This is a genomic window from Arthrobacter nitrophenolicus, assembly GCF_000332815.1.
GTDB classification, from domain to species: domain Bacteria; phylum Actinomycetota; class Actinomycetes; order Actinomycetales; family Micrococcaceae; genus Arthrobacter; species Arthrobacter nitrophenolicus.
Genome location: NZ_AOFD01000024.1, coordinates 1 through 57,159 on the forward strand (window position 1 = coordinate 1; position 57,159 = coordinate 57,159).

The 57,159-nt window shown below is 66.7% G+C and carries 46 protein-coding genes and 14 pseudogenes (1 of these 60 only partly in view); 35 read left to right on the forward strand and 25 right to left on the reverse strand.

The genetic code is table 11. The annotated features are described in order from the left end of the window. The 7 genes and pseudogenes from G205_RS10315 to G205_RS10340 all read left to right on the forward strand — a co-directional run. Positions 1–1,332 (forward strand): annotated as a pseudogene (locus G205_RS10315) (lyase family protein); the annotation flags it as partial. Positions 1,333–1,401: 69 nt separating this feature from the next. Continuing rightward, positions 1,402–2,100 carry an alpha/beta fold hydrolase gene (locus G205_RS21085; RefSeq protein ID WP_338058411.1) on the forward strand — a complete coding sequence of 233 codons (699 nt, stop codon included), beginning with the start codon at positions 1,402–1,404 and terminating at the stop codon, positions 2,098–2,100. 52 nt (positions 2,101–2,152) lie between these two features. Then, complete coding sequence (gene pcaC / locus G205_RS10320) at positions 2,153–2,578, forward strand: 4-carboxymuconolactone decarboxylase (RefSeq protein WP_009357905.1); 426 nt, start codon at positions 2,153–2,155, stop codon at positions 2,576–2,578. Next, on the forward strand, positions 2,575–3,774 hold the full coding sequence (locus tag G205_RS10325; RefSeq protein WP_009357906.1) for a thiolase family protein: 1,200 nt from the start codon (positions 2,575–2,577) through the stop codon (positions 3,772–3,774). The genes pcaC and G205_RS10325 overlap by 4 nt, the downstream gene beginning before the upstream one ends. Before the next feature lie 6 nt (positions 3,775–3,780). Then, a pseudogene (locus G205_RS10330) lies at positions 3,781–4,478 on the forward strand (3-oxoacid CoA-transferase subunit A). A 1-nt stretch (position 4,479) separates the two neighbouring features. After that, the gene (locus G205_RS10335) at positions 4,480–5,166 is read left to right on the forward strand and encodes a 3-oxoacid CoA-transferase subunit B (protein ID WP_009357907.1); all 687 of its coding nucleotides are present in this window, start codon (positions 4,480–4,482) and stop codon (positions 5,164–5,166) included. 46 nt (positions 5,167–5,212) lie between these two features. Beyond that, positions 5,213–6,027 (forward strand): annotated as a pseudogene (locus G205_RS10340) (IclR family transcriptional regulator domain-containing protein). A gap of 105 nt (positions 6,028–6,132) precedes the next feature. Here G205_RS10340 and G205_RS10345 read toward each other — a convergent pair. Continuing rightward, positions 6,133–7,524, reverse strand: a complete 1,392-nt coding sequence (locus G205_RS10345; RefSeq protein ID WP_152419563.1) for an MFS transporter — start codon at positions 7,522–7,524, stop codon at positions 6,133–6,135. 117 nt (positions 7,525–7,641) lie between these two features. Here G205_RS10345 and G205_RS10350 point away from each other — a divergent pair, with 117 nt between their 5' ends. The 6 genes from G205_RS10350 (at position 7,642) to G205_RS10375 (ending at position 13,433) form a co-directional block, all read left to right on the forward strand. After that, the gene (locus G205_RS10350) at positions 7,642–8,478 is read left to right on the forward strand and encodes a shikimate dehydrogenase family protein (protein WP_152419564.1); all 837 of its coding nucleotides are present in this window, start codon (positions 7,642–7,644) and stop codon (positions 8,476–8,478) included. Between the two features lie 109 nt (positions 8,479–8,587). After that, positions 8,588–9,385: an IclR family transcriptional regulator domain-containing protein gene (locus tag G205_RS10355; RefSeq protein ID WP_009357910.1), complete on the forward strand. Its 798-nt coding sequence runs from the start codon at positions 8,588–8,590 to the stop codon at positions 9,383–9,385. Positions 9,386–9,563: 178 nt separating this feature from the next. Beyond that, on the forward strand, positions 9,564–10,733 hold the full coding sequence (locus tag G205_RS10360; RefSeq protein ID WP_009357911.1) for a Re/Si-specific NAD(P)(+) transhydrogenase subunit alpha: 1,170 nt from the start codon (positions 9,564–9,566) through the stop codon (positions 10,731–10,733). Continuing rightward, positions 10,733–11,050, forward strand: a complete 318-nt coding sequence (locus G205_RS10365) for an NAD(P) transhydrogenase subunit alpha part 2 (protein ID WP_009357912.1) — start codon at positions 10,733–10,735, stop codon at positions 11,048–11,050. Before G205_RS10360 ends, G205_RS10365 begins: the two co-directional genes overlap by 1 nt. Beyond that, positions 11,047–12,420 carry an NAD(P)(+) transhydrogenase (Re/Si-specific) subunit beta gene (locus tag G205_RS10370; protein ID WP_009357913.1) on the forward strand — a complete coding sequence of 458 codons (1,374 nt, stop codon included), beginning with the start codon at positions 11,047–11,049 and terminating at the stop codon, positions 12,418–12,420. Before G205_RS10365 ends, G205_RS10370 begins: the two co-directional genes overlap by 4 nt. A gap of 92 nt (positions 12,421–12,512) precedes the next feature. After that, entirely contained in the window at positions 12,513–13,433 is a 921-nt protein-coding gene (locus tag G205_RS10375) for a diacylglycerol/lipid kinase family protein (RefSeq protein WP_009357914.1), read from the forward strand. A 6-nt stretch (positions 13,434–13,439) separates the two neighbouring features. Here G205_RS10375 and G205_RS10380 read toward each other — a convergent pair whose 3' ends face one another. The 7 genes from G205_RS10380 to G205_RS10405 all read right to left on the reverse strand — a co-directional run bounded on the left by G205_RS10380 (position 13,440) and on the right by G205_RS10405 (position 19,645). After that, entirely contained in the window at positions 13,440–14,165 is a 726-nt protein-coding gene (locus G205_RS10380) for a maleate cis-trans isomerase family protein (protein ID WP_035752708.1), read from the reverse strand. Between the two features lie 8 nt (positions 14,166–14,173). Continuing rightward, positions 14,174–15,601 carry an amidohydrolase family protein gene (locus G205_RS10385; protein ID WP_009357916.1) on the reverse strand — a complete coding sequence of 476 codons (1,428 nt, stop codon included), beginning with the start codon at positions 15,599–15,601 and terminating at the stop codon, positions 14,174–14,176. A 30-nt stretch (positions 15,602–15,631) separates the two neighbouring features. Further along, positions 15,632–16,420, reverse strand: coding sequence for an aspartate/glutamate racemase family protein (locus G205_RS10390; protein ID WP_009357917.1), 789 nt, complete (start codon positions 16,418–16,420; stop codon positions 15,632–15,634). Further along, entirely contained in the window at positions 16,420–17,100 is a 681-nt protein-coding gene (locus G205_RS10395) for a GntR family transcriptional regulator (RefSeq protein ID WP_009357918.1), read from the reverse strand. The genes G205_RS10390 and G205_RS10395 overlap by 1 nt, the downstream gene beginning before the upstream one ends. A gap of 78 nt (positions 17,101–17,178) precedes the next feature. Continuing rightward, on the reverse strand, positions 17,179–17,745 hold the full coding sequence (locus G205_RS22740) for an MFS transporter (protein ID WP_235046858.1): 567 nt from the start codon (positions 17,743–17,745) through the stop codon (positions 17,179–17,181). After that, the gene (locus G205_RS22745) at positions 17,697–18,542 is read right to left on the reverse strand and encodes an MFS transporter (RefSeq protein ID WP_235046859.1); all 846 of its coding nucleotides are present in this window, start codon (positions 18,540–18,542) and stop codon (positions 17,697–17,699) included. The genes G205_RS22740 and G205_RS22745 overlap by 49 nt, the downstream gene beginning before the upstream one ends. Before the next feature lie 260 nt (positions 18,543–18,802). Next, on the reverse strand, positions 18,803–19,645 hold the full coding sequence (locus tag G205_RS10405) for an ACT domain-containing protein (RefSeq protein ID WP_009357919.1): 843 nt from the start codon (positions 19,643–19,645) through the stop codon (positions 18,803–18,805). A 170-nt stretch (positions 19,646–19,815) separates the two neighbouring features. Here G205_RS10405 and G205_RS10410 point away from each other — a divergent pair, with 170 nt between their 5' ends. From G205_RS10410 to G205_RS10420, 3 genes and pseudogenes are all read left to right on the forward strand, one after another. After that, positions 19,816–20,880 (forward strand): FUSC family protein, encoded by a 1,065-nt coding sequence (locus G205_RS10410; RefSeq protein ID WP_009357920.1) that lies wholly within the window; start codon positions 19,816–19,818, stop codon positions 20,878–20,880. A gap of 60 nt (positions 20,881–20,940) precedes the next feature. Further along, positions 20,941–21,682: pseudogene (locus G205_RS10415) on the forward strand (IclR family transcriptional regulator). 133 nt (positions 21,683–21,815) lie between these two features. Continuing rightward, positions 21,816–23,005 (forward strand): annotated as a pseudogene (locus G205_RS10420) (4-hydroxybenzoate 3-monooxygenase). On the opposite strand, the gene G205_RS10425 reads toward G205_RS10420, so the two are convergent. Next, positions 23,002–23,538: a TetR/AcrR family transcriptional regulator gene (locus G205_RS10425; RefSeq protein ID WP_009357922.1), complete on the reverse strand. Its 537-nt coding sequence runs from the start codon at positions 23,536–23,538 to the stop codon at positions 23,002–23,004. The pseudogene G205_RS10420 and the gene G205_RS10425 overlap by 4 nt on opposite strands. 55 nt (positions 23,539–23,593) lie before the next feature. Here G205_RS10425 and G205_RS10430 point away from each other — a divergent pair. Next, positions 23,594–24,179 (forward strand): annotated as a pseudogene (locus tag G205_RS10430) (FAD-dependent oxidoreductase). Here G205_RS10430 and G205_RS10435 read toward each other — a convergent pair. The 6 genes and pseudogenes from G205_RS10435 to G205_RS10455 form a co-directional block, all read right to left on the reverse strand. Further along, positions 24,180–25,997: pseudogene (locus tag G205_RS10435) on the reverse strand (ABC transporter permease). Then, entirely contained in the window at positions 25,994–26,467 is a 474-nt protein-coding gene (locus G205_RS24020; RefSeq protein ID WP_420874309.1) for a TOBE domain-containing protein, read from the reverse strand. Before G205_RS24020 ends, G205_RS10435 begins: the two are co-directional and overlap by 4 nt. 174 nt (positions 26,468–26,641) lie before the next feature. Beyond that, positions 26,642–27,060, reverse strand: a pseudogene (locus G205_RS24025) (ATP-binding cassette domain-containing protein); the annotation flags it as partial. Positions 27,061–27,118: 58 nt separating this feature from the next. Next, a pseudogene (locus tag G205_RS10445) lies at positions 27,119–28,190 on the reverse strand (extracellular solute-binding protein). A gap of 168 nt (positions 28,191–28,358) precedes the next feature. Next, positions 28,359–28,792: pseudogene (locus G205_RS10450) on the reverse strand (acyl-CoA thioesterase). Between the two features lie 58 nt (positions 28,793–28,850). Then, on the reverse strand, positions 28,851–29,354 hold the full coding sequence (locus G205_RS10455) for a GNAT family N-acetyltransferase (protein ID WP_009357926.1): 504 nt from the start codon (positions 29,352–29,354) through the stop codon (positions 28,851–28,853). Between the two features lie 154 nt (positions 29,355–29,508). Between G205_RS10455 and G205_RS10460 the strand changes: the two genes are divergently transcribed. The 3 genes from G205_RS10460 (at position 29,509) to G205_RS10470 (ending at position 31,297) form a co-directional block, all read left to right on the forward strand. Continuing rightward, complete coding sequence (locus G205_RS10460; RefSeq protein ID WP_009357927.1) at positions 29,509–30,024, forward strand: MarR family winged helix-turn-helix transcriptional regulator; 516 nt, start codon at positions 29,509–29,511, stop codon at positions 30,022–30,024. 71 nt (positions 30,025–30,095) lie between these two features. Beyond that, positions 30,096–30,368, forward strand: coding sequence for a hypothetical protein (locus G205_RS10465; RefSeq protein WP_152419565.1), 273 nt, complete (start codon positions 30,096–30,098; stop codon positions 30,366–30,368). Beyond that, positions 30,365–31,297, forward strand: coding sequence for a serine/threonine-protein kinase (locus tag G205_RS10470; RefSeq protein WP_009357929.1), 933 nt, complete (start codon positions 30,365–30,367; stop codon positions 31,295–31,297). Before G205_RS10465 ends, G205_RS10470 begins: the two co-directional genes overlap by 4 nt. Here the strand turns inward: G205_RS10470 and G205_RS10475 are convergent. Continuing rightward, complete coding sequence (locus G205_RS10475) at positions 31,294–31,971, reverse strand: histidine phosphatase family protein (RefSeq protein WP_009357930.1); 678 nt, start codon at positions 31,969–31,971, stop codon at positions 31,294–31,296. The genes G205_RS10470 and G205_RS10475 overlap by 4 nt on opposite strands. A gap of 125 nt (positions 31,972–32,096) precedes the next feature. Beyond that, complete coding sequence (gene purB / locus G205_RS10480) at positions 32,097–33,539, reverse strand: adenylosuccinate lyase (protein ID WP_009357931.1); 1,443 nt, start codon at positions 33,537–33,539, stop codon at positions 32,097–32,099. Between the two features lie 175 nt (positions 33,540–33,714). On the opposite strand from purB, the gene G205_RS10485 reads away from it, so the two are divergent. Together G205_RS10485 and G205_RS10490 are read left to right on the forward strand one after the other, a co-directional pair. Next, complete coding sequence (locus G205_RS10485) at positions 33,715–34,017, forward strand: hypothetical protein (protein ID WP_009357932.1); 303 nt, start codon at positions 33,715–33,717, stop codon at positions 34,015–34,017. 68 nt (positions 34,018–34,085) lie between these two features. Further along, on the forward strand, positions 34,086–35,363 hold the full coding sequence (locus G205_RS10490) for a hypothetical protein (protein ID WP_235046860.1): 1,278 nt from the start codon (positions 34,086–34,088) through the stop codon (positions 35,361–35,363). Positions 35,364–35,378: 15 nt separating this feature from the next. Here G205_RS10490 and G205_RS10495 read toward each other — a convergent pair whose 3' ends face one another. Next, positions 35,379–35,807: a phage holin family protein gene (locus tag G205_RS10495; RefSeq protein ID WP_009357934.1), complete on the reverse strand. Its 429-nt coding sequence runs from the start codon at positions 35,805–35,807 to the stop codon at positions 35,379–35,381. Positions 35,808–35,872: 65 nt separating this feature from the next. Here G205_RS10495 and G205_RS10500 point away from each other — a divergent pair. From G205_RS10500 to G205_RS10520, 5 genes and pseudogenes are all read left to right on the forward strand, one after another. After that, positions 35,873–36,990, forward strand: a pseudogene (locus tag G205_RS10500) (histidinol-phosphate transaminase). A 149-nt stretch (positions 36,991–37,139) separates the two neighbouring features. Next, the gene (gene pdhA, locus G205_RS10505; protein ID WP_009357935.1) at positions 37,140–38,381 is read left to right on the forward strand and encodes a pyruvate dehydrogenase (acetyl-transferring) E1 component subunit alpha; all 1,242 of its coding nucleotides are present in this window, start codon (positions 37,140–37,142) and stop codon (positions 38,379–38,381) included. Continuing rightward, a pseudogene (locus tag G205_RS10510) lies at positions 38,381–39,359 on the forward strand (alpha-ketoacid dehydrogenase subunit beta). The gene pdhA and the pseudogene G205_RS10510 overlap by 1 nt, the downstream one beginning before the upstream one ends. 7 nt (positions 39,360–39,366) lie before the next feature. Then, positions 39,367–40,856: pseudogene (locus G205_RS10515) on the forward strand (dihydrolipoamide acetyltransferase family protein). Between the two features lie 5 nt (positions 40,857–40,861). Further along, the gene (locus G205_RS10520; protein WP_009357936.1) at positions 40,862–41,479 is read left to right on the forward strand and encodes a phosphatase PAP2 family protein; all 618 of its coding nucleotides are present in this window, start codon (positions 40,862–40,864) and stop codon (positions 41,477–41,479) included. Here the strand turns inward: G205_RS10520 and G205_RS10525 are convergent. The 5 genes and pseudogenes from G205_RS10525 to G205_RS10545 form a co-directional block, all read right to left on the reverse strand. Continuing rightward, positions 41,458–41,805, reverse strand: a complete 348-nt coding sequence (locus G205_RS10525) for a hypothetical protein (RefSeq protein ID WP_009357937.1) — start codon at positions 41,803–41,805, stop codon at positions 41,458–41,460. The genes G205_RS10520 and G205_RS10525 overlap by 22 nt on opposite strands. Positions 41,806–41,960: 155 nt before the next feature. Beyond that, complete coding sequence (locus G205_RS10530) at positions 41,961–42,389, reverse strand: universal stress protein (RefSeq protein ID WP_009357938.1); 429 nt, start codon at positions 42,387–42,389, stop codon at positions 41,961–41,963. A 45-nt stretch (positions 42,390–42,434) separates the two neighbouring features. Then, a complete protein-coding gene (locus G205_RS10535) occupies positions 42,435–43,724 on the reverse strand; it encodes an aminotransferase-like domain-containing protein (RefSeq protein WP_009357939.1) in 1,290 nt (429 codons plus the stop codon). 64 nt (positions 43,725–43,788) lie between these two features. Beyond that, positions 43,789–44,610 carry a GerMN domain-containing protein gene (locus G205_RS22750; protein ID WP_235046861.1) on the reverse strand — a complete coding sequence of 274 codons (822 nt, stop codon included), beginning with the start codon at positions 44,608–44,610 and terminating at the stop codon, positions 43,789–43,791. Between the two features lie 175 nt (positions 44,611–44,785). Continuing rightward, positions 44,786–45,342: pseudogene (locus G205_RS10545) on the reverse strand (NAD(P)H-dependent oxidoreductase). Between the two features lie 123 nt (positions 45,343–45,465). On the opposite strand from G205_RS10545, the gene G205_RS10550 reads away from it, so the two are divergent. The 6 genes from G205_RS10550 to G205_RS10575 all read left to right on the forward strand — a co-directional run bounded on the left by G205_RS10550 (position 45,466) and on the right by G205_RS10575 (position 53,525). Then, positions 45,466–46,077: a TetR/AcrR family transcriptional regulator gene (locus G205_RS10550; protein WP_009357941.1), complete on the forward strand. Its 612-nt coding sequence runs from the start codon at positions 45,466–45,468 to the stop codon at positions 46,075–46,077. Positions 46,078–46,340: 263 nt separating this feature from the next. Continuing rightward, entirely contained in the window at positions 46,341–47,324 is a 984-nt protein-coding gene (locus tag G205_RS10555; RefSeq protein WP_009357942.1) for an ABC transporter permease, read from the forward strand. 2 nt (positions 47,325–47,326) lie between these two features. Then, positions 47,327–48,331 (forward strand): ABC transporter permease, encoded by a 1,005-nt coding sequence (locus tag G205_RS10560; RefSeq protein WP_009357943.1) that lies wholly within the window; start codon positions 47,327–47,329, stop codon positions 48,329–48,331. After that, positions 48,328–50,565: a dipeptide ABC transporter ATP-binding protein gene (locus G205_RS10565; protein ID WP_009357944.1), complete on the forward strand. Its 2,238-nt coding sequence runs from the start codon at positions 48,328–48,330 to the stop codon at positions 50,563–50,565. Before G205_RS10560 ends, G205_RS10565 begins: the two co-directional genes overlap by 4 nt. A 46-nt stretch (positions 50,566–50,611) precedes the next feature. Continuing rightward, on the forward strand, positions 50,612–52,330 hold the full coding sequence (locus G205_RS10570; protein WP_009357945.1) for an ABC transporter family substrate-binding protein: 1,719 nt from the start codon (positions 50,612–50,614) through the stop codon (positions 52,328–52,330). A gap of 133 nt (positions 52,331–52,463) precedes the next feature. Further along, complete coding sequence (locus tag G205_RS10575) at positions 52,464–53,525, forward strand: Gfo/Idh/MocA family protein (protein ID WP_009357946.1); 1,062 nt, start codon at positions 52,464–52,466, stop codon at positions 53,523–53,525. Positions 53,526–53,534: 9 nt separating this feature from the next. Here the strand turns inward: G205_RS10575 and ald are convergent, their stop codons facing one another. After that, entirely contained in the window at positions 53,535–54,653 is a 1,119-nt protein-coding gene (gene ald, locus G205_RS10580; protein WP_009357947.1) for an alanine dehydrogenase, read from the reverse strand. Positions 54,654–54,886: 233 nt separating this feature from the next. Between ald and G205_RS10585 the strand changes: the two genes are divergently transcribed. Beyond that, entirely contained in the window at positions 54,887–56,104 is a 1,218-nt protein-coding gene (locus G205_RS10585; RefSeq protein ID WP_009357948.1) for a PucR family transcriptional regulator, read from the forward strand. Here the strand turns inward: G205_RS10585 and G205_RS10590 are convergent. Next, positions 56,101–56,547 (reverse strand): helix-turn-helix domain-containing protein, encoded by a 447-nt coding sequence (locus G205_RS10590; RefSeq protein WP_035752712.1) that lies wholly within the window; start codon positions 56,545–56,547, stop codon positions 56,101–56,103. The genes G205_RS10585 and G205_RS10590 overlap by 4 nt on opposite strands. Positions 56,548–56,595: 48 nt before the next feature. Between G205_RS10590 and G205_RS10595 the strand changes: the two genes are divergently transcribed. Continuing rightward, a protein-coding gene (locus G205_RS10595) for an alpha/beta fold hydrolase (protein ID WP_035752714.1) crosses the window boundary here: on the forward strand, positions 56,596–57,159 show its 5' portion. 219 nt of this gene lie beyond the right edge of the window; 564 of the gene's 783 nt are visible here — the first part of the coding sequence; it begins with the start codon at positions 56,596–56,598; the stop codon falls past the right edge of the window.

The window sequence follows — 57,159 nt, forward strand, 5'->3', positions numbered from 1 at the left end:
GCGGCGCTGGAACAGGCGGGCCTGGCGCCCGCCGGTTCCGCCGCCGTCGTCGCGTCCGCCGCAGAACCGGGCCGCTACAAGGCCGCCGATATCGCGGTGCGCGCCCAGGGCGGCGGCAACCCTGTCATCCCGCTGCTGGCGGACCTCCGCCGGCACGTGGCGGCGCTGGATACTGCGAACATCGGCGCAGTGAAGGCGGTGCACACGTCGCTGACCAGCCAGGATGTGCTGGACACGGCGCTGATGCTGCTCGCCCGCAACTCCGTGGCCGCGCTCCTCGCCGACGTGAAAGGCACGACGGCGGCGCTCGCGGCCCTGGCCGGGCAGCATGCGGACACGCTGTGCGTGGGCAGGAGCCTGACGCAGCACTCCCTGCCGTACACGTTCGGGCTCCGGGCAGCGCAGTGGTTCCACGGGCTGGCTGCCGCCGGACGGCAGCTCGCCGCGGTGGAGTTTCCGGTCCAGTTCGGCGGGGCGGCAGGCACGCTTGCCGCCGGAACGGTGCTGACCGCAGGCTCGGCGGCGACGCCCTTCAGCCTCGCCGATGCCCTGGCCGCCCAGCTGGGCCTCGCCCCCGCGGCCGCGCCCTGGCACACCAGCCGGCTGCCCATCACCTCCATCGGCAACGCCGCGGCCGCGGTACTGGACGCCTTCGGCAAGATCGCGGCGGACGTCCTGTTCCTCAGCCGGCCCGAGGTGGCAGAGGTGGCCGAACCCCGTGCCGCCGGCCGGGGTGTCTCCTCCGCCATGCCGCAGAAGCAGAACCCGGTCCTCTCGGTGCTGGTCCGCAGCACAGCCCTCCAGGCACCCAACCTGGCAGCCCAGCTCCACCTGGCGGCCGCAACCTTCAATGATGAGCGGCCGGACGGTGCATGGCACACCGAGTGGCCCGCGCTCCAGCAGCTGCTGGCCCTGGCGCTCGGCGCTGCCGGAAACATCCGGGAGCTTGCCGAAGGCCTGCAGGTCCACCCGGACGCGATGCGGCGCAACCTCGACCTGGCCGGCCCGCTGCTCCTGGCGGAGGGCGTCAGCGCCGCCGTCGCCCCGCTGCTTCCGGAGCTGGACGGCAGGAGCGGCAAGCAGCAGCTGCAGGATGTGGTGGACCAGACCCTGCAGGCACAACCGTCCGAGCAGCCGTCCGCATACCGGAAACTGCTCCGGGACGCCGTTCCCGCGGGCCTGCTGACGGACCTGCGGCTCGAGGAGCTCCTGGATCCGGCCAGCTACCTGGGCCAGTCCCGGGAAATCTCCCGCCGGATCCTCGCCGCCTACCCGGACTTTGCCTCCCCTGACCTTCCCGCTTCAGCCACCGACGCGAACGGAGCACACCGTGCTAAACCTGCCCTGAAAGCCGCATTGCTTTCACCCCAGCGCCCCCTTGGCGGGCATCCCCTCGTAGTGGTGGGTTCCTCACTGGGCACCTCCTCCATCCTCTGGAACCGTGCCGCCTCCCTGCTGGGCAACGACTACGACGTGGTGGCCTGGGACCTGCCCGGGCACGGCGTCTCACCGGCCGCCACCGAAACCTTCGACGTTTCGGACCTGGCAGAAGCCGTGGTGGACCTGGTCGATTCCATTGCCCCCGGCGAGGCCTTCCACTACGCCGGTGTTTCGCTGGGCGGTGCCACCGGCCTGCAGCTGGGCATCAAGCACGGCGAACGCCTCAAGAGCCTGTCCGTGCAGTGCAGCGGCGCCAAGCTCGGAACCCCCGAGGGATGGCTGGAACGCGCCGAAACAGTCCGCAGCCAGGGCACCCCGGTGATGATCCAGGGTTCGGCGCAGCGCTGGTTCGCACCCGGCTTCATGGACCGTGAACCGGAGGTCAGCAGCCGGCTCCTGCACGCCTCCGGGACTCCGACAGGTTCAGTTACGCGTTCTGCTGCGAGGCCCTGGCCGCCTTTGATGTCCGTGCCGGGCTGGGCAGCATCCGGGTCCCCACCCAGGTCATTGCCGGTGCGCTGGACGGTGTGGCGCCGCCGTCGATGGCCGAGGAAGTGGCGGCAGGCATCACGGCCGGGGGCGGGACCGCCACAGCCGTCACCCTGGAAGGCGTGGCGCACCTGGCGCCGGCCGAGGCCCCCGCCCACACTGCCGAGCTGATGCGCAGCCTCCTGGACTGGGCCGAATCACAGCCCGAAAAGGGAGGAAGCAAATGAGCGGGGCCGAGAGGCACGGCGTGGTCCAGCCGGACGCCACGAGCAAGGAGATCTACGACGGCGGCATGGTGGTCCGGCGTGAAGTCCTAGGCGACGCCCACGTGGACCGGGCCAACGCCAACAAGGACGAGTTCACCGACGACTTCCAGGACATGATCACCCGGATCGCGTGGGGCGGCATCTGGACCAGGCCCGGCCTGTCCCGGCAGATGCGCTCCGCCGTGACCATCACCGCCATGGTGGCGCACGGGCACTGGGAAGAACTGGCCATGCACATCCGCGCAGCCATCACCAACGGCCTGAGCCGGGACGAGATCAAGGAAATCCTGCTGCAGACCGCCATCTACTGCGGAGTGCCCTCCGCCAACACCGCCTTCAAGACCGCCCAGCAAGTGTTTCGAGAAATGGACACCACCCCATGAACCAGGCTTTTGTGTACGACGCCGTGCGCACCCCGTTCGGCAAGTTCGGCTCCGGCCTCGCCGCCGTCCGCCCGGATGACCTCGCGGCGCACGTCATCAAGGAATCGGTGAAGCGGGCTCCCGGGCTCGATCCCGAAAGGATCGACGAGGTGGTGTTCGGCAACGCCAACGGCGCGGGAGAGGAAAACCGCAACATCGCCCGGATGGGCACCCTGCTCGCCGGGCTTCCGGTCTCGATCCCCGGGACCACTGTCAACAGGCTCTGTGGCTCGTCCCTGGATGCGGCGATCATCGCATCCCGCCAGATCAACGCCGGCGACGCGGACCTGATGCTGGTGGGCGGTGCGGAGTCCATGTCCCGTGCCCCCTGGGTGCTGCCCAAGACGGAGAAGCCCTACCCGGCCGGTGACATGACCCTGGCCTCCACCACTTTGGGCTGGCGCCTGGTGAACAAGGCGATGCCGAAGGAATGGACCATCTCCCTGGGCGAGGCCACCGAGCGGCTCCGCGAGAAGTACGGGGTGACTCGTGAAGCGCAGGACGAGTTCGCGGCGAACTCCCACAACCTTTCCGCCGCCGCCTGGGACGAGGGCTTCTACGACAATCTGGTGGCCCCCGTGCCCGGCACCGACCTGGTCCGGGACGAGGGCATCCGCCCCGGGTCCTCCGCGGAGAAGCTCGCCGGCCTGAAGACGGTGTTCCGGGCCGAGGACGGCACGGTCACCGCCGGGAATGCGTCGCCGCTGTCCGACGGCGCTTCCGCGGCCTGGGTGGGCAGCGAGACTGCCGCCGGGCTGCTGGGCCTGGACCCGCTGGCCCGGATCGCGGGCCGCGGCGCGCACGCGAATGACCCGCAGTACTTTGGCTACGCCCCGGTGGAGGCGGCGAACAAGGCATTGGCGAAGGCGGGAATCAGCTGGGACCAGGTGGGCGCCGTCGAGCTTAACGAAGCGTTCGCCGCCCAGTCCCTGGCGTGCGTCAACGCCTGGGGCATCGACCACTCGGTCGTGAACCGGCACGGCGGCGCGATCGCCATGGGCCATCCGCTGGGTGCCTCCGGCACCCGGATCCTGGGCACCCTCGCCCGGTCCCTGCAGGCCTCGGGTGAACGCTGGGGCGTTGCCGCGATCTGCATCGGCGTCGGCCAGGGCCTGGCCGTCGTCCTCGAAAACGTAACTGCCGGAGTGAAGGGCTAAAGAGCGATGCTGCAATTCATTGACACTGTTGGCGAGGCCGTGGCCGGAATCAAGGACGGGTCCACGGTAATGATCGGCGGGTTCGGCAACGCCGGACAGCCGTTCGAACTGATCGACGCGCTGCTCGAGTGCGGCGCCACGGACCTGACCGTGGTGAACAACAATGCCGGCCAGGGCGACCAGGGCCTGGCGCTGCTGATCAAGGAAGGCCGGGTGCGGAAGATGATCTGCTCCTTCCCGCGGCAGTCCGATTCGTGGCACTTCGACGCCAAGTACAAGGCCGGGCAGATCGAACTGGAACTGGTGCCGCAGGGCAACCTGGCCGAGCGGATCCGTGCCGCCGGGGCAGGGATCGGCGGGTTCTTCACCCCCACCGGGTACGGCACCATGCTCGCCGAGGGCAAGGAAACCCGGATCATCGACGGCCTCGGCCACGTGTTCGAAACGCCCATCCACGCAGACGTCGCCTGATCAAAGCTCTGCAGGCGGACGGCAAGGGCAACCTGGTCTACCGCAAGACGGCCCGGAACTTCGGCCCCATCATGGCGGCCGCGGCCAAGCACACCATCGTGCAGGTCTCCGGGATCGTGCCCACCGGCAGCCTGGATCCGGAGAACATCGTGACCCCGGGCATTTACGTCAACAGCATCGTCAAAGTGGCCGGCAGCGGCACCGCTGCAGGCCCGAACCCGAAAGCGGCCTGAGATGAGCCTCACCGAAACCAGCATCAAGACCTCCGAAACAGCCCTCAGCCGCGACGACCTCGCCCGCCTGGTGGCCCGCGACATCGCCCCGGGGTCCTTCGTGAACCTCGGAATCGGCCAGCCCACCCTGGTCTCCAACTACCTCACCGAGGAACAGAACATCACGCTCCACACGGAAAACGGGATGCTGGGCATGGGCCCCGAAGCCACGGGGGACGAGATCGACGATGACCTGATCAACGCCGGCAAGATCCCCGTCACCGAACTCCCGGGCGCCTCCTACTTCCACCACGCCGACTCGTTCGCGATGATGCGCGGCGGGCACCTGGACATCTGCGTCCTGGGCGCCTTCCAGGTCTCCGTCACCGGCGACCTCGCCAACTGGCACACCGGCGCACCCGGGGCGATCCCCGCCGTCGGCGGTGCCATGGACCTCGCCACCGGCGCCAAGGACGTGTTCGTCATGATGACCCTGCTGACCCGCGAGGGCGCCTCCAAGCTCGTGGAATCGTGCACCTACCCGCTCACCGGCGTCGGCTGCGTCACCCGCGTCTACACCGACAAGGCAGTCTTCCTCACCGGACCCGGCGGCGTCACCGTCCGCGAAACCTTCGGCTGCACCCTCGAAGAACTCCAGGAACTCGTCCCCGTCCCGCTCAAGGCCGCACCCGCCGTCGCCGGCGGCTGAACCCGCGGAGGAACCTGGCTCTTCCGCCGCCATAGGATTGGGAACCATGACCACAACAGCAGCCGACGGCGGCACCCCGGCCGCCCCGCAGGCCGGCGACCAGTACGTCCAGTCGCTGGCCCGCGGGCTGGCCGTCATCCGTGCCTTCGACACAGACCACCCGCTGATGACCCTCACCGAGGTGGCAGCCCGGACCGACCTGACCCGGGCCACGGCGCGCCGGTTCCTGCACACCCTGGTGGAGCTTGGTTACGTGCGGACCGACGGGAAGACGTTCGCCCTCACGGCCAAGGTCCTGCAGCTGGGCTATGCGTACCTTTCGGGCCTGTCGCTGCCCCAGCTCGCACAGCCGTACCTGGAGGAGCTGTCCCTGAAACTGGGGGAGTCCACCTCCGCTGCGGTCCTGGACGGCACCGACATTGCCTACATCGCCCGGGTGACCACACGCCGGATCATGACCATCGGCATCACGGTGGGGACACGCTTCCCGGCGTATGCCACGTCCATGGGCCGGGTTCTTTTGGCGCACCTGCCGCCCGCTGACCTGAAGGCGTACCTGGCCGCAGCCGACATCAAGCCCCTTACCCCGCGCGCCTGGGAACCGTTCCGGAGCTGCTGGCCGTGCTGGAAACAGTCAGGGCCCAGGGCTGGTGCGTGCTGGACCAGGAGCTGGAGCTGGGCCTGATGTCGGTGGCCGCCCCCGTATATGACGGGCCCAAGGTGGTTGCGGCGGTGAACGTGTCCCTGCAGGCCCAGTCGGTGGACGCCAAGCCCGACCGGGACGCCTACCTCGCATCCGTGGCGCACGAGATCGTGGCCACGGCAAAGCTCATCTCGGCTGACCTCAGCGCCCGGAGCTAGTGCTTTTTCCTAGCGCGCTTGCGGCGGGTGTTGAAATCAAAAGAAGGGCGACGGCGGGAGTTCCCGCCGTCGCCCTTCTTTCGTCATCGCTGGGGTGGCCAGCCGCTACCTGACCGGGTTGCCCAGCTCGCGCAGTGGCGTCTTGCTGGTTTCCCGGGCCCACAGGGCACCGACCACTGCAAGGATTGACGACGCTGCGACGATCCACGCTGCCGGTCCCCAGTTGGCCTTGTCCGCCCCCACCAGGGCCGTGCCCAGCAGCGGGGTGAAACCGGCACACAGGATGCCGATCTGGAGGCCGATCGCCATTCCGGAGTAGCGGACCTTGACGTTGAAGAGTTCGGAGAACCAGGCGGGGTAGATGGCGTTGGACATGGCGTACGTGCCGGCGGTGATCAGCGTGCTGGTCAGGAAGATCATCGGGATGTTCCCGGTGGAGATCACCGAGAAGTAGACGAAGATCATGATGCCGGAGCCCAGGACGCCGGTGATGAACACCGGGCGGCGTCCAAAGCGGTCCGAGAGGTGGGCCATGAGCGGCTGGGTGCCAATGGCCAGGACGTTGCCGAGGATGCTGACCCAGAGCATGGTGGAGGCCGGGACGCCGACGGTGACGGCATAGGCGAGGCCGAAGGACTGCATGAAGGTGTTCGTCACGGTCTCGAAGGACATCAGGGCAACCTGGAAGAACTGCGCGGGGTGGGTCTTGAACATCTTCGCGAACGGAAGTTTCACCAGTTCGCCGTGGTCATGCTTTTCCTCGAAGACTTCCGGCTCGTCCAGGGAGCGCCGCACCAGGTACGCCACGATGAGCACGACGACGGAGAGCCAGAACGGGATGCGCCAGCCCCATGCCAGCCGGTCGGTTTCGCTCATGGCGGCCACGGGAAGGAAGGCGAGGGAGGCCAGCACGATGCCGGCCGAGATGCCGCTCATGGCAAAGCTTGCGAAGAAGCCGCGGCGGCCGGTAGGGGCTTCCTCCGTGGAGAGGGCGGATGCGCCGGCTGTCTCCGCGCCGGCGGAAAGTCCCTGCATCAGCCGCAGGGCAACCAGCAGGGCGGGAGCCCAGTATCCGGCGGTGTTGAAGTCGGGCAGGACGCCGATGAGGAAGGTCGCTGCGCCCATCAGCACCAGGGTCAGCACCAGGGTGTTCTTCCGGCCGATCCTGTCACCCAGGTGCCCGAAGAAGACGGCGCCGAAGGGGCGTGCCACGTAGGCCACACCGAAGGTGGCAAACGAGGCGATGAGTGCCACCGTGGGGTCTCCGGCGGGGAAGAAGATCTTGGAGAAGACCAGGGACGCCGCCGTGGCGTAGATGAAGAAGTCGTAGTACTCCAGTGCGCCGCCCAGGAACGCTGCCAGGGCCGCCTTCCTGCACGCTTGAGCTGCCGTTCTGCCTGGGCAGGTGTCTGGGCCTCGGGCCCTGCTGCGATGTTGGTCATTTGGGTGATCCTTCCACGCTGAAGGCGGTGGGTCTTTTACAGGATGTGTACGCATAGCGAACAACTGTGCGTAATGCGTTTTATATGAGCATACTAGGTGGTGAGGTGGACCACAACGGCAGAAGTGATCCCCCTCGATGCAGCCCCCCGCCTGGTCACGAAAGGCAGCACAATGCAGAACACCGCACACCCCTCCCGATTGGTCCTGATCGGATCCGCAGCATCACAGGCGATGTCGCCCGGGTTGTGGAATCCCGTCCTGGGCCGGCTTGGTACCGGCTGGACATACGAGGCGTGGGATGTGCCGCCGGACGGGGACCTGGTGTCCGTCCGGGACCGGCTGCTGGAACCCGGCATCATTGCGGCCAACGTGACAATGCCGCACAAACACTGGGCGGCGGACGCTGCCGACAATGCCACAGAGGAGGTCCTGCTGGGCGGCGCCTGCAACCTGCTGCTCCGCAGCGGGTCCACGCTCTTCGGACACAACACCGACATCATGGCGGCCCGTTCGTTACTCGGGGGAGAATTCCAGCGAAACGTTCTCCTGATGGGCGCAGGTGGGGCGGCCAGGGCAGTCCTGATCGCGCTGAAAGGCAAAGCCGGCACGGTAACCATCAGCGACAGGGACCCTCGGGCCATGGAGAAACTCCTGGGCCTGGCCAAAGAGCTGGGCATGGCAGCGCGTTCCGTGGACTGGGATGAGGCCCGGGGACTGGCTTCCGAAGCCTCCCTGCTGGTTAACGCCACCCCACTCGGAAAGAGCGTTTCGGACGGGCCGGTGTGGGGCGATGGCCCGCTTGCCCCTGACGCCGTGGTTTACGACTTCGTGTATGCCGGCCATGTCACCGCCACCATCGCACGGGCCCGCCGGCTTGGTGCGCGGTGCATCGATGGCTGGGACCACCTGTATGGGCAGGCGGTGGCGATGGTCCCCCTCCTCGGGATGGACGAACAGGCACGCGAACTGCTCGGGGAATCGCTGGTCCGGGTGCGGTCCGGAGCCTGAAGGGGGCGGCTCGAGGCCTTCCCGGCGGACACCTATATGATCGAAGCGGACCTGAAACCCGGTGCGCCGCACGGGGCGGCCAAGCGTTCGAAGAGGAGCAAAGCAGTCCATGGAGGAGCAGGCCGCCTACTTTGTTAAGTCGGTTGAGAAAGCCTTCGATGTGCTGCTGGCCTTCACGCCGGAGCATCAACGCCTGACGGTTTCGCAGGTCGCCACATTGACGGACATGACCCGGGCCTCCGCCCGGCGGTTCCTGATGACACTGGCGGACCTTGGCTACCTTCGTGCCGATGGCCCTGCATTTGAACTGACGGCCCGGTCCCTGGACATCGGCAGGTCCTTCCTGGCGGGCCTGACACTGCCCGGCGTTGCCGAGCCGCACCTCAAGGACCTGGCGGCCAGGCTCAACGAAACCACTGCCCTGTGCGTCCTGGACGGCGCCGACGTCGTTTACGTGGTGTGCGTCCCGTCCCCCCGGCTGCTGTCCGTCTCCATCACGGTCGGCACCAGGTTTCCGGCCTGGGCGACGTCCATGGGCAGGGTGCTTCTTGGCGGGTTGCCGGAACCGGAACTGCAGCAGTACCTGGAGACGGTCCAGCTGCACCGTTACACGCAGCGCTCAGTCAGCAGCATCGAGCAGCTTCGCGCTGAGGTGGATGCGGCGCGGGACCGGGGCTGGTCCATGGTGTCGGAGGAGCTGGAGGAAGGCCTGCGCGGTGTCGCGGTACCTGTCCGGCGGGGAAACGACATCGTTGCCGCCGCGAACGTGTCCCTGCAAACGCACCGGGCATCGGCCGAGGACGTGGAAAGGGCGGTTGTGCCGCAGCTCCAGGAAGCAGCCAGACGCATAGCCCTCGACTACAGCGGTCCTGTGACGGGGCATCGGCCCACACATCGAAGCGCCTAATGTAACTGTTCCCGTACAAGGCAAGCCTGCCTACTCCCGCCGGGGCGGTGCTGGCCATAGACTCAACCCAACTACGTGCAGCAGCGCCGCTCCGCGAAGCCCCGGGCCGGATCACCAGTCCCGGGACCGGATCAACCGTGGCAGCGCCGCCGCACTCGTCAGCGAGGAGAGTCGGCGGGTGAAACTGGGCATACCGCGGGAACACCGCGAGGGCGAGCGGCGCGTTGCCGCGACGCCGGAATCGGTCAAGCAACTGGCAGGCTTGGGCCTCGAAGTGCTCATAGAAGCCGGCGCCGGTGAAGCCGCGGGCCATGCCGACGACGAGTACCGCCAGGCCGGTGCCGCCGTCGTGCCCCTGCTGGTAGCGAAGGAACTCGATGTCCTGGCCCACGTCCGGCCCCTTGACCCGCATTCGGCCCTCTCCCTGAAGCCTGGGGCGGTCACCGTTGGCCTCGCCTCGCCGGCGTCCGAACTGGACACGGTGCAGGCGCTCGCGGACGGGCGCATCACCTCCTTCGCGATGGAACTGGTCCCCCGGATCTCCCGGGCGCAGTCCATGGACGCCCTCAGTTCCCAGGCCCTGGTGGCCGGCTACCGGTGCGTGCTGGAAGCGGCCATCCGGCTGCCGCACTTCTTTCCGCTCTACATGACGGCCGCCGGGACGGTGCCTCCCGCCCGGGTCCTGGTGCTGGGTGCCGGCGTGGCAGGGCTGCAGGCCATCGGCACCGCGAAACGGCTGGGCGCCCGTGTCTTCGCGAACGACATCCGCCCCGCGTCCGCCGACGAGGTCGCATCCATGGGCGGCACCTTCATCCGGCTGGACCTCGAAACGGCGGAAGCGGCCGGCGGCTACGCCCGCCAGCTCAGCAGCGACGCCGGAACCCGGCAGCGGCAGCTGCTGGCACCCCATGTGGCGCAGTCGGACGTCCTCATTACGACGGCGGCCGTCCCGGGCAGGCCCGCCCCGCTCCTGGTGACCCGGGAAATGGTGCAGGGCATGCGGCCGGGGTCTGTCGTCGTCGACCTCGCCGCCGAGTCGGGCGGCAACGTGGAGGGCGTGGTCGCCGGAGCGGATATCGCCGTCCCCACGGCCGACGGCGCAGGGCACGTGAGCCTGGTGGGGCTCAAGGACCCGGCCTCGGCGATGGCCGCGGATGCTTCCCGGCTATACGCCAAGAACGTGGCAAACCTGCTGGCGCTGATGGTCCGGGACGGCACTGTTGCCCCGGACTTCGGCGACGAGGTGCTGGCGGGCGCATGCCTGACCCACGACGGCGGGGTGCGGCACCAGCCCACAGCGGAACTGCTTGCACAGAGAATCCACGCACGGCAGGAAGGGGCACTCTGATGGACGGAATGAGCCTGCTGACCATCACGGTCCTGGCCGTGTTCGTCGGGTTCGAGGTGGTTTCCAAAGTTTCCAGCACTCTGCACACGCCGCTGATGTCCGGCGCCAACGCCATCCACGGCATCATCCTGGTGGGTGCCATTATCGTCGCCGGCCAGGCCGCCGACCCCTGGGTCCTGGCCGTCGCCTTGCTGGCGGTCGTCCTGGCCACCGCCAACCTGGTGGGCGGTTTCGTGGTCACGGACCGCATGCTGCACATGTTCCACGGCAGGAAAGACGTTGCCCGCTCCGCATCGGCGAAGGCGGAGAGCAAATGACAGTCCTCGATCCCGTCTGGACGGCGCTGCTGTACCTCGTGGCGGCCGTGTTCTTCATCCTGGCGCTGCGCGGCCTCAGCTCCCCGCGGACCGCCCGCCGTGGAAACCTCATTGGTGCACTCGGTGCCCTGATCGGCGTGATCACGGTGTTCTTGTCCGTGCGGCTGGACAACATCCCCTGGATCCTCGGCTCCATCGCGGTGGGCACCGTGGTGGCAGCCCCCGTGGCCCGCGGCGTGAAGATGACGCAGATGCCCCAGCTGGTGGCCATCTTCAACGGCGTGGGCGGCGGTGCCGCTGCCCTGGTGGCCCTCCTCGAGCTGGGCCATACGCCTGATCCCTGGGTGCGCCTTGCCATCGTGTTCACCCTCCTGGTGGGCGCCGTCTCGTTCGCCGGATCCGGCGTCACGTTTGCGAAGCTCCAGGAACTGATGACCACCCGACCCGTGGTGTTCCCCGGCCTCCCCGTGGTGATGGCTGCGGTGCTGCTCGCCTCGGTGGCGGCCGCCGTCGCCGTCGTCTTCACGGGGTCGGTGGCGCTGGCGGTGCTGCTCCTTGTGCTGGGGCTGGCAGCCGGCGTCCTGCTGGTGCTGCCTGTAGGCGGCGCCGACGTCCCGATCGTGATTTCGCTCCTGAACGCCTTCACCGGCCTGGCCGTCGCCGCGTCCGGCGTGGTGCTCGGCAACGTCCTCCTGGTGGTGGCGGGCACCCTGGTGGGCGCCTCGGGCACCATCCTCACCCGCGCCATGGCGGCAGCGATGGGCCGCAGCGTGGCCGGTATCCTCTTCGGTGCCTTCCGGGGAGGCTCGACGGCGGGGTCCACGGCCGTGAGCGAGCGTCCCGTCCGGTCCTCCAGCCCCGAGGACGTGGCCGTGCTCCTGGGCTACGCGCAGCGCGTGATCATTGTTCCCGGGTACGGGCTGGCGGTGGCGCAGGGACAGCACACCGCCGCGGAGCTGGCTGCCGCCCTGGAAGCCCGGGGCATCGACGTCGCTTTCGCCATCCACCCCGTGGCAGGGCGGATGCCGGGGCACATGAACGTGCTCCTGGCCGAGGCCAACGTCCCGTACGAGTCGTTGAAGGAAATGGGGGAGATCAATCCAGAGTTCAAAACCGCGGACGTGGCGCTGGTGGTGGGCGCCAACGACGTGGTGAACCCGGCAGCCAAGACCTCCTCCGGCTCGCCGATCTACGGTATGCCCATCCTGGAGGTGGCCGAGGCGCGGCAGGTGGTGTTCCTCAAGCGCTCCATGCGGCCGGGTTTCGCCGGGATCGAGAATGAACTGCTCTACCAGCCGCAGACGTCCCTGCTTTTCGGCGATGCGAAGGACTCGCTGGCACAGGTGCTGGGAGCCGTGAAGGCGCTGTAGCTACCGGGTGGTTGCGTACCTGCTCCGAACCCTGCCCGGGGCAGGCTACTCTTCTTTCAGAAGTAGCCTTCCAATTGCCACCAAAGGACACCATGACTGCCAACAGCACCGCCGCCCCCCAGCGCGCAGCCATCATCATCAATCCGGCGAAGACGGTGGACGTGGATGTGAAGGAGCTTGCAGCCCGGCACGCGGCGGAAAACGGCTGGGGCGAGACGATGTGGTTCGAGACCACCAAGGAGGACCCGGGCGTGGGACAGGCCAAGGAAGCCCTCGCCCAGGGAGCCGACATTGTGATCGCCGGCGGCGGTGATGGAACGGTCCGGTGCGTCGCCGAAGTCCTGTCCGGCGGGGACGTGCCGATGGGCCTGCTGCCCCTGGGTACGGGGAACCTGCTGGCACGCAACCTGGGCATGGACGTCACGGACTACGACGGCGCCATGGCCGGTGCCCTCGCCGGAACAGAGCGGAAGATCGATGTGGTCCGGGCCCGTCGCAGCGACCCCGACCTGGAGCAGCTCTTCCTGGTGATGGCGGGCGTCGGCTACGACGCCACCATCATGGCGGACACTGACGAGGACCTGAAGCACAAGGTGGGATGGCTGGCCTACGTGGACGCCGGCATCCGCAACCTGCCCGGCAAGCCGGTCAAGGCCACCGTGGTGATCGACGGCAAGCGGGTGGTCCACCGCGGCGTGCGCAGCGTGATGGTGGGCAACTGCGGCAAGGTCCAGGGCGGGCTGGAGATCTTCCCGGAGGCCAAGGTGGACGACGGCCTGCTGGATATCGCCGTCCTGGCGCCGCACCAGGGCCGGCTGGGCTGGCTGTCCGTGCTCGCCGGCATCATCGGCAAGGGCCGCGGCAAGGACACCGCCGTGGAGTACTTCCAGGGCAAGTCCGTGGAGATCACCCTGGAGCACAAGGACGACTACCAGCTGGACGGCGACCACGAGGGCCAGGGCAAGCATGTGCTGATGACCATGGACCCGGGTGCCCTGACCCTCCGCATGTAGCCGTTCCTAGGCCAGCAGCCTGCCCCACCGCGGCTCCAGCAGCGGCGCGCCCGCGAGCTTCAGGGCATGCCAGAGCGTCACCGCCACGGAGTCCAGCACGGCAACGCCGGTGCTGTCCTCGATTTCCGCCGTGATGTTGGCCCCGTACAGGTTCGTGCAGAGGTAGATCAGGGCATCGGGGGCAGCCGCTGCCAGTTCCCGTGAACCGGGCAGCATCTCATCGTCGGTGACCCGGGCAAAGGACTCGTTGTCGCTGAGGCCCAAGGCCCGGTGGTCCATGGTCTTGATCCCTTCCCGCTCATACGAGGCGATGATTTGGCGGTTCACGTCCTCCGTGTACGGGGTGAACAGCGCCATCCGCTCCGTGCCGGACGTCCGGAAGGCTTCGAGGTAGGCCAGGGTGGAAGTGGTGGCGGGGATGCCGGTGGCATCGGTGATTTCCGCCACGAGTTCCCGGTCGTGGTCTGAACCCAGCCAGGAACCGGATGTGCCGTTCCAAGCGATGACGTCCACGTCCGCCGTCGCAAGGAGCCTGGCGGCCTCGCGCATGACTGCCGGGTCGAACTGCCGGTCGGAAGAGTCATCCAGGGCGATCCTGGTGACCGGGATACGGGTGAAGTGGACGGTGACGTCGGTACGATTTCCCAGGATCCGGTAGGTCTGGGGCTCCAGGCACGTGTTGGAGGACGGCACGATCATGCCGATCCTGCGTGGCCGGGTGGTCGATGGCATGGTTGCTCCTAAAAGGCTGCGGCGTGGGCAACGCCGGCGGTGGTGGCGGACTGGTGCTGGCGGAAGCCGTTGCGGGCAAGGAAGCGGCCGGCGGCGCCGGGATCGTGGAATCCCTGGCCGTCCAGCACCACGCGGCCACCGGAAACAACGACGGCGGGCCAGCCGGCCAGCACGTCTCCGTGGAAGGGTGAAAAGTCCGTTCCCATATGCAGGTTTGCGCCGTCTACGGTGCGTTCCTCGGCGGGGTCGAAGATGACCAGGTCGGCGTCGAACCCTTCGGCGATGCGGCCTTTTCCGGGCACGGCGTTGATCCGCGCCGGGCCGGCGGAGAAGGCCTCCACGAAGTCCTCCACGCTGGCGCCGGCACCGGTCATTGCAGTGAAGGTGACGGGCATCCTGGTCTCTACGCCGGGCAGGCCGTGCGGCATGGCGCGGACGTCGTCGGTCCGTTCGCGCTTTTGGGAGAGGTCGTAGCAGGAGTGGTCCGAGGACATGGTGTGGATGGCCCCGGTGGCCAGCCGTTCCCTGAGCGCGGCCACCGTCCGGGCGCTGCGCATGGGCGGGCAGCAGGCGAACCACTCCGGGAAGGCCGAGCCGTAGACGGAATCGTCCAGGGTGACGTAATGCGGGCAGGTTTCTGAGAAGGCCTCAAGCCCGCGGGACCGCGCATCGGAAACCAGGTCCACGGCCCCGGGCGTGGACTGGTGAACGAAGTACACCGGGGCGCCGGTGTACTCGGCCATGGCCAGGGTTTCCTTGACCGAGGTCTCTTCGGCCAGTTCGGGCCGGGTCCGGTGCAGGTGCCCGATGCCGATCCGGCCGTCCTGTGCGTGCTGTTCCGTGCAGTCAGCGATGATGGGGTCGTGCTCGGCGTGGATGTAGGTAAGGCCGTCCAGCCGGACCATCTCGCGCATGACCTTGAGGATGGTGTCCCCGTCGGCCATGGTGGTGCCGCGGTTGGTGGTGTACATCTTCACCGAACGCACCCCCTCGGCGGCGAGTTGCTCCAGCTGCCACGGCACGGTTTCGTTCCAGCTGATCACGGCGCCGTGGAGGGCGACGTCGCACCGGGATTCGGTGGCCAGCTCCTTCTTGTGCAGGACGGCGGCGAGCGGGGTTTCCTGGGCATCCCGTGGAATTCCGAAGTCGATGATGGTGGTGGTGCCGCCCCACAGGGCGGCGGTGGACGTGGTGCGGTAGTCGTCCAGGGTGCGGAAGCGTCCCGTCACCTGGGCGACATGGCAGTGGCCGTCCACGCCGCCGGGTATCACCAGCCTCCCGGCGGCATCAATGGTCCGTAGGGCGGCAGGCGCAGGGCGGGCGGCGTCGGCAAGGTCGGTGACCAGGCCGTCCCGGACCACGATATGGGCGGCCCGGCGCCCGTCACTGTTGACCACGGTGGCGTTGGAAATGACAAGGTCTGGCTGCTGGGACATCGGTGTCCTCCTTCGGGGAAAGCTGCTGGTTCAGGCGGTGGGCAGCGCGGGCACTGCGCTGTCCTGGGCCGCAGCAAGGGCGGCGTCGAGGTTCGGGCTGAGGCCGGCGCGGGCCTTCCCGGGCGGCGGGGCGAAGGCGCCGGCACGGTGCGGACCGGACCCGAGTCCAGCTACCGCCTCGGCCATCCGGATTCCGGCGGAGATTCCGTCCACCACGGGAACCGGGATCTGCCCCTTCAGGTCGCGGGCGAGCCCGGCGAGTGGGGCTCCTGCGAGGATGACGACGTCGGCGCCGTCCTCCGTGACGGCCTGCCGGCTCAGTGCCATGAGGGTTTCCTTGAAGTCCTGCTGGACCGAGCCGATGCTCTTCAGGGACTCGTTGATCGAGCGGATGGACGCCAGCCGTCCGCCGAGGCCGAACCGCTCCACGCAGTCCAGGTACCAGGGTTTGATCCGGTCCGAGATGGCGATAATGGAAAAGCGGTGCCCCTGCAGCGCCGCTGCGCAAAGTGCGGCTTCGGTGATGCCGATGACGGGGACGCCGGCCAGTTCCTTCAGCGCGGGCATGCCGGGATCGCCGAAGGCCGCCACCACCACGGCATCCACGGGTTCGGCGCCGGGGAGGGTGTGCGCGGCAATAATTTCAGCCACGGCGCCGGCGGCCACGAGGGATTCAAAGCGGGTCTCGATGTATTCCATGCCGTAGGCGGCAGTGCGGACCACCAGTTCGGTGCCTGGCGCAGCGGAGCGCAGTGCCTCGGTTTCGATCAGGGCTGTGACATCGTCGCTGATGTTGGGGTTGATGACCAGGAGTCGCATTATCTCTTCCGGTGAAGTTGGGGTTCGGTTTTTTGGAAGTCTTCCGGGAATTGCTCCCGGTACTTTCCGATGTGGGACGCCGATTGTGCCGCGGCACGGTCGGGGTCGCCGCTGGCAATCGCGGCATAGAGTTCGCGGTGTTCCCGGATCAGCTCCGGCAGGTCGCTCACGTGGCGGAACAGCCAGTGCATCCGGCCCTGCAGGGGCTCAAGTGCTGACTTGAGGAAGTTGTTGTCGGCGATGCCGGTGATGGCATCGTGGAATTCGCTGTTGGCACGGTGGGCCTCCATCACGGCGCCCTTGGCGAGGAAACTCTCCGCGTTGTCCAGCAGCCCCTTCAGGTAGGCAAGGTCTTTCGCGGTGGCCCGCACGGCGGCAAGCCGGCAGGCCAGGACTTCGAGGGACTGGCGGACATCGAAGAGGTCCTCCACGTCCTTGGGGCTCAGGGTGCTGACTTCTGCCCCCCGTGCGCCCCGGTCGCTGATCAGCCCCTCCTGGCGGAGCATCCGCAGTGCTTCGCGCACAGGGAGCCTGGAGACGGAGAATTCGGCCGCGAGGTCCCGTTCCACCAGCCGCGTGCCGGGAGGGTAGTGTCCTTCGAAAATCCGGGTGCGGAGCGTGTCCCGGACAGCCTCGCGCAGCGGGCGTTCTTTGTCCTGGGTGTCTTCTGCGGTCAGCATGGTGCTCCATTCGGATTCTTGGTGGACACGGCTCCCGGCAGCGGGAACGCGGATCAGGTGTTGCCTTGGATGGCTAGCTTAGACAGGAAGCCGCTTGTTGTAGTTCAGCGTCAGCACGGAGGCGCCCATGACGATCGCCGAGCCCACGAAGTAGAGCAGCGCCCAGGTGTAGGAGCCTGTGGCGCCCACGATCAGTCCGACGGCGATGGGAGTGACGAAGCCGGAGATATTGCCGCTGAAATTCATCGCCCCGCCCAGGACGCCCGCGTTGGTGCGTCCGCCCAGGATGGAGGGGATGCTCCAGAACAGGCCCACCCAGCGCAGGAAGAACATAACCAGCGAAAGTAGGACGACGGCGGTGGTGGGGTCAGCGACCAGCGTGACGCCGACCAGGCCGCCAATGACCACGGCGCTGGAGATGCCCAGCAGGGTCCGCATGACGCGGTTTGCCGACGCACCGGAGGCCCGCCACTTGTCGGCGATGGTGCCGCCGATGATTTCGCCCACGAACCCTGCGCCGAAGATCACGAAGGTGGACCAGCCGATGGTCTTCAAATCGAAGCCCTTTGCCTGCGCCAGGTAGAGGGGTCCCCAGGTCAGCAGGCCGTAGAACACGCCGTTGAAGCCCAGCCATCCAAAGCACATGGCCCAGAAGGAACGGAACTTGAGGTACGGGAGCAATGCGCGCTTGCCCTGGCTGCCATCCAGCTTCGCCTCGGCATCTTCGGCGGCGTGGGAGGCTTCAATGTAGCGGCTTCGGCCTCATTGACTCCGCGGTGCTCGCGGGGATTGTCGCGGATGTACCACCAGACGGCCAGGCCCATGAGGACCGTGGCGGCACCGGCGATCACGAATGCCCAGCGCCAGCTGCCGGTGGACGCGATCAGCCCGGCAATGATGATGCCGCCGAGCCCGGCACCCAGCGGAGCGCCGGCGTCGAGGATGGTGGCACCGCGGCCGCGTTCCGACTTGTGCATCCAGATGGCGTTGAGCTTTCCACCGGCTGGCATCACTCCGGCCTCGGTCACGCCAATGCCCATCCGGGCAATGAACATGCTGAGGAATCCGCCGGCCATGCCGGAGGCGGCTGTGGCCGCGCCCCAGCCGACACAGGAGGCGGTCATGACCTTGCGGGGACCGAACTTGTCGATCAGCCAGCCAACCGGAATCTGCATCAGTGCGTAAGTCCAGAAGAAGGCGGACAGCAGGAGGCCCACCAGTTCAGGAGCGAGGTTGAACTCCTTTTGGATGATGGGGAGGGCAACCGAGATGGAGCCCCGGTCAATGTAGTTGACGGCAACGAGGACCAGCAGCAGGAGGAAGAGCTTCCAGCGGACTGCTGTGCGCCGTTGCACGCCGTCCTTGCTGGATTCGACCGGTGCCTGGTCTATGGGTGTATCGACGGCGGATGCCGCCGTTGTTTCAGTGTTTGGGATGGACACAGCTTCTCCTTCACGGGGAAGTTTACGGATGGGGAAAGTGCGGGGATGTGCGCGGTCCGCCCTGCAGCGGCGGGTTCCGCAAAACTAATGGAAACGCGTGGGTCGCGATCCGGAGCGCCGGGATGGTTCTTTGGGATCCCAATTTGGGATCCCAAAACAACGGTAGGAGTGACCCCGACCACTGTCAAGGATTTTCGTGAACTCTGCCCGGGCAGCCTCTTGAAAACGGATTGTGACCGGCATTGGCCAGTCGTTAAGGGCTACTGGGGCGCGGCGGGGTTCCGGTGCGCCAGGATTTCCGCGAGCTCTGCCAGCCGGTGGGCCCGGGCGGATTCCGCCGGCGTAAAGGGCTCGCCGGGCCGGGCGAAGGTGATGGGGCCGTGCCACGCGGTGGGGATCTTAAGCCGGGTGCCGGCGTCGTCCGCGGCGTGGGCCGCGGCCTCCTCGGCGGGGGTGAGGATCCGGGCCCGCAGCAGCTCCGCAACGGCAAGCGGAAGTTCATCGGGCGCATCCGCGATCCGCGCCGCAAGGCTCAGAGCCCGGGTCTGGCCGTCGGCCATGGCCAGGCTGGTGGTCGGCCACACCTGCGGGGCGGAACCGCCCCCATCCAGCAGGGCGTCCAGGAGCTCGCGCTCGCCGATGCCGCCGGGTGCGGCAAGCACAAACTCGTCCAGGACGCCGCCGGGCACCGGATGCACGTGGATGCTCAGAATGTTGGTGCCCGTCCGGGCCAGCGCCTTGGTCACCCGCTGCAGCGAGCCGGGTTCATCATGCAGGACGGTACGTGCCCGCCACAGCGCCGGTGCCTTGCCGAGCTTCCTGCGCAGCCGCAGCGCCGGGGCGTGCAGCCAGCCGCGCAGGATCCTGCTGGCCGAGGGTTCCGCCACCCAGATCACCAGGACAGTGGCGGTGACCGTCAGGACCAGCACCTTTGCCAGGTACGGAAGCTCGGTGCCCACCACCAGGGCATGCACCAGGAGTTCGATTGGAAGCATCACGGCGACGTTTGCCAAGGTCAGCCGCGCCTTGGTCGGTTCAGGCATCAGGCCGCAGACTTCACAGCTCAGTTCGGCCGCGGGGGAGTTCCGTGCAGGGGGCTTCATGGCACAAGCATCACCGGCCGCTGTTTCAGCCGCGTTGCCTCCGCGTTCCATTCAAGGGAAAGCGCCGGGTGGTTTCCGGGGCCCGCCCCGTAGGATTTAGCAGGAACGTCAGCGCGGCCGCCCGTTAGATACCTCCTCCCGGAACCTGCAGGAAAGGCGCCACTGTCCCCGTGAAGATGCTCGCTGAAATGTTCAGCATTGCCCCCGGCAACAAGGACCACCACCCTGCCCTAAGGTGCGCCACCGGGGTCTTTGTTCCACTGCTTACGCTGGTGCTCCTGGGGCGGCTGGACCTGGCGATCTTCGCTTCCTTCGGTGCCTTCACCGGGATTTATGGCCGGGGTGAACCCCATGGAGTCCGCTTCGCGCTGCAGCTGCGGGCCGGCCTGCTCATGCTGCTGGTGATCCTCCTGGCCTCGCTGGCCGCGAGGATGCAGGCGGCGTGGGGGCTGGACGACGCGACCACCACCTGGCTCCTGGTGCTTGCCACCACCGTCGTGGCAGGCGCCTGCTCGGTGGCGATTTCCTGGTTCCGGCTGCGGCCAGCGGGCTCCCTGTTCCACATCTTCGCCTTCGCCGCCATCGCGTCCATTCCCAACCAGCCCCCGCTGTGGCAGGGGATGCTCGTCTCGGTCCTCACCACGGTGCTGTGCCTGCTGATCGGGTTCTCCGCCCGGATCCTGCCCAGCCACCGCACCCCGTGGACCCGCCCCCGGCCCATCCGGCGGACCCCCGACGAAAAGCGCACGGCCTGGCTGGAAGGCCTCGGATACCTGGTGGCTGCCGGACTCGCCGGATCGCTCGCCACCTGGGCCGGCGAACGGCTGGGGTTCGGCCACAACTACTGGGCCATGGTGGCCGCCGTTGTTCCCCTGGTGGGGCACACCACCCGGCACCGGATCCGCCGCGGCATCCAAAGGATCGTTGGCACCGTGCTGGGCCTGGTGATCCTGGCCGGCATCGTGCTCCTGGACCTGCAGCCGTGGCAGACGGTACTTGTCATGGCACTGTGCCAGTTCGGCGCGGAGATGTTCATCATCCGCCAGTACCTGCTGGCCCAGGTCTTCGTGACACCGCTTGCCCTGATCTCCACGCTCCTGGTGGTCCCGTCCTCGCCCGCCATCCTGCTCCGCGACCGCATCATCGAGACGGTGATCGGAGCCGCCGTCGGCATTGCCGTGGTGCTGGCCCCGGGTGCCTGGCGGCGTTTCCGGGAACGCACGACGGCGGGCTGACGGCCTTCCGGCTGCGCGGTACGCTGGGTGCCGGGACCATTCAACGGAAGCTGGTGCGGCGTGGCGAACTCGAGGTCCGGCGACTCGGTGGTGGACCGGATCGTCCGGCTGATCTCGGCCTTTCCCCAGGATGTCAGCACCCTCCAGCTGTCCGAGCTCGCGGCCCGGGCCGGGCTGCCGCTGACCACCGCGCACCGCCTGGTGCGGCAGCTTGCGGAACACGACCTGCTGGAAACCGCGCCCGGAGGCATGGTCCGGCCGGGCGTGCGCCTATGGGAGCTGGTGAACAGGACCTCGCCAACCTGGCTCTGCGGGAGGCGGCCATGCCGTTTATGGAGGACATCCAGCAGGTCCTGAACCAGAACGTGAACCTGGCGGTGCTGGACGGCTGGGAGGCATTGTTCGTCGAAAGGCTTTCGCGGCGCGGGTCGGTGGCAAACCGGGCCCAGGTGGCCGGGCGGATGCCCGTCCACATCACGTCTGCCGGGCTGGCGCTGATGGCGCACCAGGACAAGGCCCTGCAGGCGCAGTACCTTGACCAGTTCAGCGACCCCGACGGCAAGGTCACCGTGGACGCCCTGCGCGGGCTGCTCGGCGAAACAGCCCGCCAGGGCTTCGCCCAGCTGAAGGGCGTGGTGGATCCGGACACCTGGGGCATCGCCGTCCCCGTGCTCAACCGCCGGCAGCGTGCGGTGGCCTCACTCGGCGTCGTGGTTCCCTGCGGGAGATGCGCCTGCAGGCCCTGGTTCCGGCCCTGCAGACGGCGGCCCGTGGTATCGCCCGCGGGCTGGGCGACTCCTGACTGATCCCATTCAACGGAATTGCTGTTACGGCCGTCACCCCTCCTGCCCCACACTGGGTGCCAGAGCCCAAAACCCGAGAAACCCAGAACGCCGGCACCGCATCGCGGGCCCCGCAATGAAGCGAGACGAACCATGGCAACACGCAAGATCATCTCCACCCAGGTGGCCATCATGGGGGCAGGCCCGGCCGGCTCATGCTCTCCCACCTGCTGGCGAAGGCCGGCATCGACTCTACTGTGATCGAGGTCCGCAGCCATCAGGAGATTTCGGAGACGGTCCGCGCCGGCATCCTCGAACACGGCACCGTGAACCTGTTGGTGGACAGCGGCGTCTCGGACCGCGTCCTGCGCAAGGGGGACCGGCACGACGGCATCGAGCTGCGGTTCAACGGCGAGAGCCACCGCATCGACTTCAAGGACCTGGTGGGCGAGTCCGTCTGGCTCTACCCGCAGACGGACGTCTTCACGGACCTCGCCGCCCGCAGGAAGGCCGACGGCGGCGACGTCCGCTACAGCGTCACGGACACCTCCGTCCACGATCTTGAGGGCAGGCCGAAGGTCTGGTTCACCGACGCCGACGGTGTGGAGTCCGAGATCCAGTCCGACTTCCTGGTGGGCGCTGACGGTTCCCGCAGCCACTGCAGGTTCCAGATCCCGGAAGCGCACCGCAAGTGGTACTTCCACGAGTACCCCTTCGCCTGGTTCGGCATCCTGGCCGAGGCCCCGCGCAGCTCCGACGAACTGATCTACGCCAACTCCGCCAACGGTTTCGCCCTGATCAGCCAGCGCACCGAGACGGTGCAGCGGATGTACTTCCAGTGCGACCCCAGGGAAAACGTCGCCGAGTGGGACGATGACCGGATCTGGGCCGAGTTCCGCAGCCGGGTGAACGGCAACGGTTTCGAGCTCAAGGAGGGGCCGGTCATCGAAAAGATGGTCCTGCCCTTCCGCAGCTTCGTCCATACCCCCATGCGCCACGGCAACCTGTTCCTGGCCGGCGACGCCGCGCACACGGTCCCGCCCACCGGGGCCAAAGGCCTGAACCTGGCGATCCACGACGTCAAGGTCCTTTTTGAGGGGCTGGACAGCCACTACAACGCCGGTTCCGGCCGCCTCCTCGAGACCTACAGCGACCGTGCGCTGGAGCGGGTCTGGAAGGCACAGCAGTTCTCCTACTGGATGACCACCATGCTCCACACGCCCGCCGACGCGGACGACTTCTCCCGCGCCCGCCAGCTGGGTGAGCTCAACTCGGTGGTGTCATCCCGCCACGGCATGGCCTACCTCGCCGAGGCGTATACCGGCTGGCCGGGCGCGCGCTAGCCGATCAGGCGCCGGATGGCGTCCGCGACGGCGGCCACGTCCGGCTCGTCGTCGCGCCTGACGGTCAGCAGGTGGAGCAGGAGCCCGTCGCCATAGTCCGCCACGTCCCGCGCCCGCGCGGCTGGGTCAGCGACGCCCATCGCCGCCAGCATCTGTTCCAGTCCGCCCACCAGGAGCTGGTGCCCGGCCGTCACGGCCTCCGGGTGGTCCAGGGAAAGGGCCATCCGGGCGCGGGTCAGCCCGGTGTGCTGCCGGGCCAGGGCCAGCACCATTGCGGCGAGTTGTCCGGCAAGTTCCTTGATGTTCGACGGCGGGCCGGCGGGACCGTGGTCCCGCAGGAGCTCGGCGTCCAGCTGCAGCAGACGGTCCAGCACGCCGTCAACCAGGGCTGCCCGGTTGCGGTAGTAGTTGGACGTTGTTCCTTCGGCCAGTCCCGCCGTTGCATCAACTGCCCGGTGCGTGAGGCCCTTCATTCCCTTGTCCGCCACCACGGCCAGTGCGGCATCGAGTAATTGGGTGCGGCGGTCCGGCATAAAGCCAGTCTAGTAACCCGTTCCCCAATTACTACAAAAGTAGTAGAGTCTGCCCATGGAGACCATCTCGATCGTGGGAGGCGGCATCGCGGGGCTCGCGCTCGCCGCAGGCCTGGACCAGAGCAGGTTCAGCGTCACTGTCTATGAGAAGCGGCCCGAACTGCCGGCTGTGGGCACAGCTCTAGGTATGTGGCCCAATGCCCAGCGGGCCCTGGCCCGGCTGGGGATCCTTGACGCGGCACGCGCCCGCCATCCGCCGGGTGCTGGCGGCGGCAACTCCGGAGGACATCCTGGTGCAGCGCCTCTGGACCACCCCGCGCCTTGGCACTTTCGTCCGCGGCAACGTGGTCCTTTTGGGGGACGCTGCCCACGCCATGTTTCCCACGCTTGGCCGGGGCGCCTGTGAATCGCTCGTGGATGCCGTGACGCTGGCCGATCTCCTTAACACGCGCCCGCGGGAGGAGGCTCTGCAGGCTTACGACAGGCAGCGCCGGCTGCGCACCCGTGCCCTGAGCGTGGCCTCCGCGGCGCTCCTGCGCGTTGCCCTGGCCGATAATGCCCAGCCCCTCCGGGACCGCCTGCTCAACCTGGCGCGGAGGCGGAACGGAAGGGCCGCCGTCGGGAGCGGCACAGCGGCCTGATCAGCGCACGGGCGCGGCCGGAGGCTTGCTGTCCTCCCCGGAGGCGGACGCGGCCGCGGGCGGCGGCACTGCCGCAGACGACGCCGGAGGCACTGCAGGCAGGCGCTTCTTCCCCGCTCCCTGGCGGCCGGACCGGCCGTACACCAGGTACATCGTGATGCCGGTAATCACCATCAGGAGCACCGTGTAGACGAAGGTGTTGGCGATCCCTTCCACGCCTTCTGCGCCGTCGGTGTTGGCCTTGATGACCAGGCCCAGCGGCTGGACCAGCGGGTGCGCCAGGAAGATGGCGGTGTCATAGTCGTCCAGCAGGCTGTTGAAGTTCAGCGCGGTGATGGCGGCGGCCGCGGGAAGCACCAGCGGCAGGAGGATCCGGCGGAACACGTAGAGTGTCCTGGCCCCCATGATGGCTGCGGCTTCCTCCAGCGAGGAGTTCACCGACGCGAAGGATGCCTTGAGCATGCGCAGGGTGAAGGGGATCTTCACCGTGACGAACGCGATCAGCAGGATCACCGTGGTTCCGGTGAGCACGGCGCCGCCCACCAGCGGATTGGGGTGGTCGTAGCTGATGATGAGGCCCAGGGCCAGCAGCGCCGACGGGAGGATCCAGGGGATGTGGAGCAGGTACTCGAACGCTGAAGACACCCAGTTCCGGTACTTCTGGAGCAGCCGGGCCACGAACAGCAGGCCGCCGACGGCGATGAGGGCAGCCAGCGCGCTGTACACAACGCTGACGATAAAGGGCCGCAGCCCGGACTGCTCAGTCAGGACACGGACGTAATTATCCAGGGTCAGGTTCGCCAGGGAGAGCTGGCCGGTCTGGATGGCGGCGCCGTCGGCGAAGGAATACAGCACGATGAGCAGCACCGGAAGGGTGTACACCGCAAACAGCAGGTAGGCCACCACATGGACGGCGGCGTTCGCCAGCGGGTTGCCGATCTGCTGCTTCTGCAGCGCCGAGGACACTTTGGACACCGAAAAGTACGTGCCGCCCTTCTCCAGGCGGGTCATGACGGCCAGCATCAAGACCGTCGCCAGGCCCAGGATCACGGCCAGCAGTGCGGCAAGGTCACGGGAGGTGGGGCTGTTGGTGAACGTGAGGATCATCGGGGTGATGGTCTGGAAGTCCCGTCCGCCCAGCACCTGAGGGGCACTCAGCGCCCAGGCCGGTGAGGAAGGACAGGATGGTCACCGCGAACAGCGTGGGCTTGAGCATGGGAAGCACGATGCGCCGCAGGATGGTCCAGGTGGAGGCGCCAAGGTTCCGTGCTGCCTCGATGGTCTGGTAGTCCACGCCCTTCAGGGCGTTGGCCACGAACAGCATGTGGTTGGTGGTGGTGGCAAAGGTCATGACCACCAGGACGGCAAAGAACCCGGAAAACCACGCCGGGTCCATGCCCGGAAACACCTTCACCAGCAGCGAGGTGACGATGCCCTTGTCGCCGTAGATGAACTTGTACCCGGCGGCCAGCACGATGCCGCCGTAGATGAACGTTGAGGCGTAGCCAGGAAGAGGATCCGCGAACCCCGGATCCGGAAGTAGTGGGTCACCAGGACGATGAAGATGCCCACCACATTGACGGTGATGGACAGTGCCACCGCCAGGAGGAAGCTGTTGCCCAGCGCCTTCATGGCCCGCTGCGACGAGAACAGCTTTTCCGCCGCCCGCCCGGAGAAGCTGCCGTCCGGAAAGAAGGTGGCCATCAGGACGTTCACATTGGGCCAGACGAGGAACGCGGCAATGAACCATGTGAGCACCACGCCCACCACCAGCACGAACGGGGAGCGGGCCATGCCGCGGACGGATGTGCTGCTCATGGCAGGGCTACCGCAGGATCCTGCTGCCGCAGGGCAACCCCCGTTTCCGGGTGGTACTGCAGGACGTGGGCAGGTTGGAGGTAGATGGTGGTTTCGGTCCCGGCTTCGGGGTGTGCTCCGCCGTCCTCCCGCACCAGCAGGCGGATGTCCGCGCCGTGGCTGCGCACCACGTACCGGCTGTGCAGGCCGTGGTAGGTGCGGGACAGCACCTTTCCGGACATCCCGACGCCGGCGCCCCCATTGCCGGGAGCGTCCAGGGACGCCTTTTCCACCCGCAGGTAGGACCTGGCGTCCGTGCTGAGCCCGGCCCCTGACAGCCGGTTCAGCTCCGCGACAAACTCCGGTGTCAGGGCCGAGCTGTCACCAATGAAGTTGCAGACGAACTCGGTGGCGGCATGGTCGTAGATCTCCTGCGGCGTCCCCACCTGTTCAACCACGCCCTTGTTGAACACTGCCACCCGGTCGCTCATCGCCAGTGCCTCGTCCTGGTCGTGCGTGACATAGACGGTGGTGATTCCGAACTCGCTCTGAAGGTCCTTGAGCTGCTGCCGGAGCTGGTGGCGGAGCTTGGCGTCCAGGTTGGACAGCGGCTCGTCCAGCAGCAGGATCTTGGGCCTCAGCACCAGGGCCCGCGCCACGGCCACGCGCTGCTGCTGACCGCCGGACAGTTCCGCCACGTTCTTGGCCAGCTGCTCGTCGCTCAGTTCCACCCGGCGGGCGATGTCCCGCACCAGGCGGTCACTGTCCGCCGTCTTCTCCTTCCGCACCCGGAGCCCGAACGCGATGTTCTCCACACGCTCATGCTGGGAAAAAGCGCGTAATTCTGGAACACCATGCCCACCAGGCGTTTGTCGCTGGAAAGCCGGGTGACATCCTTGCCGTCCACCCGGACGGTTCCCCTGGCCGGCTGGATGAACCCTGCCAGGGTGCGCAGCGCCGTCGTCTTCCCGCATCCGGAAGGGCCCAGCAGGGTGAAGAATTCACCAGGCCGGACGTGCAGGTCCAGGTTGGGGATGGCGGTGAAATCGCCGAAGGTAACTTCGATGTTGTCCAAGCGGATCATGGCAAACCTGTCTGGTGGTGCGGCCCAAAGCGGAAGGGGAAAGCTGCCGGAAACCGGACTACGTCATGTACTCCAGTTCGATCTTCTCCACCCAGGCGCCCATGTTCTCCTGCACGAACTCCCAGTCGATGTCCTGCTGCTTGAGGTCGGCGAAGAAGTCCACAACCTCGGGGTTGGCCTGGGCCGCGGCACCCTCGTTGACAGGCATGGAGTTGAACTGTTTGGCGAACTGGCCTTGCACGTCCGCGCTGCCGAACCAGTCAATGAACTTCTGGGCCTGTTCCTTCTTCTCCGTGCCCTTGACGAGGGCAATCTGCTCGACCGCGAGGGGGACGCCCACTGAGGGAATGACCGTCTCAACGTTGACATTGAAGGATTTCTCGCGGTCGGCGATGATCGAGGACGGCATCTGCCCCATGTCCACCTCGCCGGAGGCAATGCGGGCAAAGAGGTCAGTCTTCGCCACCGCGGGACTGCCGTTCTGGAAGTACTGTTCCACCTGCTTCCACCCCTCATCCGAGATGCCCAGGTCGCCCGAATCGTCGCGGTAGCGGCTGAGGATGCCGGCGAAGACGAGCTGTGCGGTGGCGGTGCCCAGGCCTGTCACGCGCTCGTAGCGGTCCTTGAACTCGTCCTTGGTCCACAGGTCCGTCCAGTCCTGCGGGGCCGCGTCCTTGGAGATCTTGTCCGAGTTGTAGCCCAGCAGGATGGCCTGCTTGACCAGCGGCCAGTACGTCTCGCCGTCGGCCAGTTCTTCGTCCACTTCGCCCGCCCAGGAGGCTCATAGGGTTCCAGAACGTCCTCGGCCTTGATCTGGGAGAAGTACATGTTGTTCAGCCCGAACGCGACGTCGGCGATGGGGTTGTTCTTTTCGGCGATGAGTTTGTTGGTGGCGTCCGCACCGCCGGCACCCACAATTTCGATCTTGAACCCGGCCTCGGCGGCTTGGCGGTCAGCCAGTCGCCGCGGCCCTCTCCATTGGAGTTGGTGTACACCACCAGGGTGTCGCCGGAACCGCCGGCAGGGGCGGAGGCGTCGCCGGAAGCGGCCGGGGAGGTGGTGCTTCCGCCGCACCCGGCGAGAAGGGTGACGGCGACGGCGGCGGCAACCAAAGTCTGCAATTTACGCACGATCAGGACTCATTTCTGACTGGAACCGGAGCATGTCCGCACAGCCTATAGCGGGGCAGGCGGAATGCGGGGCTGTTATTGCTATCGATTCGATAAACAGCCCGGCTGTCCAATGTGGTCCAGTCGCGGGAACTGATGGAGGCGTGCGGATTAACGCCGGGTGAAAGGTCAGTCCTGGGTGATGGTCTCCGTTAAATGGTGCGTGGGGATGCGGTCCCGGTCGTAGGTGATCTCCGTGTAGCCGTGGGGCTCGGGCCTTCCGGCCGGGCTCAGGTTCACGAACACAATCTCTTCGATGGTGAGGATGCTCTGCCGGGTGATCATGTTCCGGACTTCGGCCCGCATGGTCAGGGAAGTCCGCCCGAACCTGGTGGCCGTCAGTCCCATCTCGATGAGGTCGCCCTGGACTGCCGAACTTACAAAGTTGATTTCGGAAATGTACTTGGTGACCGCCCGGCCGTTGCCCAGTTGAAGGATGGCGTAGATCGCCGCTTCCTCGTCGATCCACTTCAGCAGCTGCCGCCAAACAAAGTCCCGTTCGCGTTCAGGTCCTCGGGGCGCACCCATTTGCGGGTGCGGAAGGTGATGTCTGCTGTTTCCATAGGCCGAGATTAGCTGAGGGCCGGAAGGCTTTGCGGAGTGTGACGGCCCCAGCCGCCCCTAGGCCATGGCCGTATGGGCGGCACTGCGCGCGTGGATGCTCTTGGCGTAGCAGTATGAGTGCTCCACGCCCACATACGGGCCGAAGTTGGGCACCGGCTCGAACCCGGAATTCTGGTAGAAGGTCCGGCCGTCCGGCTGGGCGGAACCGGCCTCGGCCTTGATGCGCGTGATCCCCTGCTTGAACGCCTCCGCTTCCAGCGCCGCGAGGATGGAGCTGGCAACGCCCGAGCCGCGCGTGTAGGGGACCACGTACAGCCGTTTGATCTCCGCAATGGTCGGGTCGAGGAGTCGCAGGCCGCCGCACCCTACGGGTTGGCCGGATCCCTTGTCATAGGCCACGATGAAGACGGCGCAGTCGGCGCTCGACGGCGGGGTGCCGGGTTCGTGGTCCGGGGTGCCGAAGCGGGCATCAAGTTCCGCCTGCTGCGCGCGGCGCAGATCTGCCCCGACGGGGTTCGACCAGGGAACCTGGCGGATGTTCAGCCTTGGATTGGTCTGCATAGTTGCCTCGTTTCGCCGGAGGGTTATGCACTAAAAGGCTAGAAGCATGCGGTTACGCGGGTGTTTCTTCCGGGTAAGGGGCTGGATAACACCAAGAGCCACCAATAGTCAGGTTACTTGGCAGTCTAGTTATCAGACGGTCTAAACTAATCCCATGGTTTCCACAGGTAACGAAGGCTCCGGCTACTGGTACGGTCCGGACGGGCAGCTGGACTACGGCGCTGCCGTTTTGAAGTCCCTGCGCGATTACCGCTCGGCAGAAACCAGCATGCGCCGCTCCACCAGGGATTCCATGGGAATGGGGGAGACCGACCTTCTGGCGCTGCGGTACCTCCTGCGTGTGCAGGCCTCGGGCAAGACCGTGGTGCCCAAGGACCTGAGCCAGTTCCTGGGCATCACCAGCGCCTCCACCACCTCGTTGATCGACCGGCTGGTGGCGAGCGGCCACGTCCGGCGCGAGGCCCATCCTTCGGACCGCCGCTCCGTCGTGGTTGTGCCCACTGTGGAATCGGACCAGGAAGTGCGCGAAACACTGGGCGCCATGCACCGCCGAATGATGGCTGTGGCGGAGAGCCTGACCGCGGATGAGGCGCGCATCGTTGTGGAATTCCTGGAGCGGATGACCGAGGCGGTCAGCGCCCAGGAGGCCACGCACGCCAAAAGTAGCTAGATGCACTAGCTAGTTTGACTAGTAATATGTAAGCTTACGATCAACCCTTGAATGAACTGCCCGATGGAGTCGTGAGCGCGTTGATCACTTTTACCGAAGTTTTGCCGCAGCAGAGCAGCGGAATGCACTGCGGAATGCCCATGGAACTGGTGACTCCCGCCCTCGGGGGTGCCGCCGTGCTTTACACCTTCGAGCCTGTTGGACAAGGAGCCGTGGAGCTGCCCCCGGTCTGGCGCTGCAGGTGCGGTTTCCAGCTGGACGCCTGGCAGCCCTCTGCCCAGGCCGCCGGGCACACCTCCGCTGCCTCCGATCCCGCCCGGGCCACTGCGCCGTACGCCGCATGAACACCCCCGCCCTTGCACCCCCGGTTCATGGGCGCCGCGCAACGCTTCCTGACGGGGACGGGATCCTGGCTGGCCGGTTTCGGCTGCGGGAACGTCTGGGACGCGGATCCGTTGCGGAGGTCTTCCGTGCTGTGGACATGAACGGCGGGCCGGACGTTGCAGTCAAGGTGGCGGTGGAGAACTCGGAGAAGCAGCACGGGCGTATCGGCAACGAAGCGGCTGTCCTGGCCGCCCTTCACCATCCGTCCATCATCAGGTTCATCGCGCAAGGCGTGATGCCGTCCGGCGGCCCGCGCGGCGGACTGCCGTTCGTGGTGGAGGAACTTGCGCTGGGAACCAGCCTTGCAGAGGCCGTCCGCAGCAACCGCAGTCAACCCGACGAGGTAGCCGGCTGGGCTGTCGGGCTGTTCGGTGCGCTCGCCCACCTTCATGGCCGTGGCCTGGTGCACCGGGACGTCAAGCCCGCCAACCTGATGCTGAGCGGACTGCGGCGGAGCCCGGTGCGGATCATCGACTTTGGGATCGCCGCTGCCGCCGGATCGGCGCCGGAACCTGGCATGTCCTCCGGCACCGTGCACTACATGAGCCCGGAACAGGCATCCGGCGGCGAGACTGAAACGTCCTGGGACGTCTACTCGATGGGGCTTGTCCTGTTGGAGCTCCTGACCGGGACTAAGGCATTTCCCGGAACCGCGATCGAGTCGCTGGTGGCCAGGACGCTCCGCAGCCCCCATGTTCCGGACTGGCTGCCGCCCGGCTGGCAGACCTTCCTCCGCTCCCTGACGGCGATGGAAAGCGGGGAGCGGCCGACGGCGGCGGAGGCCGCGCGCATGGCCTCCCGGCTTCTTCCCAAACCCGCCGAAGAGGGCTTCAGTCCCTGCCGCAGGATGGCTGTTTTTCCTGCCCGCAGGATCCGGCAGTTGGTCTAGGCGCCTGTTGCGTCACTGCCCGTAGGGTCCGCTGCCGTTGGATCGGCAAGTGACAGTCCGCCTACCGGGCTGCCGTCCCAGTGGATCAGCTTCCATCCGACGTCCGGGTCACCTTCAAGGGCCACGATTCCCGTGTTGGCCAACACGTGGCGGGCTGCGAATTCATGGTCCACGTCGCCGGCGCGGCGGCCCGCCCATGTACGGATCGCGGCGCCGTGGCTCACTACTGCGGCCGCCTGGTGCTGTGCGTCGAACGCCCGCTCCACAACCTGCCGGATCGCCGCATCAAACCGCTCAAAGAATGTGTGTCCGTCCGGACCGGCCGGCATGCGCTGGTCCAGGTCCCCCGCAGCCCAAGAGAACACGGTTCCCATGTAGCGCTTGTGGGACTCATGGTCAGTCAGTTTCTCCAGGGCCCCGGCTTCGATCTCGTGCAGGCCCTCAAGCACCTCGACGTCCAGGCCGTGCACACGTGCCAGCGGAGCAGCCGTGATTTGGGTCCTGATCAGCGTTGACGCGTACAGGGCCCCGATGGGCTCATTGGCCAGGGACCGCGCCATGGCCTCGGCCTGCCGCTCACCAAGTTCCGTCAGTCCGGGCCCCGGGTGGGCGGTATCCAACTGGCCGAGGACGTTGCCGGGGGTCTGTCCGTGGCGGATGAGCAACAGCTTCATGCTCTCAAGTTTCGCACCCCGGGCACCTGGCTGAGGACCTGCCCACTGTCCCCGGGCAGAGCGAAGGCGCTGGCCTTCCCAGGCCAGGCGCCGTCGTCGTAATTCTCCTGCCCCTGCGGGGCGGGCTACTTGAGGTGGTCCACCAACTGGTCCGCGATGCCCGTGTACTTGCCGGGTGTGAGTGCGAGCAGGCGTGCCTCGGCTTCGGTGGAAAGGCCGAGGCTCTGCACGAACTCCCGCATGCGCGCGGCATCCACGCGCTGGCCGCGGGTGAGGTCCTTGAGCCGCTCGTAGGGGTTCTCCATGCCCTTGACGCCGGCGACGGCCTCGGCACGCATGACCATCTGGATGGCTTCGCCCAGGACTTCCCAGTTCGTGTCCAGGTCGCCGGCCATCACGTCCTCTGCAACATCCAGGCGCTCCAGGCCCTTGGCCACGTTGGAGATGGCCAGCAGCGAGTGGCCGAAGGCCACGCCGATGTTGCGCTGGCTGGAGGAGTCCGTGAGGTCGCGCTGCCAGCGGGACGTCACCAGGGTTGCCGCCAGGGTGTCCAGCAGGCCATTCGAGATTTCCAGGTTCGCTTCGGCGTTCTCGAAGCGGATCGGGTTGACCTTGTGCGGCATGGTGGAGGAGCCGGTGGCGCCCGCAACCGGGATCTGCGCGAAGTAGCCGATGGAGATGTAGCTCCAGATGTCGGTGCAGACGTTGTGCAGGATGCGGTTGAAGCGGGCCACGTCGGCGTACAGCTCGGCCTGCCAGTCGTGGCTTTCGATCTGGGTGGTAAGGGGGTTCCAGGTCAGTCCCAGGCCCTCCACGAAGGACCGGGAGACCTCCTGCCAGTCGGCGCCGGGAACAGATGCGACATGGGCGGCGTAGGTTCCGGTGGCACCGTTGATCTTGCCCAGGTACTCGGTCTTTGCGATCCGGTCCAGCTGGCGGTTCAGGCGGTGCGCGATGACCGCGAGCTCCTTGCCCAGGGTGGTGGGCGTGGCCGGCTGCCCGTGCGTCCGGGAGAGCATGGGAACGGAGCGGTTGTCCTCAGCCATTCTGCCGATCTGGGCCACCAGGGCGCTGGCGGCGGGCAGCCACACGTCCTCCACAGCACCCTTGACGCCGAGGGCGTAGGAGAGGTTGTTGATGTCCTCGGAGGTGCAGCCGAAGTGCACCATGGCCGTCAGGTTTTCGATGCCGATGCCGGGAAGGCGCCTGCCGATGTAGTACTCCACGGCCTTCACGTCGTGGACCGTGACCGCTTCGATTTCGGCGAGTTCGGCCACGGAGGCGGCGTCGAATTCGGTGACGATGGCGCGGAGCTGGTCCTGCTGGTCCTGGCTGAGCGCTCCGGCGCCCGGGAGCACGTTGTTGCTGGTCAGGTGGATGAGCCATTCAACTTCGACAGCCACACGGTCCCGGTTCAGGGCGGCTTCGGACAGGTAGTCCACCAGCGGTGCTACGGCGGACTGGTAGCGGCCGTCCAGGGGACCGAGGGCGATCTTTTCCTGTGACGCGGCGAGGGCCAGGCGTCCTGAGGGCGTACGTGTATCAGCTGTGGCGGCAGTTTCAGGCATGTGCTGATTGTTTCACGAACTCAGGTGGCCCCCGAAGCGTGCCTGCCCACGTTACTTGTCCACATAGTCGACGGCGGTGCTTCGGCTGGTCCCGGATTGTTCGTAGCGTGGGCGCAACAGCCAGAACGGCACGGGTATCAACGGCACCGGGAAGCCGGAGGAGGGGAGAACTCACATGGGGAACGACCCTGGCGGCAGTATCTGGGGTGTCACCGCGCAGCGCAGCGCCGAAGTACAGCAGCTCGCTGCTCGGCTCATTCTCTGTGAGGCCCGGGCAGAAGAAGTACTTGCGGGGTTTCGGGAGATCCAAATGCAGGAATGGCAGTCTCCGGCCGGCCAGGCCTACCGGAACACGGTCAGCCTCCAGGCCGCGGCCATGCGTCGGGTCCTCGACTCCCTCCACGAAGCGGCAAGCTCGGTGACGAGCCACGCGAGGGCGGTGCTGGCGTCCGAGTGTAATTACGGCGGGCCATCCTGATGGGGGAAGAAACCCCGTCGGACACAGGAGCGGCCTTCCGGCTGTCCCGTCCAGCCGGGGAGGGCAACATGGTCATCTCCGGAGGCATCGGTGGATTCAGCTTCCAGCTTGAGGAACTGGCCTCCGGTTCAGCCCGACTGGATGACCTGGCATCCCGGCTCGGAGCCGTAGAGGGCGACGCGTGGCGGGTGTGGCAGGAACTGGCGCAATTCCAGAATGAGCCCCGGTCCACGGGAACGGCAGCCCTCCTTGCGGTGGGTGCCGCGAATGAGGCCCTCCGTGCCGTTCGGACTGAGCTCCAAGGGATCAGCAGCCGGGTGCGCCAGTGCAGGCATGATTACGAAGCGGCGGAAGCCCGGTCCCGGACGTTCAGGAGCCTCGGAATGTGGAGCCCTGCGGCGGAACTGGAGAAGCACGCCGACTTTTGGCGGACAGGATTCCTCAACCGAAATGCCGCCGAGATGCTGGTGGGCGACTCCGTTGCTGCACTGGCAGCACTCAAGTCCCTGGTCGAGGGTGGAATTCCAGGTCTGAGGCCGGAACCGCTCGACGTGCGGCAGGAGGAAAGCGTTCCGATAAGCCTTAAGGCTTCACCTGCCGGCCTCCTGGAGCGGATCCGGCTGATCGAACAACGGGGCAGCGGATACATCGAGGTTGTCGAAGTTGACCAGGACGGCCGAAAGGCGTACGTGGTGGTCATCCCGGGCACACAGATGGCGGAGGAAGACTCCGGCCGCAATCCCTTCGATCTCGGTGGGATAGCAGACGGGCTGGGCAGTAATTCAGCGGTCGTCAATGCCGCCGTTGTCCAGGCGCTTCGGTCGGCTGGAGCGGAACCCGGATCGCCGGTGGTCGCTGCCGGCTACAGCCAGGGCGGAATTCACGCCATGAATCTGGCGGCCGACCAGCAGTTTCGATCCGAGTACGACATGAAGTATGTCGTCACGGCGGGATCACCCGTCGGCCGGATAACACCGCCGCCTGACGTCAACACCCTCCACCTGGAACATCGGACCGACTGGGTCCCCGGGAGCGACGGCTCACCCAATGCGGACACCGCCAACCAGGTCACGGTGACAATGACCAACGACCTTCACGTCCGGGTAGGGGAGGATGTGGGACTGGGCCCTGGCCACAGTTTCGATGGGTACCAGGAAGCCGCACGCCTGGTCGCCGGCAGCAGCGATCCGTCCCTTGTGCATTCCACCGCGGTGCTGGCAGGAGTCCTGGGAGCGGGCGGGACGGCCACGGCTACCAGGTACTCCCTGTCCCGCACCAAGGGCCCCACTCCCACGCTCGCGCCCCAAGACCCCCGCGCCCATGAGCGGGGGCATGGCGGCCGGTAGGGCCGGCCCTGCGGGCTAGCGCTTCCGTGCCCCTGGCAGGACGCTGGCCACCATCGAAACCAGCGAGATGATGATTGCCGCCAGCACAGCTGTCCAGAAGAAGGAGTCGATGGTGAACTCCACCGGCGTGTAGCTGCTGATCCAGGACGTCAGGTAGAGCATGGCTGCATTGATGATGATTGTGAACAGGCCCAGGGTCAGGATGGTGAGGGGCAGGGCGAGGAACCTGACCAGCGGCCTGACGAAAGCGTTTACGATGCCGAAGATGGCGCCAATGAACAGGTAGGCCAGGACGAGCCCGACGGCGTCGGTGCCCTCTGTGACGCCGCGTTCGGCAACGGCCTCGGAGGCAGCGGAGCTGGAGATTTCCAGTCCCGGCAGAATCCAGCTCGCCACCCACAGCGCTGCGGCGTTGATGATGATCCGAAGAATGAAGGAGCCCATGGAACCATGCTTGCACAGGGCACTGTGCGCGGGCTTACAAGACGGAGAGAAGTAGTCTGGGTTGCATGACGTCTTCAGAGGCCCCGGCCGACGGGATTCCGCCGCGCCCGGTGGTGGGCCGGCTGCCCCGCTATGCGGCAGGGAAGCCGCCGGCCGCCGTCGAAGGACTGGCCAGCTACAAGCTCTCTTCCAATGAGAACCCGCTTCCGCCGCTCCCCGCCGTTGTGGAGGCCATCGCGCGCCAGCAGGACTTCAACCGCTACCCGGACCCGCTCAGCAGCCGGTTGCGGGAGGCCCTTGCCGAATTCCTGGACGTCCCGGCGGAGGACATCGTCACCGGTGCCGGCAGCCTGGGCGCGCTGAACCAGGTCCTGGCCACGTTCGCAGGCCAGAACGACGATGGCAAGCCCGATGAGGTCATCTACGCCTGGCGGTCGTTCGAGGCCTATCCCATCAGCGTTGGCCTGGCAGGCGCCGAGAGTGTCCGCATCCCGGTCACCGCCGATGGCCGGCACGATCTGGCAGCCATGGCCGCCGCCGTCACTGCCCGCACCAAGGTGATCCTCCTGTGCACGCCCAACAACCCCACCGGTCCCGCGCTGGCAGCAGCAGAGACTGAAGCCTTCATCGCTCCGTGCCTTCCAGCGTTGTGGTGGTCATCGATGAGGCTTACCAGGAGTTCGTCCGGGCAGCCGACGCCGTGGATGGCCTGGCCCTCTACCGCAAGTACCCGAACGTGGTGGTGCTCCGCACGTTTTCCAAAGCCCATGGCCTGGCAGGGCTTCGGGTGGGCTACAGCGTGTCCAACCCGGGGCTCACACAGCACCTGAGGGTGGCTGCCACCCCGTTCGCCGTGTCGCAGATTGCAGAAAAGGCAGCAATAGTTTCGCTGCAGAATTTCCCGCAGGTTGTAGAAAGGGTACAAATGCTCGTGGATGAGCGGACCCGGGTGGCGGCCGGCCTGCGGGACCTGGGCTGGACTGTTCCCGATGCCCAAGGGAACTTCGTGTGGCTGGCCCTGGGTGCCGAAAGTACCCGTTTCGCAGACCTGGCCGCTGCCCGGGCCCTGTCCGTCAGGGCGTTCCCGGGCGATGGGGTCAGGGTCAGCATCGGCGAGCAGGAGGCCAATACGAGATTCCTGCAGTTGTGTGCGGACTATACAAAGCCCTCAGGTCCTTCCTAGCGCTTAACAAGTACTCCCGTGCCTACCTACTGAAGATAAAGTTAGGATCAGTAAGCCAATGTATATGCCGCAACGGGAATGTATTCCGTAAGAGGCATATATCCCAGCGACATTGCATTGCATCCGGATGCGGCAAGCAAGGAGACGGTATGGGCACACATCTGCCTTCCACCGAGTTCGACGGAACAGCGGTAGACGACCAGCGGGAAGCTGACGCGGAAGCCGTCATGGGCGAGCCCCCGGCGCAGATGGTGCAGCTGCTGGGACCTGACGGGAAGCTCGGCGCTGACCCGGTCTACAGCCAGTACGCGGACAAGCTCACGCCGGAGCGCCTGCGCGGGCTGTACGCGGACATGGCCGCAATCCGCCGGTTCGATGTTGAGGCCACCGCCCTCCAGCGGCAGGGGCAGCTGGCCCTGTGGGTTCCGCTCACAGGACAGGAAGCAGCCCAGATCGGATCGGGCCGGGCGAGCCAGCCGCAGGACTACATTTTCCCCACGTACCGGGAACACGGCGTCGCGCTGACCAGGAACGTTGACCTTGCTGAACTGCTCCGCCAGTTCCGCGGTGTATCCAACGGCGGCTGGAATCCGAAGGACACCAACTTCCACCTCTACACCCTGGTCCTCGCCGCCCAGACACTCCACGCAGTGGGCTATGCCATGGGCATCCAGCGGGACCAGAAGCTGGCCGCAGCGGCCGGCGGGGCCCGCCAGGAACCGGACGCCGCAGTGATCGCCTACTTCGGCGACGGCGCCAGTTCCGAGGGCGACGTCCACGAATCCATGGTGTTCGCCTCCTCCTACAACGCCCCTGTGGTGTTTTTCTGCCAGAACAACCACTGGGCCATTTCCGTCCCCACCAACGTGCAGACCCGCGTACCGCTGTCCAACCGCGCCAAGGGCTATGGCTTTCCCGGCATCCGCGTGGACGGCAACGATGTCATCGCGGTGCACGCCGTCACGGAGTGGGCCCTGGAGCACGCCCGGCAGGGCAAGGGTCCTGTCCTGATCGAGGCCTTCACCTACCGCGTTGGCGCGCACACCACTGCCGACGATCCCACCAAGTACCGCCCTTCGGCCGAGGAAGACGCCTGGCGTGCCAAGGATCCGCTGCTCCGGCTGGAGAAGTACCTGCGTGCCGAGGGCCTGGCGGATGACGACTTCTTTGCCAGGGTCAAGGCCGACGGCGACGAACTCGCGGCCTATGTCCGGCGCACCACCCATGACCTCGAGACTCCGGACATCCGCTCCGCCTTTGCCAACACCTACGCTGAGGCCCACCCCCTGGTGGCCGAGGAACTGGCATGGTTCGAAGAATACGAGGCCGGCTTTGCCGGTGTTGATTCCTCCGCGGAACAGGGACAGGCAGCAGCAAAGGCAGGCCACTGATGACCACCATGACCATCGCCAAGGCGATCAACCAGGGCCTGCGCGCCACCCTGGCCGGCAACCCCAAGTCACTCCTGATGGGCGAGGACATCGGCCCCCTCGGCGGCGTGTACCGGGTGACCGACGCTGATCGGCGAGTTCGGCCCCGACCGTGTCGTGGACACCCCGCTGGCTGAGTCCGGCATCATCGGCACCGCCATCGGCCTGGCCCTGCGCGGCTACCGGCCGGTCTGCGAGATCCAGTTCGACGGGTTCGTCTTCCCCGGCTTCAACCAGATCACCACCCAGCTGGCCAAGATGCACGCCCGCAGCAACGGCAACCTCACGGTGCCGGTGGTCATCCGCATCCCCTACGGCGGCGGCATCGGGTCCGTGGAGCACCACTCGGAATCACCCGAAGCGCTGTTCGCCCACACCGCAGGGCTCCGGATCATCACCCCGTCCAACCCCCACGACGCCTACTGGATGATCCAGCAGGCCGTGGACTGCCAGGACCCGGTGATCGTCTTCGAGCCCAAGCGCCGCTACTGGCTCAAGGGCGAGGTTGACACCGAAGCGCCGGGCCACGCCGCCGATCCCTTCAAGGCCCATGTCCTTCGGGAAGGCACCGACGCCACCGTCGTCGCCTACGGGCCACTGGTCCCCGTTGCCCTCGCCGCCGCCAACGCGGCCGAGGAGGACGGCCGCAGCGTGGAGGTCATCGACCTCCGCTCCATCTCGCCGCTCGACTTTGACACGGTCACCGCCTCCGTACGGAAGACCGGACGCCTGGTCGTCGCCCATGAGGCGCCTACCTTCGGAGGGATCGGCGGCGAGATCGCGGCCCGCATCAGCGAGCGGGCCTTCCATTCGCTTGAAGCCCCCGTTATCCGCGTTGGTGGCTTCCATATGCCGTACCCCGTCGCGAAGGTGGAGGAAGACTACCTTCCGGACATCGACCGCATCCTGGAGGCGCTGGACCGCGCCCTCTCCTACTGAGGACACCATGACTCTCAACAAGTTCAACCTGCCCGACGTCGGCGAAGGCCTGACCGAGGCCGAGATCGTCTCCTGGAAGGTCAAGCCCGGCGACGCCGTTGCCATCAACGACGTCCTCTGCGAGATCGAAACCGCCAAGTCCATCGTGGAACTGCCGTCCCCCTTCGCCGGGACCGTCACTGAGCTGCTGGTCCCGGAAGGGGTGACCATCGACGTCGGGACGGCCATCATCAGCGTCAGCGACAAAGTGGAAGGCGATCCCACGCCCGCTGACGTTCGCGCCCCGGAAGCACCCGTGCAGCCGCTGTACGGCACGCTCCCTGCCGACGAGGAGGGCGCAAGGGACGACGCCGACGCGCAGGACAATGCCCCGACCGGCGGTCCGCTGGTGGGTTCCGGCCCCAAGGCCGACGCCGTCAAGCGCCGCCCGCGCAAGGTGCAGCCCTCTGCCGCCGTGACCGTCAACGCACCCGAGGTGGAACCGGTCCAGCCCCATACGCCGGCGGAGGTCAGCCAAGCCCCACGCCCCGCCGCTTCCGCCCCGGCGGACGCCATCGACAACCGGCCCACCCTGGGCGGCACCATTACCGGGCTGGTCAACCGGGTCCTGGCCAAGCCTCCCGTGCGGAAGATTGCCCGGGACCTGGGCATCGACCTGGCGGATGTGGTGGCTACCGGTTCCCGCGGCGAGGTAACCCGGGAGGACCTGGTCAGCTACCAGGCCCAGCGCGACGCCGAACTGGACAAGGCGGACGGCTTCTGGGGCAAGGCGGGCAAGCCGCAGGACCAGCGGATTGAACGGATTCCGGTCAAGGGTGTCCGCAAGGCCACGGCCAAGGCGATGGTGGAGTCGGCCTTCTCCGCTCCGCACGTCAGCATCTTCGTGGACGTCGACGCCAGCCGGACCATGGAGTTCGTCAAGCGGCTCAAATCGTCACGGGACTTCGAGGGCATCCGGGTTTCGCCGCTGCTGATCCTGGCCAAGGCCGTCATCTGGCTGCCGCACGGAACCCCAGCGTCAACGCCACCTGGGTGGACAACGCCGACGGCACCGACGCCGCCGAGATCCACGTCAAGCACTACATGAACCTGGGCATCGCCGCTGCAACACCGCGAGGCCTGATGGTGCCGAACATCAAGAACGCCCAGGACCTGTCCCTCAAGGAATTGGCCCTCGCGCTGAACAACCTTGCCACCACTGCACGGGCCGGCAAGACCCAGCCCGCCGAAATGCAGGGCGGCACGCTCACCATCACGAACATCGGGGCGCTGGGCATCGACACGGGGACGCCCATCATCAACCCCGGCGAGGTGGCCATCGTGGCGTTCGGCACCATCAAGCAGAAGCCCTGGGTCCTTGACGGTGAGGTCATCCCGCGCTGGATCACCACCCTTGGCGGCTCCTTCGACCACCGGGTGGTGGATGGTGACCTGTCCGCACGCTTCATGGCAGACGTTGCGGCCATCCTGGAAGAGCCCGCGCTGCTCCTGGACTAAGGGACGTGGTTGTCAACAGCAACACCATCCGGGCGAAAAACAGGACCGCCAGATGGCTGACCGAGGCGTTCCAGCCGCCCGTGGTGGTCAGCATCCAGCTGCTGGTCAGCCCGCTGACGGAGGACGGGTTCCCCGGAACCATGGTGTACGGGGCGCTGGCAGCCGTGTTCGTCTGCGTGCTGCCGCTGATCCTGCTGCTGGTCCTGGTGCGGCTTGGAAAGGTCACAGACCACCACGTCAGTGACAGGAAACAGCGGGCACCGGTCCTGCTCATGGCGCTGGGCTCGATCCTGGCCGGGCTGCTGGTCCTGGAGGCGGCGGGGGCGCCACGGAGCGTTGTTGCCATGGTCCTCGCCGTGGTCGGCGGGGTGGTGGTCCTGGCCGCTGTCAGCCCGTTCTGGAAAATGAGCGGCCATGCAGCAGCCATTTCCTGCTCTACCGTTATCGCCGTCCTGATGCTGGGGCCGGCGTGGGCCCCGCTGCTGCTTCTGGTACCGGCGGTCGGCTGGTCGCGCGTGGTGCTTCGCGCGCACACCGTGGCTCAGGTGGTGGCAGGCTCACTCTTCGGGGGAGTGGTGATGGCGGGCATCTGGTGGATGCTTCAGGGCCTGATGGCGCCGTAGGACATCGTGGTGAACATCTCGAGGGCGGCCGGATCGGCGGTGTTCCCCAGGGCCACAGCCGCAGCCGTCAGCAGCACGCCCATCGCGGCAGCCATTCCGGCCCACGCCGTCAGCAGCTTCCAGTCCTCGCGCAGCACGCTGCCTACGGTTTCGGGAAGCTGCAGGTCAGGGGCAATGAGGTTCGGCGCACTGTCAACGCTGCCGTCATCCAGCAGTGCCACGACGGTTCCGTTGCTGCGGTCAACCCGCATGGAGCAGATGTGGTTTCCGTGGCGGGCCAGGAGGATGTCGTGGCCTACGAGCTGGCGGCGCTGGAGAGTGATCAATGGTGCCCCTTGGTAGTGGTGTCTGCTGTTGTCCGCACCGTTGGGGCCTGATTCAATTTTATCTTTGCGCTCAGGGCTTAAATGGCGTATAGCGCGTGAGAACGGACACCCCCCGGGGCGACCTTGGCCACCAGGGGGAGTGTCCGCGGTAACTCCTAGTCGGCGTCGTACGTGTTGGCGATGTAGACGTCACAGGGCGCGTTGTGGGCCACGCTGTTCGCCACGCTGCCCAGGACCCGGCCGATGCCCTGCATCCTGCGGTTTCCCACCACGATGATGCGGGCCTCCATCCGGATGGCCTCCTTGATCAGGGCGTCAGCAGGGCGGCCGCGGGCAGCCGAGTACGTTACCTTCCCGCCGCCTCCCAGTGATTCCGCCACTGTCCGCGCAACATGCTCGGCGGCGTCGGCGTCGGAGACGATCCACTGGTCGCTTCCGCTGCCAAACACCTCTGTCCTGTCACTGTCGAAGGCCGTCACCACATGGAGCGAGGCATCCAGGGCGAGGGCCAGGTCCCGGGCGGATTCCGCCGCCTTCTTTGCCGTTCCGCTGCCGTCAACCCCAACAACGATGATTCCACTCATATGTTTGCTCCTTTGCTTGGTTCCGCGGCACTGGTGTGGCCAACGCTACAGCGCGGCGATGGCTTCCTGAAGCACCGGCGCCAGCCGGCGCACGCCCTCGGTAATAGCCTCGGGGGGCACCGCGCTGAAGGCGAGGCGCAGCTTGTTGGACGGCTCGTCCGACGGCGTGAAGGCGGCGCCGGGGATAAAGACCACGCCCGCGTCAATCGCCTTGTGCAGCAGCGGGTAGGTGTCCAGGCCTTCCGGGAGGGTCACCCAGACAAAGAAGCCACCCTCCGGGGTGGTCCAGGTTGTCCCCGCGGGCATGAATTCCTTCAAGGCGGCCAGCATCGCCTGGCAGCGCTCGGCGTACAGGCTCCGGTAGGTCTCGATCTGGCCCTTCCAGTCGTAGTCGCGGAGGTAGGCGGAGACGAGCATCTGGTTCAGGGTGGGCGGGCACAGCGTGACGGATTCAGCGGCAAGGTAGTACCGGCGCTGCAGGTGTTCGGGCACCAGGGCCCAGCCGATGCGCAGGCCCGGAGCGAAAATCTTGGAGAACGACCCCATGTAGATGACGTCGTCGGCGTTATCGGCACGCAGCGGAGGCAGTGGCTCGCCGCTGTAGCGCAGCAGCCCATAGGGGTTGTCCTCAAGGACCAGAATATTCGCCTTGCGGCATATGTCGACGACCTGCTGGCGGCGTTCCTTTGCCAGCGTGATACCGGAGGGGTTGTTGAAGTTGGGGATGGTGTAGAGGAACTTGATGCTCTTGCCGGACAGCTGCAGCGCCGCGATTTTTGCCTCCAACAGTTCCGGGACCAGGCCGGATTCGTCCATGCCCACCGTTTCCACCTGCACCTGGTAGGACTCGAATGTGTTGAGCGCGCCCACATAGGTCGGGTCTTCCACCAGCACCACGTCCCCCGGATTGCAGAAGACCTTCGTGGCTACGTCCTGCGCTGACTGGGAGCCGGCGGTGATCACCACGTTCTCTGGCAGGGCATCCAGGATTCCTTCGGCGGCCATGACATCGCAGATTTGGGTCCGCAGCTCCAGGGTCCCCTGGCCGGTCCCGTACTGCAGCGCGGTCAGGCCGTCCTCTGCAATGATCCGGGCCGCCGTGGCACCCAGCCGCTCCAGCGGCAGCGACTGGAGGTAGGGGCTTCCGCCGGCAAGGGAGACCAGGCCCGGGCGCATGGAGATGTCAAAGACGTCGCGAACCGCGGACTGGCGGATGTTCGCGGCCCGGTCCGAGAACAGTTCCTCGTGCCGGTGCGCCGATGTGGCGGCCCGTTCGATCGCATCTATTGCTTCCGCTGGCAGCGTCCCGGTTGCGTCGATTGTTTCGTGGCTCACACCGACAGGATACAGCCGGGGGTTGCCTAAAAAGCAACACCTGTTGCAAATTAGTGCCTACGGGCTAGTCCTGGCGCAGCACCTCGGAAAGGGGCTGTCCATTTACGTAAACGTCCGCCCTGATGGCGCCAACGGCGGCCACGGCGGTGTGGGTCAACTGGGCCTCCACTCGCGGAACGTCGCAGGCGCCCCCAAGGCTGAGCGTTCCGGCCAAGTAGACCGTGACGGTGGTCCCGTCGAAGCTCCCGGACAGGAACGTCAGCTCGGAGCCGTCCAAGGCGTTGTAAACATCCGACACCTCGATCGGATCCAGCGGAATGTCGGCGTCTCCGGCCCCTTGGAGCAGGGCGTTCATCGCCGCAGTCAGCAGGGGCTCGGTCCCGGGTGCGGCCCGGGCCAGTCCCACCAGGCTGTCGTTGCAGCCGAAACGCACGCCGCTGCTGCCGCCGTCGTCAAGGAGGACGTAGTAAGCGGTAAGCATCCGTGGTGCCGCGGGGTTCACAGGAGGACTCGACTTGGCGGGGGACGGGGACCGTGTTGCGGCTGTTTCCCTCGGCCGCGCCGCCTCCGGGACGGACAGGCCCTGGGGTGGTGCCATTGCAGGGGGACTGGTCGAGGGCCGGGTTGGGGTTGGGGCGAGGGTGGGTTCGGGCGGCGTGGTGGGAGTGCCGGCCGGGGCTGGCTCCTGAGGCTGCGGCGCGGGAGCGGTGGGGACGGGAGTCGGTGCAGGGCTGCTGACGGAACCGCTGCCCGGGTTGGGGGAGGCGGCGGAGGGTGTTTGTGGGGCCTGGTTCACGCAGGAGGCAAGGAGCAGCGGAAGGGCGAGGGCTGCCGCCGCCCAGCGCTTCCTTGTCCGGCGCCTCCCGGCGCTCCGCCCTGCTGCCATGACTGCACCGCGATCCCGTTCCGGTACGTTTCGTGCATCAATGCTACGGCTGGCCCTTCCGGGTGCGTATGTCCGGGAGGTACCGGTTGGGACAAGAGTTGGTCACGGTGTCCGCAGGCGGCAACGCCCGGTCCGTCGGAGGGCGGACCGGGCGTTGCCCGCGGGATATTGCGCCTTAGGCTGCGGGTGCGGCAGCAGCAAGGGCATCGAATACGCCCTTGATCTGCTCAACCACTTCGGCGTCGTCCTTGGGGTGGACTTCGGCGAACCGGACCATCGAGCCGGGGACGGCCAGCTTCACGTCCTCGAGGACCTGGCGCCGGCGATGCCCGCGGCCTTGCGGGCCTCGTCCTGGGCCCAGACGCCGCCGTACTGGCCGAACGCAGTTCCGACGACGGCGGTGGGCTTGCCGGCGAGGGCGCCGGCGCCGAAGGGGCGGGACAGCCAGTCGATGGCGTTCTTCAGGGCGGCGGGCACCGTGCCGTTGTGCTCGGGGGTTACCAGGAGGACGGTGTCGGCTTCGCTGGCTGCCGAACGGAGGGCGGCGGCAGCGGCGGGAACCTTGCCTTCAACGTCGATGTCCTCGTTGTAGAAGGGGATATTGCCCAGGCTTTCATGGATGACGACGTCCACCTGCTCGGGGGCGTTGAGCTGGATTGCCTCCGCCAGTTTCTGGTTCGTGGATTCGGCACGCAGGCTGCCGACGAGAGTCAGTACTTTGCTCTTGGTCATAAGAACTCCTTGTCTTGGTGGCAGCGGGGCGCCGCTTGCCGGTTTTCTCTGAGGCTGGTCATGCCTTTCACCAGGCTAAACGGACCACGGTCCGTTTCTATTCCCGGGGGCTAGAATGACGCTGTGAGCCTCATCCCACTGCGGCCGGGCATGACGCCGGCGACGGCAGCTGAACGCAGTGACGCCGCCCGCAACCGGGAGCGGCTGCTGGCGGCCGCCCGGGAGATCATCCAGGAGGGCGGCGCACAGGCGCTCACTATGGACCGTCTCGCGGAGCGTGCCGGAGTGGGCAAAGGAACTGTATTCCGCCGGTTCGGCAGCCGGGCCGGCCTCCTGCTGACGCTGCTCGACGACTCCGAAGCGGCGTTCCAGGAGCGCTTCCTGTTTGGTCCACCTCCCCTGGGGCCGGGCGCTCCCGGCCTTGAGCGGCTTGTTGCTTTCGGGGCGGCGCGGATCGCGTATGTGGTGGAGTTCGGCGACCTTGTGCTCGCGGCGGAGAACGCCTCGCGCAGCAGCCGCTTCGAGGTGCCGGCAGCGGCGCTCTGGCACCGCCATATCGAAGTGCTGCTCCGCGAAGAAGGCTTCACCTCCGACCCATGGCTAATGGCGGGCTCCCTGGGCGCTGCCCTGGACCCCGGGCGGCTTCTGAACCTGGTGCGGGTCCACGGGATTACCGCTGACAGGCTGGCTGCGTCGTGGCAGGATCTTGTCACACGGGTGGTCAAAGGCGCATAGATTACGCGGGCAGATGCCCCAGCGTCCAGTCAAATCAACTTCACAGAATTATTCATAACAATCTGGTACCCGCGGGTAGCTTTCGCCCCGGTCGCCCGCAAATTCGCTGGCGGCCTGTGGTAGTTTCCTCTGGAATGTGACCCGCGACATAGTCCGCCAGGACGCCCGGCCAGGGTGCGGGTCGCCAGCTACCCGCTGGCAATGGATCCGGTGACGCGGTACAACTCCCGCTGATCCGGTGGGGACGGAAGGATCCAGATAGCGTGCTCAGGTATCTCGCGCGGCGCGGCCTCATTTACGTGGTCATGATCTTCCTGACGACGTCCGCGGGCTACTTCCTCGCGGTGAGTTCCCTGAAGCCTGCATTGCTCGAGCAGGAACGCATTCCGCGCCCCACTCCCGAACAGGTTGCTGCCTCGATGCGGCTCAAAGGGCTGGACCCGGACCTGAGCCCCTGGGAGCGCTACGTCGACTGGCTGACCGCCATCGTTACCCGGTGGGACTGGGGCAGGAGCCCCAACGGGGCCTTCATCAACGCGGAGTTCGGCGACAGGGTATGGATCTCCACCAGGCTGTTCCTCGCATCCATCATCCTGACCCTTGTCATCGGCGTGGCCCTGGGGGTCTACTCCGCCGCCCGGCAGTACAAGTTCCAGGACCGGGTCATCACGTCGTACAGCTACCTTGCCTACATCGTGCCCGCACCCATCGCCTACTTCCTGGTGCAACTGGGGGCTATCAATATCAACGAGTCCGTGGGTGAACGCATCTTCTTCGTCACCGGCATCTCCACCCCCGGGATTGAACCGGGCTGGGCGCAGTTCGTGGACATGCTGGCGCATTACGCGGTCCCCACCGTCGCAATCACCCTGGTGGGATGGGGTTCCTACCAGATCGCCCAGCGCCAGTACCTACTGGACAACGTGAATGCGGATTTCGTCCGGACGGCCCGCGCCAAGGGGCTCAGCCGCAACCAGGCCATAACCCGGCACGCGCTGCGGGTCTCCTTCATCCCGGTGGCACAAAGTATCGCCTTCACCATCCCGGCCATCTTCGCCGGCGGATTCTTTGCGGAAAAGATCTTCGCCTGGCCCGGCGTTGGCTCCTGGAGCATTGACGCCATTTCGCTGCAGGACGTCAACGCCGCCACGGCCACGCTCGCCTACGGCTCGGTCATTTTCGCCCTGGGAGCCATCCTGGCGGACTTTGCCACCACCCTGGTTGACCCGAGAGTGAGGGTGCAGTAGCCGTGACCAACCTCAACGCCGTCGATCCGGCAGCAGCGGCGCAGGATGCGCACCTGGAAGGCGCCGACGTCGTCATCGGCAAGTCCACCATCATCTTCCGCCGGTTCATGCGGAACAAGACAGCCGTGGCCGGCCTGGCCATCTTCCTTGCCCTGACCCTGTTCTCCTTTGTGGGCGGGTACTTCACGCCCTGGGACAAGGAAACCATCGACCCCTTCAACATCGGGATGCCGCCGTCCGCCGAGCATTACCTGGGCACCTCCCAGGCGGGCATCGACCTCTACGCCATGACGGTGGAGGGAACCCGGATCTCCATCCTGATCGGCCTGGTGGTGGGACTTGTTTCGGTCCTTATAGCCGCGGTCTACGGCTGCACCATGGCCTACTTCGGCGGCAAAGTGGACAAGCTGATGCTTTTCGTCCTTGAAGCGCTCATCATGATGCCGGCACTCCTGGTGGTTGCCGTGGCCACCAGCGGCGGCGGAGCGGGGCTCAAACAGGACCTGCCCTCCTGGCTGCTGCTGATCATCGTCCTGCTGGTCTTCAGCTGGATGGGAACCGCACGCCTCATCCGGTCACTGTCCATGTCCCTCATGCAGCGGGACTTCGTCAAGGCGGCCCAGTACATGGGAGTGCCGCCGCGCCGGATCATCTGGCGGCACCTGGTGCCGAACATCGGCTCGCTGCTGGTCCTGGACATCACCCGCGGCGTCACCGCCGCCATCCTTGCGGAGGTTGCCTTCTCCTTCATTGGCATCGGCATCAAGCTCCCGGACGTCAGCCTCGGCGTGCTGATCGGCGGCGCCACCTCCCAGGTCCAGACGTTCCCCTGGATGTTCTGGGTGCCCCTGACCGTCATGTTCCTCCTCACCGGGTCCCTGGCCATGATGAACGACGGCCTGCGTGACGCCTTCGACCCCAGCTCCAGTTCCAGCGGCAAGGCGAGGAAAAAGAGGGCCAGGAACAACGGAACCGACCAGTCACTCGTGCAGAAGAAGGCGTCATGAGCAGCGAAACCACCGCCGGGCCGGCGGAGTCCGCAGGGTTGCCGGCGGAGCGGCTCCACGTTGCCGGGCTTGCGGCCCCCAGCGACGCCGTGCTGTCGGTCCGCGACCTGCACGTCCGCTTCACCTCCGAAAACGGGATGGTCCACGCCGTCCGCGGCGTGGACTTCGACCTGATGGCCGGCAAGACGCTTGGCATCGTGGGGGAGTCCGGTTCCGGCAAGTCCGTCACCTCCCTGGCCATCATGGGACTCCTGCCCGCCGCCGCGGAGGTCTCCGGCTCCGTCCGGCTTAACGGCCGGGAACTGCTCGGCCTCAGCGACAAAGCCATGTGCGGTTACCGCGGCAATGAACTGGCCATGGTCTTCCAGGACCCGCTTTCCTCCCTGACGCCCGTGTACACGGTGGGCACCCAGATCATCGAAGCGCTCACCATCCACAACCCCGGCATGAGCAGGCAGGCGAAGGAAGCCCGCGCCGTCGAACTCCTGGCCATGGTGGGGATTCCCAGCCCCAAGGACAGGCTGCGGGCCTTTCCGCATGAATTCTCCGGCGGCATGCGTCAGCGCGTGATGATCGCCATCGCCATCGCCAACAACCCGCGGGTCCTGATCGCGGACGAGCCGACGACGGCGCTGGACGTCACCATCCAGGCGCAGGTCCTCGAGGTGCTCCACACAGCACAGGAAGAGACGGGCGCCGCCGTCGTCATGATCACCCACGACCTCGGCGTGGTGGCCGGGATGGCGGACGACATCATGGTCATGTACGCGGGCAGGCCGGTGGAGACCGGCGGGGTGGATGACATCTACTACAACCCGCGCATGCCGTACACCATGGGCCTGCTGGGGGCCGTGCCCCGGGTGGACGTGGCAGAAAAGACGTCCCTGGTGCCCATCGAGGGCATGCCGCCCAACCTGCTCCACCAGCCCACCGGCTGCTCGTTCGCCCCCCGGTGCCCGCTGGCCTCGGACCCGTGCCGTGCCGGGGAGCCCCCACTGTCGGCGGTCCCGGGCAGTGCACGGCACCGCGCCGCATGCATCAAATCGGAGTCGCTTGGAGCGGACGTGGACGCCCAGGACGTCTTTGCGGCTCCGCCGGTGCCCGTCTCCCGCTTCGATGCGATGCCGCGGGAGGAGCGCTCCGCAGTCCTGGAACTGAAGGACATCCGCAAGCACTTCCCGCTCACCAAGGGAGCCCTGCTCAAGCGCCGCATCGGCACGGTCAAGGCCGTGGACGGGATCAGCTTCGACATCCGCGAGGGGGAGTGCTTCTCGATCGTCGGCGAATCAGGTTCGGGAAAGACCACCACGCTCCTGGAAATCATGGAGTTCCACAAGGACCAGGACGGCGAGGTGGTCATCGGCGGCCTGAGCAACAAGCAGGCCGCGGACGCCAGGACCAAAAGCGCGATGCGCCGGGAACTGCAAATGGTGTTCCAGGACCCCACCGGCGCCCTGGACCCGCGGTTCACCGTTTACGAAGTCCTCGCCGAACCGCTGCAGAACGCAGGCATGGACCGGCAGGCCATCAAGAAACGGATCATGGAGCTGATGAGGCTGGTGGGCCTGCAGCCGGACCATGTCAACCGCTTCCCCAACCAGTTCTCCGGCGGCCAGCGCCAGCGGATTGGCATTGCACGGGCGCTGGCCGTGAACCCCAAGCTGGTGGTCCTGGACGAGCCCGTCTCGGCCCTGGATGTTTCGGTGCAGGCGGGGGTCATCAACCTCCTGGACAGGCTCCGCGCCGAGCTGGGGCTGAGCTACCTTTTGGTGGCGCACGATCTTTCCGTGGTCCGGCACATCTCCAACCGGGTCGCCGTGATGTACCTGGGCAAGATTGTGGAGATCGGGGAGGTTGACCGGGTCTTCGGCAACCCGCGCCACCCGTACACCCGGGCCCTCCTGTCCGCCATTCCCGTACCTGACCCCCAGGTGGAACGCACCCGCGAACGGATCATCCTCAAGGGCGACCTGCCCTCCCCGCTGGACGCGCCCAAGGGCTGCAACTTCGCCACCCGGTGCCCTGTCTTCGCCGCCCTGCCGCCCGCAAAACAGGAAAAGTGCCTCAGCCTGGAGCCGCCGCTGGAGCCCGTGACGCCATCAGAGGCGGCACGGACCCTGGAGGCTGCCCCCGGGCCGTCGCCGGACCAGCGCTTTGCCTGTTTCTTCCCGGACGGACAGCTGGATGAAGACATGCTGGTAGTCCACGACACGGCGGACCACCATGCGCCCTAGGATTAGTCGACCCATCACTCCACCCGCACTCAACGAAGGGAAAACCATGAGGAATCTGAACAGGATCGGCGGGGCAGCTGCCATTGCTGCTGCCCTGGCGCTGACGGCCTGCGGCGGTGGTGGCGGAGCCACTGGCCCCGAAACGGCCAAGGGGCAGGAGGCAGGCAGCGACCTGTCCAAGCTCATCAGCATCAACGAGAAGCCTGCGGCCGATCTTGAACAGGGCGGCAAGGTGACACTTCCGCTGGGCAGCATCGGTCCGGACTTCAACGGTTTCTCCAATAACGGCAACAGCTCGGACAACTCCGCCCTGATGGCTCCGATCAACCCCGTTGCAGTGACGGGTGGCGGCATCGGCGGCTGCTGGAAGGTCGACTTCGAGGGCAAGGCGAGCCCCAACAAGGACTTCTGCGAGTCCGTGGAAAGCGAGATGGTTGACGGCAAGCAGACCGTCACCATCAAGGTCAACGACAAAGCAACGTACAACGACGGCACGCCGATCGACATCAAGGCCTTCCAGAACACCTGGAACATCCTGAAGAGCCCGGATGCCGGCTACGACATCGTGTCCTCCGGTTCCTACGCCTTCGTGGAGTCTGTCGAGGCCGGAAGCAGCGACAAGGAAGTCATCGTCAAGATGACGCAGCCGGTCTACCCGCTCGAAGACCTGTTCTTCGGGCTGATCCACCCGGCTGTCAACACGCCGGAGATCTTCAACGAGGGCTTTGTCGGCGAGATGCACCCGGAGTGGATGGCAGGCCCGTTCAAGGTGGACCAGTACGACCCCGCGGCCAAGACCCTTTCCCTGGTGCCCAATGAGAAGTGGTGGGGCACGAAGCCGGTCCTGGAGAGCGTGGTCTTCCGTCAGCTGGAAACCAGCGCCCAGATTGCAGCCTTCAAGAACGGCGAGATCGATGCGATGTCCGCCAACACCATCGCGCTCTACAAGCAGCTGGAAGGCACCAAAGACGCCGAGGTCCGCCGCGGCCAGCGGCTGTTCGCCGGCGGCCTGAACATCAACGCCCAGCGGATCACCGACGTCGCCGTCCGGGAAGCCATGTTCGCCGCTGTGGACCGTGAGGCGCTGCGCAAGGTCCGGTTCAACGGCCTGAACTGGGAGGAGCCCAGCTCCGGTTCCATGATGCTCCTGCCGTTCTCGGACTACTACCAGGACAACTACCCCGTGAAGGAGACCGGCCCGGATGCCGCCAAGAAGGTCCTGACCGATGCCGGGTACACGGAGAACGCCAGCGGCGTCATGGAGAAGGACGGCAAGCCTGTTTCCTTCAAGATCAGCAACTTCGGTGACGATCCCACCACGCTGGCCTTCACCCAGACCCTGCAGAAGCAGCTCCAGGCCGGCGGCATGGACGTGGGCATCGATCAGCGGGCCTCTGCCGACTTCGGAAAGGTCATCGGCGGCCGCGAGTTCGACGTGAGCGTCTCCGGCTACACCGTTGGGGCGGATGCGACGTCCGCCGTCAAGCAGTACTACGACTCCAAGACCAACGAAAACGGCCTGGGAGACGCTGAACTGGACAAGAGGATCGCCGAGCTCGCCTCCATCGAGGACAACGCCGAGCGGAACAAGGCAGCCATGGAGGTTGAGAAGGAGCACATGGCGAAGTACTTCTCCATGGGCGTGGTCATGAACGGCCCGCAGATCTCCTTCGTCCGCACCGGCCTGGCCAACTACGGCCCGTCCCTGTTCCAGAGCCTGTCCCAGGTTCCGGACTGGACCACCCTGGGCTGGGAAAAGAAGTAACCCTGCCCCCGGGACGCCCTCTCACTTAACGTTGGTTTTCCCGCAACGCTCTCTCGCTTCCTTTCCGGAAGTGAGAGAGCGTTAGCGGTTAAGGGCCATTAAGTGAGAGAGCGTGCGGGAGTACGGTAGCCCTATGACCGGTACTGCTGCTGCCCGCCCCATCCGCACTGCCGTCGTCGGCTACGGACTGTCCGGAAGCGTCTTCCACGCCCCGCTGATCGCGGCTGACCCCAGCTACTCGCTGGACGTCGTCGCAACGTCCGACGCCGGCAGGCAAGCGGCTGCCAGCGCCCGGTATCCGGGGGTCAAGACAGTCCGCAATGGTGACGCCGTCCTGGACGTTGCGGGCGACCTGGACCTGGTGGTGCTGGGAACCCCGCCGGCCACCCACTACCCCCTGGCCAGGGCTGCCCTGGAAGCGGGGCTGGATGTGGTGGTGGACAAGCCCTTCACCGTCACCAGTGCACAGGGGCAGGAACTGATCGAACTGGCCGGGGAATTGGGCCGGGTGCTGACGGTCTTCCACAACCGGCGGTGGGACGGCGACTTCCTGACCCTGCGGAAACTGCTGGAGGTGGACGCCGTCGGCACCGTGACAAGGTTCGAGTCGCGCTTCGAGCGCTGGTCCCCCATCATCGCCAAGGCCTGGAAGGCGCGCGCAACGGCAGCCGAAGGAGGCGGTGCGCTGTTCGACCTGGGCAGCCACCTCATTGATCAGGCGCTCCAGCTCTTCGGCCCGGCCACGGTGACCCATGCCGAGCTGCGGGCGCGGCGCTCCGACGAGCGGGCGGATGACGATGTGTTCGTGGTGCTGCGCCACGAGACGGGGGTGCTCAGCCACCTGCACATGAACATGCTCTGCGCGCAGCAGGCCCCGCGCTTCCGCGTCCTGGGCTCGGTGGGCGGCTACACCAAGCACGGCGTGGACCCGCAGGAACCCTACATTGTGGCCGGAGGCAGCCCCCTCGACGCGGAATACGGGGTGGAGGCGCCGGAATGGGCAGGGCTCCTGGGCCGTGACGGCCACCTGGATGTCCTGCCCACCGAGCGTGGAGCCTATCCGGAGTTCTACCGGCTGCTCGCCGGGAAGATCCACGACGGCGGTGCCGCCTCCGGCGCGCCCCTTCCCGTGGACCCGGCGGACGCCGTCGAGACCCTGAAGATCATCGAGGCGGCACGCGGGCTGGCCCGGTAGCGCCTCCTGCTAGGCCGAAACGAGCTCGTGCCAGTCCGCCACGAGGGGCAGGTTGTGCGCCTCCGAAACCGAGTGGTGCGCGACGTGGCCGGCGGCGATGTTGAGCCCGGCTGCGAGGGCGGGGTCACGGTCGAACGCCGCCTTGACGCCCAGGTTGGCCAGGGCCACCGCGTAGCGCAGGGTGACGTTGGTCAGCGCGTACGTGGAGGTGTTGGGGACGGCGCCGGGCATGTTCGCCACGCAGTAGAAGATGGTGTTGTGCACCTTGTACGTGGGTTCCTGGTGCGTGGTGGGGTGGGTGTCCTCGAAGCAGCCGCCCTGGTCCACGGCGATGTCCACCAGGACCGAGCCGGGCTTCATCCGCGCCACGAGGTCGTTGGTCACCAGTTTGGGGGCCTTGGCGCCGGGAATCAGGACCGAGCCGATCACCAGGTCGGCGTCCACCACGGACTTCTCGATCTCGTACTTGTTTGAAGCCACCGTCTTGAGTCGGCCCTGGTACTGGGCGTCCAGTTCGCGGAGCCGGTTGATGTTGATGTCCAGGATGGTGACGTCGGCGCCCAGGCCCAGCGCCATCGCCGCAGCGTTGGTTCCGGCAACGCCGGCTCCGAGCACAACAACCTTGGCGGGGCGGACGCCGGGCACGCCGCCCAGCAGGATGCCCTTGCCGCCGGCGGGCGCCATCAGCGAGGACGCACCCACCTGGACGGACAGCCGGCCGGCAACCTCGGACATGGGCGCGAGCAGGGGCAGGGTGCGTCCCTCCTGCACCGTTTCGTAGGCGATGGCCGTGACGCCGGAGTTGATGAGCTCGCGGGTCAGTTCCGGTTCGGCGGCGAGGTGGAGGTAGGTGAAGAGGATCAGGCCCTTGCGGAAGCGGTGGTACTCGGCCTTGATGGGCTCCTTCACCTTCATGACCATGTCCGCGCGGGCCCAAACATCGTCCGCCTCGTTGACGATTTCCGCGCCGGCGATCGAGTATTCCTCATCGGTGATGCCTGAACCGAGGCCCGCGCCGCGCTCCACCAGGACCGTGTGGCCATGCGTGCGGAACTCGTGGACACCGGCGGCAGTGATGGCCACCCGGAATTCGTTGTTCTTGATTTCTTTGGGGACACCGATGATCATCGTGGGCTCCAGGTTCTCGGCCGTGTGGGCCGGAAAGTGCGGAAGGATTTCGTGTTTCCACGATAAATCCGCTTGTGAGCCAGCTGACATGGACCAGTGGCGGGCATGCAGGGAGAACCGCATGATTCCGCGGATTTCTCCCGTTTAGGATCGACAGATGTCGAGTCCTGGGGCGTCAGGTGTCGCCTGCTGTCCGTTCGTCCGCGCACGTCCACAAGCAGTAGTGTTGCCCCATGCAGCAGGGTGTGGAGCAGCTCGTGGAGCAGGTGGCGCAAAAGCTCGGCCGCGGGCTGTCGCTCGAGGACCTGGACGGGGTGCTCCTCGCCTACAGCTCAAACCAGTCCCACGCCGACCGGGTACGGGTGAACTTCCTGCTCAGCAAGAAGGTGCCCGCCGACGTCTCCGCCTGGCAACTCTCGCACGGCATCGCCACCGCCGTCCGCCCCGTGGTGGTCCCGGCCAACCCGGACCTGGGAATGCTGGGCCGCGTCTGCGTCCCGCTGATGGTCCGCGGGTTCCGCGTGGGATACCTGTGGGTGCAGCAGGACTCGGCCGAGGAGAATCCAGCGGCCATCCTCACCCAGCTTCCGGCGGTCAACCACGAGCTGGAACTGCTGTCCGGGCTGCTGCTGGATTCCAACACCGCCGAATCCGAGTACCGGCGGAGCCGGGAGCGGGAGTTCCTGGCTGCCTGCGCCGGAGAACCCAACGCGGTGGCCGCCGTGGCCGGGTGGAAGGAAGTCCAGGGGAAGGGACCGTGGCAGATGGTCACGGTCCTCGATGCCGACGGCTGGGCCAGCGGACCGGATCCCATCGCGGCCACCCTGACCCACCGCTCCACCGCGCTGCAGGCGACCGTGGGTGTTGATGCTGCCCTGTTCAGCGCCGGCACCGAGACCCATTCCGTGGTGCTGTTCCGCGAATCGACCGGCCGGGCCAACCACGCCCAGGTCCTGGTGCACTACCAGCTGGAACTGGCCAAACGCTCGGGCCGCCCGGTCCACCGCATCATCCTGGGCATCAGTGAAGGCTTCAGCAGGACCCGGCAGCTGTCCGAGGCGTACCGCCAGTCCAGGGTTGCCGCGCAGGCCGCCGCGGTGGACCCGCAGCTGGGCGAACTCGTGGACTGCCGGGCGGCCGGCGTGTACCAGCTGCTGGCCTCCGCCGGGGGAGGGGTGGGCGCCTGGGCGGACTCCGGCTCCGTCTACTTCCGGATGCTGGAGGACCACGACCGCAACGGTGAGCTCATTCCCGTCCTGGAGCTCCTCTATGACAACGACGGCTCGGTGCAGGACGTGGCCGCGCGGCTGCATCTGCACCGCAGCAGCATCTACAACCGGCTGGGCCGGATCCGGCAGCTCCTGGGCGTGGACCCGCTCAAGGGGCTGCCCCGGCTGGAACTCCACGCAGCCCTTAAGATGCGGCGCTGGGCAGGCCGGCCAAGGATCTAGGCGTCCTGCCCGTCCACCGCTTCCTGCGGGCCGGACTTCTTCCTGGATTCCTTCTTCTGGTGCTCCAGTTTCTGCCGTTCAAGCTTCTGCTTGTCCAGCCAGGCCATGATGGCCGCCAGCGGGATGCGCCGGTGCGTACCGCGGTACTCCACCGGGATTTCGCCGCGGTCCGTCATGTTGCGGAGGTAGGTGTGCGAGATGCCGGCCAGTTCCGCGGCCTTGGAGGTGGTCAGCATTTCCTCCACGCTGCTGACCGTGACCGCTTCGCCGCGGCTGAACCGGTGGAGGAGATCGACGACGGCGCCCCGGGCCAGGGGCGGCAGCCGGTGGACCGTGCCGTCCACGAAGACGGTGATGTCATCGCTGCCCGCAAGTGCCCGCTGCAGCTTGTCCGCGTCTTCCCGGGGGAGGGCGCCGGTCATCCGGGGAGCTATCAATGCCATATTTTCAGCCTACCGGTGCCCCGCCGCGGCTGGCGGTATGCTCGGCTGATGGCATTGAGTGGCGGACAGGACGTGGAACACGGCGGCCTGCAGGGAAAGCTCTATGCCTCGGTCCTGCCCGCCGTCGCCGGGCCCAGGCCAAGTTACGTGCTGCTGCACGGGATCGGCGTCTCCCACCGCTACCTGGCACGGCTGCACCAGGAGCTGGCCAAGGCAGCCGACGTCTACACCTTCGACCTGCCGGGATTCGGCAACGCTGACCGCCCCCGCCGCCGGCTTCGAGTGGAAGACTTTGCCGCCTTCGTGACCGCGGTGCTGGCGGAAGCCGGCGTACGGCACTACCTGGCGGTGGGCCATTCCATGGGAAGCCAGCTTGCGGTGGAGCTGGCGCTGCAGGAGCCCGGCCAGGTGTCCGGCGCCGTCCTGATGGGGCCGGTGGTGGATGACAGCCGGAATTCGGTGGCGCGGCAGTCCCTGGCACTGGCCAGGGACGCGCTGTTCAGTGAATCCCTGTCCGCCAACATCATTGTGTTCGGCGACTATTTCCGGGCCGGCCTGCGCTGGTATTTCACCGAGCTGCCGGTGATGATGGAATACCCCATCACCGGGCGG

Bases quoted from the DNA above. Each gene is read 5' to 3' on its own strand.
- G205_RS10495 (WP_009357934.1), bottom strand. From the start codon at position 35,807: ATGGGCTCCTTCATTCTTCGGATCATCATCAACGCCGCAGCGCTGTGG.
- G205_RS10565 (WP_009357944.1), top strand. From the start codon at position 48,328: ATGAGCAGCGAAACCACCGCCGGGCCGGCGGAGTCCGCAGGGTTGCCG.
- G205_RS10385 (WP_009357916.1), bottom strand. From the start codon at position 15,601: ATGTCCCAGCAGCCAGACCTTGTCATTTCCAACGCCACCGTGGTCAAC.
- ald (WP_009357947.1), bottom strand. From the start codon at position 54,653: ATGATCATCGGTGTCCCCAAAGAAATCAAGAACAACGAATTCCGGGTG.
- G205_RS10425 (WP_009357922.1), bottom strand. From the start codon at position 23,538: ATGCCGGACCGCCGCACCCAATTACTCGATGCCGCACTGGCCGTGGTG.
- purB (WP_009357931.1), bottom strand. From the start codon at position 33,539: ATGCCTGAAACTGCCGCCACAGCTGATACACGTACGCCCTCAGGACGC.
- G205_RS10370 (WP_009357913.1), top strand. From the start codon at position 11,047: ATGACAGTCCTCGATCCCGTCTGGACGGCGCTGCTGTACCTCGTGGCG.
- G205_RS10335 (WP_009357907.1), top strand. From the start codon at position 4,480: ATGAGCCTCACCGAAACCAGCATCAAGACCTCCGAAACAGCCCTCAGC.
- G205_RS10570 (WP_009357945.1), top strand. From the start codon at position 50,612: ATGAGGAATCTGAACAGGATCGGCGGGGCAGCTGCCATTGCTGCTGCC.
- G205_RS10590 (WP_035752712.1), bottom strand. From the start codon at position 56,547: ATGGCATTGATAGCTCCCCGGATGACCGGCGCCCTCCCCCGGGAAGAC.
- G205_RS10395 (WP_009357918.1), bottom strand. From the start codon at position 17,100: ATGCTGACCGCAGAAGACACCCAGGACAAAGAACGCCCGCTGCGCGAG.
- G205_RS10355 (WP_009357910.1), top strand. From the start codon at position 8,588: ATGGAGGAGCAGGCCGCCTACTTTGTTAAGTCGGTTGAGAAAGCCTTC.
- G205_RS10375 (WP_009357914.1), top strand. From the start codon at position 12,513: ATGACTGCCAACAGCACCGCCGCCCCCCAGCGCGCAGCCATCATCATC.
- G205_RS10470 (WP_009357929.1), top strand. From the start codon at position 30,365: ATGAACACCCCCGCCCTTGCACCCCCGGTTCATGGGCGCCGCGCAACG.
- G205_RS24020 (WP_420874309.1), bottom strand. From the start codon at position 26,467: ATGAGCGACCGGGTGGCAGTGTTCAACAAGGGCGTGGTTGAACAGGTG.
- pcaC (WP_009357905.1), top strand. From the start codon at position 2,153: ATGAGCGGGGCCGAGAGGCACGGCGTGGTCCAGCCGGACGCCACGAGC.
- G205_RS10390 (WP_009357917.1), bottom strand. From the start codon at position 16,420: ATGCGACTCCTGGTCATCAACCCCAACATCAGCGACGATGTCACAGCC.
- G205_RS10405 (WP_009357919.1), bottom strand. From the start codon at position 19,645: ATGAAGCCCCCTGCACGGAACTCCCCCGCGGCCGAACTGAGCTGTGAA.
- G205_RS10345 (WP_152419563.1), bottom strand. From the start codon at position 7,524: ATGCGTACACATCCTGTAAAAGACCCACCGCCTTCAGCGTGGAAGGAT.
- G205_RS10530 (WP_009357938.1), bottom strand. From the start codon at position 42,389: ATGAGTGGAATCATCGTTGTTGGGGTTGACGGCAGCGGAACGGCAAAG.
- G205_RS10490 (WP_235046860.1), top strand. From the start codon at position 34,086: ATGGTCATCTCCGGAGGCATCGGTGGATTCAGCTTCCAGCTTGAGGAA.
- G205_RS10380 (WP_035752708.1), bottom strand. From the start codon at position 14,165: ATGCCATCGACCACCCGGCCACGCAGGATCGGCATGATCGTGCCGTCC.
- G205_RS10575 (WP_009357946.1), top strand. From the start codon at position 52,464: ATGACCGGTACTGCTGCTGCCCGCCCCATCCGCACTGCCGTCGTCGGC.
- G205_RS10350 (WP_152419564.1), top strand. From the start codon at position 7,642: ATGCAGAACACCGCACACCCCTCCCGATTGGTCCTGATCGGATCCGCA.
- G205_RS10455 (WP_009357926.1), bottom strand. From the start codon at position 29,354: ATGCAGACCAATCCAAGGCTGAACATCCGCCAGGTTCCCTGGTCGAAC.
- G205_RS10475 (WP_009357930.1), bottom strand. From the start codon at position 31,971: ATGAAGCTGTTGCTCATCCGCCACGGACAGACCCCCGGCAACGTCCTC.
- G205_RS10585 (WP_009357948.1), top strand. From the start codon at position 54,887: ATGCAGCAGGGTGTGGAGCAGCTCGTGGAGCAGGTGGCGCAAAAGCTC.
- G205_RS10325 (WP_009357906.1), top strand. From the start codon at position 2,575: ATGAACCAGGCTTTTGTGTACGACGCCGTGCGCACCCCGTTCGGCAAG.
- G205_RS10485 (WP_009357932.1), top strand. From the start codon at position 33,715: ATGGGGAACGACCCTGGCGGCAGTATCTGGGGTGTCACCGCGCAGCGC.
- G205_RS22750 (WP_235046861.1), bottom strand. From the start codon at position 44,610: ATGGCAGCAGGGCGGAGCGCCGGGAGGCGCCGGACAAGGAAGCGCTGG.
- G205_RS10365 (WP_009357912.1), top strand. From the start codon at position 10,733: ATGGACGGAATGAGCCTGCTGACCATCACGGTCCTGGCCGTGTTCGTC.
- pdhA (WP_009357935.1), top strand. From the start codon at position 37,140: ATGGGCACACATCTGCCTTCCACCGAGTTCGACGGAACAGCGGTAGAC.
- G205_RS22740 (WP_235046858.1), bottom strand. From the start codon at position 17,745: ATGTGCTTTGGATGGCTGGGCTTCAACGGCGTGTTCTACGGCCTGCTG.
- G205_RS10460 (WP_009357927.1), top strand. From the start codon at position 29,509: ATGGTTTCCACAGGTAACGAAGGCTCCGGCTACTGGTACGGTCCGGAC.